Annotated in this window: 54 protein-coding genes (2 of these 54 cut by a window edge); 35 read left to right on the forward strand and 19 right to left on the reverse strand. The window is 60.0% G+C overall.

The window, feature by feature from the left end:
* A protein-coding gene (locus HU724_RS17890) for a hemerythrin domain-containing protein (protein WP_016775257.1) crosses the window boundary here: on the reverse strand, positions 1-3 show its 5' end (the start). The gene continues 438 nt to the left of window position 1, outside the view; 3 of the gene's 441 nt are visible here — the first part of the coding sequence; it begins with the start codon at positions 1-3; the stop codon falls past the left edge of the window.
* A 151-nt stretch (positions 4-154) separates the two neighbouring features.
* Between HU724_RS17890 and HU724_RS17895 the strand changes: the two genes are divergently transcribed.
* On the forward strand, positions 155-580 hold the full coding sequence (locus HU724_RS17895) for a GNAT family N-acetyltransferase (protein ID WP_186566423.1): 426 nt from the start codon (positions 155-157) through the stop codon (positions 578-580).
* Positions 581-682: 102 nt separating this feature from the next.
* Here the strand turns inward: HU724_RS17895 and HU724_RS17900 are convergent, their stop codons facing one another.
* Positions 683-1,033, reverse strand: a complete 351-nt coding sequence (locus tag HU724_RS17900; protein ID WP_186566421.1) for a hypothetical protein — start codon at positions 1,031-1,033, stop codon at positions 683-685.
* Positions 1,034-1,164: 131 nt separating this feature from the next.
* On the opposite strand from HU724_RS17900, the gene HU724_RS17905 reads away from it, so the two are divergent.
* From HU724_RS17905 to HU724_RS17935, 7 genes are all read left to right on the forward strand, one after another.
* Complete coding sequence (locus HU724_RS17905) at positions 1,165-1,494, forward strand: DUF6388 family protein (protein ID WP_122508075.1); 330 nt, start codon at positions 1,165-1,167, stop codon at positions 1,492-1,494.
* A gap of 189 nt (positions 1,495-1,683) precedes the next feature.
* Positions 1,684-2,076 carry a sulfurtransferase complex subunit TusD gene (gene tusD / locus HU724_RS17910; RefSeq protein WP_186566419.1) on the forward strand — a complete coding sequence of 131 codons (393 nt, stop codon included), beginning with the start codon at positions 1,684-1,686 and terminating at the stop codon, positions 2,074-2,076.
* A 2-nt stretch (positions 2,077-2,078) separates the two neighbouring features.
* Positions 2,079-2,435 carry a sulfurtransferase complex subunit TusC gene (tusC, locus tag HU724_RS17915; protein WP_186566417.1) on the forward strand — a complete coding sequence of 119 codons (357 nt, stop codon included), beginning with the start codon at positions 2,079-2,081 and terminating at the stop codon, positions 2,433-2,435.
* On the forward strand, positions 2,435-2,728 hold the full coding sequence (gene tusB / locus HU724_RS17920; RefSeq protein WP_186566414.1) for a sulfurtransferase complex subunit TusB: 294 nt from the start codon (positions 2,435-2,437) through the stop codon (positions 2,726-2,728). The genes tusC and tusB overlap by 1 nt, the downstream gene beginning before the upstream one ends.
* Positions 2,725-3,060, forward strand: a complete 336-nt coding sequence (locus HU724_RS17925; RefSeq protein WP_186566412.1) for a TusE/DsrC/DsvC family sulfur relay protein — start codon at positions 2,725-2,727, stop codon at positions 3,058-3,060. Before tusB ends, HU724_RS17925 begins: the two co-directional genes overlap by 4 nt.
* Positions 3,057-4,058: a glycosyl transferase family protein gene (locus HU724_RS17930; RefSeq protein WP_186566410.1), complete on the forward strand. Its 1,002-nt coding sequence runs from the start codon at positions 3,057-3,059 to the stop codon at positions 4,056-4,058. The genes HU724_RS17925 and HU724_RS17930 overlap by 4 nt, the downstream gene beginning before the upstream one ends.
* A 91-nt stretch (positions 4,059-4,149) precedes the next feature.
* Positions 4,150-5,151, forward strand: coding sequence for a glutathione S-transferase family protein (locus HU724_RS17935; protein ID WP_186566408.1), 1,002 nt, complete (start codon positions 4,150-4,152; stop codon positions 5,149-5,151).
* Between the two features lie 116 nt (positions 5,152-5,267).
* Here the strand turns inward: HU724_RS17935 and cysG are convergent, their stop codons facing one another.
* The 6 genes from cysG to ftsK all read right to left on the reverse strand — a co-directional run bounded on the left by cysG (position 5,268) and on the right by ftsK (position 12,947).
* The gene (cysG, locus tag HU724_RS17940; RefSeq protein ID WP_186566406.1) at positions 5,268-6,662 is read right to left on the reverse strand and encodes a siroheme synthase CysG; all 1,395 of its coding nucleotides are present in this window, start codon (positions 6,660-6,662) and stop codon (positions 5,268-5,270) included.
* Positions 6,663-7,943 (reverse strand): serine--tRNA ligase, encoded by a 1,281-nt coding sequence (serS, locus tag HU724_RS17945; RefSeq protein WP_073471295.1) that lies wholly within the window; start codon positions 7,941-7,943, stop codon positions 6,663-6,665.
* A 15-nt stretch (positions 7,944-7,958) separates the two neighbouring features.
* Entirely contained in the window at positions 7,959-8,333 is a 375-nt protein-coding gene (gene crcB, locus HU724_RS17950) for a fluoride efflux transporter CrcB (RefSeq protein ID WP_016775261.1), read from the reverse strand.
* Positions 8,333-9,655 carry a replication-associated recombination protein A gene (locus HU724_RS17955; protein WP_051600478.1) on the reverse strand — a complete coding sequence of 441 codons (1,323 nt, stop codon included), beginning with the start codon at positions 9,653-9,655 and terminating at the stop codon, positions 8,333-8,335. The genes crcB and HU724_RS17955 overlap by 1 nt, the downstream gene beginning before the upstream one ends.
* Positions 9,656-9,850: 195 nt before the next feature.
* Complete coding sequence (lolA, locus tag HU724_RS17960; protein WP_016775262.1) at positions 9,851-10,471, reverse strand: outer membrane lipoprotein periplasmic chaperone LolA; 621 nt, start codon at positions 10,469-10,471, stop codon at positions 9,851-9,853.
* A 67-nt stretch (positions 10,472-10,538) separates the two neighbouring features.
* Positions 10,539-12,947 carry a DNA translocase FtsK gene (gene ftsK / locus HU724_RS17965; protein WP_186566404.1) on the reverse strand — a complete coding sequence of 803 codons (2,409 nt, stop codon included), beginning with the start codon at positions 12,945-12,947 and terminating at the stop codon, positions 10,539-10,541.
* Between the two features lie 522 nt (positions 12,948-13,469).
* Here ftsK and aat point away from each other — a divergent pair.
* The 3 genes from aat to infA all read left to right on the forward strand — a co-directional run bounded on the left by aat (position 13,470) and on the right by infA (position 15,247).
* Positions 13,470-14,150 carry a leucyl/phenylalanyl-tRNA--protein transferase gene (gene aat / locus HU724_RS17970; RefSeq protein WP_186566402.1) on the forward strand — a complete coding sequence of 227 codons (681 nt, stop codon included), beginning with the start codon at positions 13,470-13,472 and terminating at the stop codon, positions 14,148-14,150.
* 58 nt (positions 14,151-14,208) lie between these two features.
* Positions 14,209-14,916, forward strand: a complete 708-nt coding sequence (locus HU724_RS17975) for an arginyltransferase (RefSeq protein WP_016775265.1) — start codon at positions 14,209-14,211, stop codon at positions 14,914-14,916.
* A gap of 112 nt (positions 14,917-15,028) precedes the next feature.
* Positions 15,029-15,247 (forward strand): translation initiation factor IF-1, encoded by a 219-nt coding sequence (gene infA, locus HU724_RS17980; RefSeq protein ID WP_002553999.1) that lies wholly within the window; start codon positions 15,029-15,031, stop codon positions 15,245-15,247.
* 609 nt (positions 15,248-15,856) lie between these two features.
* On the opposite strand, the gene clpA is transcribed toward infA, so the two are convergent.
* A complete protein-coding gene (clpA, locus tag HU724_RS17985) occupies positions 15,857-18,127 on the reverse strand; it encodes an ATP-dependent Clp protease ATP-binding subunit ClpA (protein ID WP_016775266.1) in 2,271 nt (756 codons plus the stop codon).
* A 30-nt stretch (positions 18,128-18,157) separates the two neighbouring features.
* Positions 18,158-18,541 (reverse strand): ATP-dependent Clp protease adapter ClpS, encoded by a 384-nt coding sequence (clpS, locus tag HU724_RS17990; protein ID WP_011334948.1) that lies wholly within the window; start codon positions 18,539-18,541, stop codon positions 18,158-18,160.
* A gap of 224 nt (positions 18,542-18,765) precedes the next feature.
* Here clpS and cspD point away from each other — a divergent pair, with 224 nt between their 5' ends.
* Positions 18,766-19,050 carry a cold shock domain-containing protein CspD gene (gene cspD, locus HU724_RS17995; RefSeq protein WP_186566400.1) on the forward strand — a complete coding sequence of 95 codons (285 nt, stop codon included), beginning with the start codon at positions 18,766-18,768 and terminating at the stop codon, positions 19,048-19,050.
* A gap of 86 nt (positions 19,051-19,136) precedes the next feature.
* Here cspD and icd read toward each other — a convergent pair whose 3' ends face one another.
* Positions 19,137-20,393, reverse strand: a complete 1,257-nt coding sequence (icd, locus tag HU724_RS18000; protein ID WP_039763304.1) for an NADP-dependent isocitrate dehydrogenase — start codon at positions 20,391-20,393, stop codon at positions 19,137-19,139.
* A 481-nt stretch (positions 20,394-20,874) separates the two neighbouring features.
* On the opposite strand from icd, the gene HU724_RS18005 reads away from it, so the two are divergent.
* The 22 genes from HU724_RS18005 to nuoN all read left to right on the forward strand — a co-directional run bounded on the left by HU724_RS18005 (position 20,875) and on the right by nuoN (position 47,173).
* On the forward strand, positions 20,875-23,100 hold the full coding sequence (locus HU724_RS18005; protein ID WP_071172899.1) for an NADP-dependent isocitrate dehydrogenase: 2,226 nt from the start codon (positions 20,875-20,877) through the stop codon (positions 23,098-23,100).
* Between the two features lie 220 nt (positions 23,101-23,320).
* Entirely contained in the window at positions 23,321-23,767 is a 447-nt protein-coding gene (locus HU724_RS18010) for an NUDIX hydrolase (RefSeq protein WP_016775271.1), read from the forward strand.
* Positions 23,768-23,826: 59 nt separating this feature from the next.
* Positions 23,827-24,951 (forward strand): tRNA 2-thiouridine(34) synthase MnmA, encoded by a 1,125-nt coding sequence (gene mnmA, locus HU724_RS18015; RefSeq protein ID WP_071172900.1) that lies wholly within the window; start codon positions 23,827-23,829, stop codon positions 24,949-24,951.
* The gene (hflD, locus tag HU724_RS18020) at positions 24,948-25,571 is read left to right on the forward strand and encodes a high frequency lysogenization protein HflD (RefSeq protein ID WP_039763308.1); all 624 of its coding nucleotides are present in this window, start codon (positions 24,948-24,950) and stop codon (positions 25,569-25,571) included. The genes mnmA and hflD overlap by 4 nt, the downstream gene beginning before the upstream one ends.
* A gap of 126 nt (positions 25,572-25,697) precedes the next feature.
* Complete coding sequence (gene purB / locus HU724_RS18025; protein WP_003223822.1) at positions 25,698-27,068, forward strand: adenylosuccinate lyase; 1,371 nt, start codon at positions 25,698-25,700, stop codon at positions 27,066-27,068.
* An 86-nt stretch (positions 27,069-27,154) separates the two neighbouring features.
* Positions 27,155-28,324 (forward strand): ribosomal protein uL16 3-hydroxylase, encoded by a 1,170-nt coding sequence (locus HU724_RS18030; RefSeq protein WP_016775274.1) that lies wholly within the window; start codon positions 27,155-27,157, stop codon positions 28,322-28,324.
* Positions 28,317-28,742, forward strand: a complete 426-nt coding sequence (locus tag HU724_RS18035; protein WP_016775275.1) for a GNAT family N-acetyltransferase — start codon at positions 28,317-28,319, stop codon at positions 28,740-28,742. Before HU724_RS18030 ends, HU724_RS18035 begins: the two co-directional genes overlap by 8 nt.
* 288 nt (positions 28,743-29,030) lie before the next feature.
* Positions 29,031-29,792 carry a secretin N-terminal domain-containing protein gene (locus HU724_RS18040; RefSeq protein ID WP_186566398.1) on the forward strand — a complete coding sequence of 254 codons (762 nt, stop codon included), beginning with the start codon at positions 29,031-29,033 and terminating at the stop codon, positions 29,790-29,792.
* 474 nt (positions 29,793-30,266) lie between these two features.
* Entirely contained in the window at positions 30,267-31,592 is a 1,326-nt protein-coding gene (gene aceA, locus HU724_RS18045; protein ID WP_016775277.1) for an isocitrate lyase, read from the forward strand.
* A gap of 646 nt (positions 31,593-32,238) precedes the next feature.
* The gene (locus HU724_RS18050) at positions 32,239-32,652 is read left to right on the forward strand and encodes an NADH-quinone oxidoreductase subunit A (protein WP_003223812.1); all 414 of its coding nucleotides are present in this window, start codon (positions 32,239-32,241) and stop codon (positions 32,650-32,652) included.
* Positions 32,653-32,662: 10 nt separating this feature from the next.
* Positions 32,663-33,337, forward strand: a complete 675-nt coding sequence (locus tag HU724_RS18055; protein ID WP_016775278.1) for a NuoB/complex I 20 kDa subunit family protein — start codon at positions 32,663-32,665, stop codon at positions 33,335-33,337.
* Between the two features lie 69 nt (positions 33,338-33,406).
* On the forward strand, positions 33,407-35,191 hold the full coding sequence (nuoC, locus tag HU724_RS18060) for an NADH-quinone oxidoreductase subunit C/D (protein WP_122612132.1): 1,785 nt from the start codon (positions 33,407-33,409) through the stop codon (positions 35,189-35,191).
* A gap of 2 nt (positions 35,192-35,193) precedes the next feature.
* On the forward strand, positions 35,194-35,691 hold the full coding sequence (gene nuoE / locus HU724_RS18065) for an NADH-quinone oxidoreductase subunit NuoE (protein ID WP_003223804.1): 498 nt from the start codon (positions 35,194-35,196) through the stop codon (positions 35,689-35,691).
* Positions 35,688-37,043 carry an NADH-quinone oxidoreductase subunit NuoF gene (gene nuoF, locus HU724_RS18070; protein ID WP_186566396.1) on the forward strand — a complete coding sequence of 452 codons (1,356 nt, stop codon included), beginning with the start codon at positions 35,688-35,690 and terminating at the stop codon, positions 37,041-37,043. The genes nuoE and nuoF overlap by 4 nt, the downstream gene beginning before the upstream one ends.
* A 136-nt stretch (positions 37,044-37,179) precedes the next feature.
* Complete coding sequence (gene nuoG, locus HU724_RS18075; protein WP_186566394.1) at positions 37,180-39,894, forward strand: NADH-quinone oxidoreductase subunit NuoG; 2,715 nt, start codon at positions 37,180-37,182, stop codon at positions 39,892-39,894.
* Entirely contained in the window at positions 39,891-40,898 is a 1,008-nt protein-coding gene (nuoH, locus tag HU724_RS18080; protein ID WP_016775282.1) for an NADH-quinone oxidoreductase subunit NuoH, read from the forward strand. Before nuoG ends, nuoH begins: the two co-directional genes overlap by 4 nt.
* Positions 40,899-40,909: 11 nt before the next feature.
* Positions 40,910-41,458: an NADH-quinone oxidoreductase subunit NuoI gene (gene nuoI / locus HU724_RS18085; protein ID WP_016775283.1), complete on the forward strand. Its 549-nt coding sequence runs from the start codon at positions 40,910-40,912 to the stop codon at positions 41,456-41,458.
* Between the two features lie 9 nt (positions 41,459-41,467).
* Positions 41,468-41,968 (forward strand): NADH-quinone oxidoreductase subunit J, encoded by a 501-nt coding sequence (gene nuoJ / locus HU724_RS18090; RefSeq protein ID WP_007951462.1) that lies wholly within the window; start codon positions 41,468-41,470, stop codon positions 41,966-41,968.
* A 3-nt stretch (positions 41,969-41,971) separates the two neighbouring features.
* Positions 41,972-42,280 (forward strand): NADH-quinone oxidoreductase subunit NuoK, encoded by a 309-nt coding sequence (nuoK, locus tag HU724_RS18095; protein ID WP_003180046.1) that lies wholly within the window; start codon positions 41,972-41,974, stop codon positions 42,278-42,280.
* Positions 42,277-44,130: an NADH-quinone oxidoreductase subunit L gene (gene nuoL / locus HU724_RS18100; RefSeq protein WP_024013419.1), complete on the forward strand. Its 1,854-nt coding sequence runs from the start codon at positions 42,277-42,279 to the stop codon at positions 44,128-44,130. The genes nuoK and nuoL overlap by 4 nt, the downstream gene beginning before the upstream one ends.
* Before the next feature lie 39 nt (positions 44,131-44,169).
* Complete coding sequence (nuoM, locus tag HU724_RS18105; RefSeq protein WP_016775285.1) at positions 44,170-45,702, forward strand: NADH-quinone oxidoreductase subunit M; 1,533 nt, start codon at positions 44,170-44,172, stop codon at positions 45,700-45,702.
* Between the two features lie 7 nt (positions 45,703-45,709).
* The gene (gene nuoN / locus HU724_RS18110) at positions 45,710-47,173 is read left to right on the forward strand and encodes an NADH-quinone oxidoreductase subunit NuoN (RefSeq protein ID WP_024013420.1); all 1,464 of its coding nucleotides are present in this window, start codon (positions 45,710-45,712) and stop codon (positions 47,171-47,173) included.
* A gap of 383 nt (positions 47,174-47,556) precedes the next feature.
* On the opposite strand, the gene HU724_RS18115 is transcribed toward nuoN, so the two are convergent.
* From HU724_RS18115 to HU724_RS18140, 6 genes are read right to left on the reverse strand one after another with little or no spacing between them, the layout of a single operon-like run.
* Positions 47,557-49,299, reverse strand: coding sequence for an ABC transporter substrate-binding protein (locus tag HU724_RS18115; RefSeq protein WP_016775286.1), 1,743 nt, complete (start codon positions 49,297-49,299; stop codon positions 47,557-47,559).
* 47 nt (positions 49,300-49,346) lie between these two features.
* Positions 49,347-49,619, reverse strand: coding sequence for a DUF2160 domain-containing protein (locus tag HU724_RS18120; RefSeq protein WP_038861868.1), 273 nt, complete (start codon positions 49,617-49,619; stop codon positions 49,347-49,349).
* Positions 49,620-49,629: 10 nt separating this feature from the next.
* Entirely contained in the window at positions 49,630-50,430 is an 801-nt protein-coding gene (locus HU724_RS18125; RefSeq protein WP_024013421.1) for a carbohydrate ABC transporter permease, read from the reverse strand.
* A gap of 9 nt (positions 50,431-50,439) precedes the next feature.
* On the reverse strand, positions 50,440-51,306 hold the full coding sequence (locus HU724_RS18130; protein ID WP_007912484.1) for a carbohydrate ABC transporter permease: 867 nt from the start codon (positions 51,304-51,306) through the stop codon (positions 50,440-50,442).
* Positions 51,303-52,415, reverse strand: coding sequence for an ABC transporter ATP-binding protein (locus HU724_RS18135; RefSeq protein ID WP_186566392.1), 1,113 nt, complete (start codon positions 52,413-52,415; stop codon positions 51,303-51,305). The genes HU724_RS18130 and HU724_RS18135 overlap by 4 nt, the downstream gene beginning before the upstream one ends.
* A complete protein-coding gene (locus tag HU724_RS18140; protein WP_016775291.1) occupies positions 52,415-53,509 on the reverse strand; it encodes an ABC transporter ATP-binding protein in 1,095 nt (364 codons plus the stop codon). Before HU724_RS18140 ends, HU724_RS18135 begins: the two co-directional genes overlap by 1 nt.
* Before the next feature lie 382 nt (positions 53,510-53,891).
* On the opposite strand from HU724_RS18140, the gene HU724_RS18145 reads away from it, so the two are divergent.
* A complete protein-coding gene (locus tag HU724_RS18145) occupies positions 53,892-55,730 on the forward strand; it encodes a sigma-54-dependent Fis family transcriptional regulator (RefSeq protein WP_186566390.1) in 1,839 nt (612 codons plus the stop codon).
* A 481-nt stretch (positions 55,731-56,211) separates the two neighbouring features.
* On the opposite strand, the gene cysS is transcribed toward HU724_RS18145, so the two are convergent.
* Together cysS and HU724_RS18155 are read right to left on the reverse strand one after the other, a co-directional pair.
* Positions 56,212-57,594 (reverse strand): cysteine--tRNA ligase, encoded by a 1,383-nt coding sequence (gene cysS, locus HU724_RS18150; protein WP_122612129.1) that lies wholly within the window; start codon positions 57,592-57,594, stop codon positions 56,212-56,214.
* Between the two features lie 18 nt (positions 57,595-57,612).
* On the reverse strand, positions 57,613-57,671 hold the 3' end of the coding sequence (locus HU724_RS18155) for a glutamine--tRNA ligase/YqeY domain fusion protein (RefSeq protein ID WP_186566387.1). Its footprint extends 1,639 nt past the window's final position; only the last 59 of its 1,698 coding nucleotides appear in the window; the start codon falls outside the window, past its right edge; its stop codon occupies positions 57,613-57,615.

A 57,671-nucleotide genomic window follows, 5' to 3' on the forward strand; every position in this document is an offset into this window, starting at 1 on the left:
CACGGGATTTCCTCATCAATCGCGCTCAGGGAAAGACGCGATAAAAGCCTAGACCGCAACGCTGGTTTCACGGTTCCGCTTGTTCGATCGAAGGGCTTGGAGGCGTTTGCCCGGACGGGTTAGGCTGGGCGTTAAATACACAAGGAAGTCATGCATGAATTTGCGTATCGAGTTGACGCAGAGCCCTACCGAGGAACAGCGTCAGGCCATTCTGCAGCCGCTGATCGAATACAACGATGCTCAAACCGGCGGTTCGAAATCCGAGCCGTTCGCCTTGATGGTCAAAGACCAAAATGGGGAAATACTGGGCGGTTTGTACGGGCGAATGATTTTTCGCTGGATGTTCATCGAACTGCTGTCAGTGCCGGAACAAGGTCGCGGACAGGGTATCGGCTCGAAATTGATGGCTCAGGCGGAAGCCTTGGCCAGGGAAAAAAACTGCCACGGCCTCTGGCTCGACACCTTTGATTTTCAGGCGCCGGAGTTCTACAGGAAGCTGGGGTTCAGCCAGTTTGGGGAAATCGTTGACTATCCACCGGGGCACAAGCGGCATTTTTTCCAGAAGCGGCTGATCGACTGACTGTGTCGCCCTTTGCACGAGCAGGCTCGCTCCCACACTGGAAAGCATTCAACCTGTGGGAGCGAGCCTGCTCGCGAAAGCGCCGGCCGCCTCGACACACAATCAGAGGCAGGTCGCCATCGCCGCCATCCGCCGCATCGCGACAAAATCATTCTTCTGCGCGTAATAGTTCAAGGTAGTCCCTGACGCTTCGGTGATCACATCGACAAAAGACTCTGCCGAACGGGTGTAAACCGTGGTGCCGCCAGACTCGCGCGGCTCCAGATAGGCCGCCGCGTCCACGCCGAAAACCGCTTCGTCCTGCCAGGCGAATTGCACGCACCGGGCGACGTCTTTCTCCGGCTTGTCCGAGGTCAGGACCTTGTCCGGGCTCTTGCTGCGAGCATCGTTCATCACCGAACCGGCGCACCCGGCCAACAGGGCCGCCACCAGCACTACCATCAGCATTCGCATTGCATTTGCTCATCGAGAAAAAAGCGGACTGTAGCACTGCGACGCGGCAAATCGTTCTGCTTTACTGTTTATGCGCGACATGCGCAAGCAGGTGCGGCACCCTATGGTCATCAGTCACACAAGGAAATTACATGGCGCCTAGCGACCAGCGACATGAACAGGCTTTGAAACTGTTTCTCGATGCACGTCCCGAATTGCGTGAAACCCTCGACCATCTCAACCCGCTGCTGGCCCAGGCCAAGGGCGAAACCCAGGCGCAGTACCGCGAAGAACGCTTGCATGAAGCATTCGAGGCTGAGGCAGAAAGCCAGGGGTTGTTTGCCTGGGAGCTGACGTTGCAGCTGACCGCTGCTTCGCCCGAGGACTATCAGGCGCAACGCCTGGAAGTGCATCGGGAAGTGGCGGAAATGGCGGGGATGGACTGGATCGAGTATTGCGATCTTTACGGCATCACCCCGTAATCCAGCCGCCGCAAATCTCCCGTGGGAGCGAGCCTGCTCGCGAAGGCGGTGTGACTGCCGAAACTGATCTCGAACGAGACGACGCTTTCGCGAGCAGGCTCGCTCCCACAGTGAACCGCGTATTACCAGATTTCGCGGCACGCGCAATAAAGCTTTATCATGGCCGCAGTTTCGCTGATCGAGTCCATCATGAAGTTCGCCATCGCGCTGTTTTCCGCCGCCCATGCGCCCTCCTCGCGCCGTGCCTTGCTGTTTGTCCAGGCCGCGCTGGCCGGCGGCCATGAGATTGTTCGGCTGTTCTTCTATCAGGACGGCGTGTTCAACGCCTCCGATGCGGTGGTGACCCCGCAGGATGAACTGGACGTGCCCAAGCAATGGCGCGCCTTTATCAACGAAAAGCAACTTGACGGCGTGGTCTGCATCGCCGCCGCTCTGCGCCGTGGTGTGTTGAACGAAGAAGAAGCCAAGCGTTACCAGCGTGAAGCGATTTCGCTCAGCACGCCGTGGGAATTGTCCGGTCTGGGTCAATTGCACGACGCCGTGCAGGACGCTGATCGGCTCATCTGTTTCGGAGGCGCTTGAACATGGCCAAATCGCTGTTGATCATCAGCCGCCAATCGCCTTGGTCAGGCCCCGGCGCGCGGGAAGCGCTGGATATCGTGCTCGCCGGTGGCGCCTTCGATCTGCCGATCGGTTTGCTGTTTCTCGATGACGGCGTGCTGCAACTGGCCGCTGGGCAGAACGCCAGGGCCGTGCAGCAGAAAGACCTCAGCGCCAATCTGCAGGCGCTGCCTATGTTTGGTGTCGAAGAGCTGTTCTATTGCGCCGAAAGCGCCAATGCTCGCGGTCTTGGCAACCTGTCGCTGGACGAAGCGCAGCCGCTTGCTGCTGAACACATCACCGCCCTTATTGACCGTTACGATCAGGTGATCACCCTCTGATGTCGACTTTGCATGTGTTGTCTCATTCCCCGTTCGGCGACGATCGTCTGAGCAGTTGTCTGCGACTGCTCGGCAGCGCCGACGCTGTGTTGTTGTCCGGCGATGCGGTGTATGCGCTGCAACCGGACACTGCGCCGTTCGCTGCTCTGCAAGAGCGACCAATCAAACTTTTTGTATTGGTTGAGGACGCACAGGCGCGTGCGATCGAGGTTCCAGACTGGGCCGAGGCCATTGACTACCCGGCCTTCGTCGAACTGTCGATCCATCACGCCAAGGTCAACAGCTGGCTATGAATTCAATGACCGTCGGCGCCCGCGCCATCGAACTGGACAAGGACGGCTTTCTCGTTGACCTCAGCGACTGGTCGGCTGAAGTCGCCAGCGCCCTCGCCGCCGCCGAAGACATCGAGTTGACGCCCGAACACTGGGAAGTCCTTGAGCTGCTGCGTAACTTCTACGCCGAATTCCAGCTATCGCCAGCCACGCGGCCGCTGATCAAGTACACCGCGTTGAAACTCGGCGCGGACAAAGGCAACAGCCTGCACCTGAACCGACTGTTCAAAGGCACCCCTGCCAAACTCGCCGCGAAACTGGCGGGCCTGCCCAAACCGACGAATTGCCTATGAACGACTTTCCAGCATTGACCCTCGAAACGCCTGCCGAGCACCCGTTCGCGCAATTCGTGCGCATTCTCGGCAAGGGCAAGCGCGGCGCCCGCGACCTGACGCGCGAGGAAGCCCGCGAGGCCATGGGCATGGTGCTCGATGACAAGGTCGAAGATACGCAACTGGGTGCCTTCCTGATGTTGCTGCGGCACAAGGAAGAAAGTGCCGAGGAAATGGCCGGTTTCACCGAAGCCCTGCGCGCACGCTTGCACGCGCCCGCATTGAATGTCGACCTGGACTGGCCGACCTACGCCGGCAAAAAACGCCACCTGCCGTGGTATCTGCTGGCGGCCAAGTGCCTGGCGCAAAACGGCGTACGCATCTTCATGCATGGCGGCGGCGCGCACACGGCCGGGCGTCTGTACAGCGAACAACTGCTGGGCGAACTGAACATTCCCCTGTGCCGCAATTGGCAGCAGGTCGGCGCGGCACTGGACAACGGCGGCCTGGCGTTTATGCCGCTGGTGGACTGGGCGCCGCAGTTGCAAAAGATGATCGACCTGCGCAACACCCTGGGCCTGCGGTCGCCGATCCACTCTCTGGCGCGGATTCTCAATCCGCTGGGTGCGCGTTGTGGCCTGCAAAGCATTTTCCATCCGGGCTACCAGGCGGTACATCGCGATGCCAGCGGCTTGCTCGGCGACACGGCAATTGTGGTCAAGGGCGATGGCGGTGAAATCGAGATCAACCCCGACGCCACCAGTCACCTTTATGGCACCAGCGGCGGTCAGAGCTGGGATGAAGAATGGCCGCAGCTGTCAGCGCAGCGCCATGTCAAACCCGCCTCGCTGGACATCGAACACCTGAAAGCCGTGTGGCGTGGCGATGTGGTCGACAGCTACCCGCAAATGGCCTTGATTGCGACCATGGCCCTCGCCCTGCGCGGTCTCGGTCAGAATCGCGAACAGGCCTTCACAACCGCCGAGCAGTATTGGGCGGCGCGCAACACATCGATCTAACCGATCATTAGCGCCCGATCTTTGCGCTTTTTGTTCGAACTCATCGGAATAGACTCGACTCCAACGAATATTGGTTTTGGGAGTCTTGATCATGGGTTTACTCGTCGACGGCCACTGGCAGGACAAGTGGTACGAAAGCAGCAAGGACGGCGCGTTCCAGCGCGAACAAGCGCAACGCCGCAACTGGGTGACCGCCGACGGTCAGCCAGGCCCCAGCGGTGAAGGCGGTTTCGCCGCCGAAGCCGGGCGCTATCACCTCTACGTTTCCCTCGCCTGCCCTTGGGCGCATCGCACGCTGATTCTGCGCAAACTGAAAGGTCTGGAAAGTCTGATCGACGTGTCGGTGGTCAGTTGGCTGATGCTGGAGAACGGCTGGACCTTCGACAAAGCGCTAGGCTCGACCGGCGACAAGCTCGACGACTTCGACTTCATGCATCAGCGCTACACCGCTGACACGCCTGACTACACCGGGCGCGTGACGGTGCCAGTGTTGTGGGACAAGAAACTCAAGCGCATTGTCAGCAATGAATCGGCGGAAATCATCCGCATGTTCAACAGCGCCTTCGACGGGATCACTGGTAACGATCTGGACTTCTACCCGGCGCCGCTACGCAACGAGATCGATGCGTTGAACGAGCGGATCTACCCGGCGGTGAACAACGGAGTCTATCGCGCCGGATTCGCTACTTCGCAGCAAGCCTACGAACAGGCGTTCGATGAAGTCTTCGCCGAACTGGATCATCTGGAGCAACTGCTGGGTGCCAATCGTTACCTGAGCGGGGAATACCTGACCGAAGCCGACGTGCGCTTGTTCACCACGATGATTCGTTTCGACGCGGTGTACCACGGGCACTTCAAGTGCAACCTGCGGCGGATTGCCGATTACCCGAATCTGTCGAACTGGCTACGCGAGATGTATCAGTGGTCGGGAATTGCCGAAACCGTGGATTTCCAGCACATCAAGCATCACTACTATGGCAGCCACAAGACCATCAACCCGACCGGCGTGGTGCCGAAGGGGCCGCAGCAGGATTTCAGCGTAGCGCATGATCGCGAGCGGTTGATCGGGAAAGGGGTTTGGCGCCGGGGTTGATTAGCTCGGTGTTTTCGAGACCCCGTTCGCGAGCAGGCTCGCTCCCACATTAGATCTGTGTCATTCACAAATCCCCTGTGGGAGCGAGCCTGCTCGCGAAGGGAACGACGCGGTGTTCAGACCTGCGCCTGCGCCCCTTCAAACCACGCCAGTTTCTCGCGCAGCTGCACCACTTCGCCAACGATCACCAGAGTCGGCGCATGCACTTCATGCTCCGCCACCATTCGCGGAAGATCCGCCAGCGTGCCGGTGAAAACCCGCTGATTGACTGTAGTGCCCTGCTGAATCAACGCCGCCGGGGTATCCGCCGCGCGACCATGCTTGATCAACTGCTCACAGATGATCGGCAAACCCACCAGGCCCATGTAGAACACCAGCGTCTGCGCCGGGGCGACAAGATCGGCCCATGGCAGATCGGTGGAACCATCCTTCAAGTGGCCAGTGACAAACCGCACGGACTGCGCATGGTCACGGTGGGTCAGCGGAATCCCCGCATAAGCAGCGCAACCGCTGGCCGCCGTAATGCCGGGGACCACCTGGAATGGAATACCGTGGGCCGCCAGCTCTTCGATCTCTTCGCCACCGCGGCCGAAGATAAACGGATCGCCGCCCTTCAACCGCACCACACGCTTGCCGGCCTTGGCCAGATCGACCAGTTGCTGATTGATCTGATCCTGCGGCACTGCGTGGTCAGAACGACGCTTGCCGACATACACCCGCTCGGCATCGCGACGGCACAACTCAAGAATTGCCGGCGCCACCAGGCGGTCATAGAGCACCACATCGGCTTGCTGCATCAGACGCAGCGCGCGGAAGGTCAAGAGATCCGGATCACCCGGACCGGCACCGACCAGATAAACCTCGCCAGTGGTGACCATGGGCTCGCCATCGACCTTGGCCTGCAACAGGCGCTCGGCTTCAGCGCCCTGCCCGGCCAGTTGACGATCGGCAATCGGGCCCTGGAAAACGTCTTCCCAGAAGCCGCGCCGCTGCTGCACATCCGGAAACAGGTTTTTCACCTGATTGCGGAAACGCGCAGCCAGCCCTGCCAATTGACCGTAAGTGGAAGGAATCCAGGTTTCGATTTTCGCGCGGATCAGACGCGCCAGTACCGGCGCATCGCCGCCGCTGGACACAGCGATGATCAACGGCGAGCGATCGACGATCGCCGGGAAGATCACGCTGCACAAGGCCGGCGCATCGACCACGTTGACCGGCACGCAACGGCGGTGGGCGTCGGTGGAGACTTGCGCGTTGAGCGTTTCGTCGTCGGTAGCGGCAATGATCAGCCCGCAACCGTCCAGATCCGTTTCGGCGTAACCGCGCAACAGGCATTCACCGCCGCTGGCAGCGACCAGTTCAGCCAGTTGCGTTTCGATTTCAGGTGCGACCACCCGCAGCAGCGCACCGGCATCGGCCAGCAGGCGGGATTTGCGCAAGGCAATTTCCCCCCCACCGACAACCAACACACGACTGCCGCGCAGGTTGTGAAACAGCGGCAGATATTTCATTTAGCCGATGACCTCAAGGCCACCCATGTACGGCTTGAGCACGTCCGGCACGCGGATCGAACCGTCGGCCTGCTGGTAGTTTTCCAGCACCGCCACCAGAGTACGACCGACCGCCAGGCCGGAGCCGTTCAAGGTGTGCACCAGCTCAGGCTTGCCGGTTTCCGGGTTGCGGAAACGCGCCTGCATGCGCCGCGCCTGGAAGTCGCCGCAGTTGGAGCACGAGGAGATTTCGCGGTATTTATCCTGGCTCGGAATCCACACTTCCAGATCGTAGGTCTTGACCGCGCTGAAGCCCATGTCGCCGGTGCACAGCGCCAGGGTGCGGTAAGGCAGACCGAGCAGTTGCAGAACCTTTTCGGCGTTGGCGGTCAGGCCTTCCAGCGCTTCCATCGATTGCGATGGCTCGACGATCTGGACCATTTCGACTTTGTCGAACTGGTGCTGGCGGATCATGCCACGCGTGTCGCGGCCCGACGCACCGGCTTCGCTGCGGAAGCATGGGGTATGGGCGACGAACTTGATCGGCAGCAGTTTCGAATCGACGATCTCGCCGGCAACGATGTTGGTCAGCGACACTTCGGCAGTCGGGATCAGGTACAGATCGGCTTCGCCTTCGCGGGCAATCTTGAACAGATCCTCTTCGAACTTTGGCAACTGGCCGGTGCCTTGCAGCGCCGGAGCCTGAACCAGATAAGGCGTGTAAGCCTCTTCGTAGCCATGTTCGGTGACATGCAGGTTGATCATGAACTGCGCCAGTGCGCGATGCAGGCGGGCGATCGGGCCACGCAACAGCGCAAAGCGCGCGCCGGACAGCTTGGCGGCGGTTTCAAAGTCCAGCCAGCCGAACTTTTCGCCAAGGGCGACGTGGTCTTTGACTTCGAAATCGAACTGAGTCGGCGTGCCCCAGCGGCGCACTTCGACGTTGTCGTCTTCGTCCTTGCCGACCGGAACCGACTCGTGCGGCAGGTTCGGGATACCGAGCAGGATCGAATCGAGTTCAGTCTGGATCGCGTCCAGCTCGACCTTGCCAGCGCTCAACTCGGCCGCCATGCGCTCGACGTCCGCCATCAGCGGCGCGATGTCTTCGCCGCGCTGCTTGGCCTGCCCGATGGATTTGGAACGCGCGTTACGCTCAGCCTGCAGTGCTTCAGTGCGGGTCTGGACGGTCTTGCGCTGTTCTTCCAGCGCTTCGATGCGCGCGGTGTCCAGGGCAAAGCCACGGGAAGCCAGGCGGTCCGCTACGTCCTGAAGGTTGCTACGTAACAGTTTGGAATCGAGCATGTCGGTTTCTCGTTATCAAAGTTTGGTCAGGGACAGGCCGGCCCACGTTGCGAGCAGCCCGCCGAATACGCTGAGTGCGGCGTAGCCCAGGGCCAGCAACACTTGCCCGCTTTCCAGCAGGCGCACCGTATCCAGTGAAAAGGATGAAAAAGTCGTCAGCCCCCCGAGGAAGCCGACCATCAACCCGGCGCGCACCTCGATCGGCACCTCCGGGCGTATCAGAAACAGGCCGTACAACACGCCAATCAGCAGGCAGCCCACGATATTAACGGCCAGCGTCGCGGTATAGAAGTGCCGCGGCCAATTGGCGCTGACCCAATTACCGGTGGCGAAGCGCAACAGGGTGCCGGCAACACCGCCGACCGACACTGCAAGGATCAATGGAACCACTATTTTCTCCGCTGCCGAGGGCTCAGACGATCGAGTTGAGCGAGATGATTGAGCTTTTCGCCGATCTTCAACTCCAGGCCACGGGGCACTGGCTGATAGAACGGAATCGGCTCGAGTTCTTCCGGAAAATAGTCTTCACCGGCGGCATAGGCGTCCGGCTCGTCGTGGGCGTAGCGGTATTCGTCGCCATAACCCAATTGCTTCATCAGCTTGGTCGGTGCATTGCGCAAATGCAGCGGCACTTCCAGCGAGCCGTTTTCGGCAGCCGCGCGCAGTGCAGTTTTGAAGCCCATGTACACCGCGTTGCTTTTCGGTGCACAGGCCAGATAAGTGATGGCCTGGGCGACCGCCAATTCGCCCTCGGGGCTGCCGAGACGCTCCTGCACTTCCCACGCTGCCAGACACAGGCTCAGCGCACGCGGGTCGGCGTTGCCGATGTCTTCGCTGGCCATGCGCACCACGCGCCGGGCCAGATAAAGCGGATCGCAGCCGCCGTCTATCATCCGCGCAAACCAGTAAAGCGCCCCGTCGGGATTGGAACCGCGCACGGATTTGTGCAGCGCCGAGATCTGGTCGTAGAACGCTTCACCGCCCTTGTCGAACCGCCGGCGCGTATCGCCGAGCAGACTTTGCAGCAGCTCGATGCCGATTTCGCTGTTGTCTTCGGCCAGATCAGAGGCGTTTTCCAACAGATTGAGCAGACGCCGGCCGTCGCCATCGGCGGCCGACAGCAGCATCTGGAAGCCTTCATCGCTCAGGGTCAGGTTGCGCTTGCCCAACCCGCGCTCTTCGGTGAGTGCGCGGTGCACCAGTTTGCGCAGCGCCGCTTCGTCGAGGCTTTTCAGCACGTAGACGCGGGCACGCGACAACAGGGCGTTGTTCAGTTCGAACGAAGGGTTTTCGGTGGTGGCGCCGATGAAGATCAGCGTGCCATCTTCAACGTACGGCAGAAACGCGTCCTGCTGCGACTTGTTGAAGCGGTGCACTTCATCGACAAACAGGATCGTGCGCTTGCCGTACTGACCGGCCTGCTGCTTGGCGATTTCAACGGCCTGGCGGATTTCCTTGACCCCGGCGAGCACCGCCGAAACCGTTTCGAAGTGCGCATCCGAGACTTCTGCGAGCAGGCGCGCCAGGGTGGTCTTGCCCACGCCCGGCGGCCCCCAGAAGATCATCGAATGCAGCGCGCCCTGCTCCAGCGCCTCACGCAGAGGCTTGCCGCGAGCGAGCACGTGTTCCTGACCGACGTACTCATCCAGATTGGCTGCACGCAGACGCGCGGCCAAGGGTTGAGCAATCGGTGCACTGCGAAACAGATCCATCACGTAGCGTTGAAACCTCTGATTTTCTGAAATCTGCTGAAGAACCTGTGGTGAGGGGATTTATCCCCATTGGGCTGCGAAGCGGCCCCAAAAGCGACGACTGCTGCGCAGCCGGACGGGGATAAATCCCATCGCCACAATAGCTCCTCAATAGCAGGCCCTCACCACAAAGGCCCTGGCACAAAGGGCCGGTGTTTATTCCTGGATAACGTCGGCACCCTTGGGAATGTCGAATTTGAATTTGGACGCTGGCACCGCTTCGTTGGCCTTGACCCCGGTAAACAGGATATTGGTGCGCTGGCCGACGCTGTCAATCAGTTGCATGTCATTGAGCAGGCCGTTGCGGAACGACAGGCGCAGGTTGTCGAACAGGGTGTCCTTGGTTTTCGGCTTGAGAGTGAAGTCGATCACGCCGCCCGCCTCTTTCGCGCTGATATCGAAGCTCTGGCTGATCTTCGAGACATCGCCGGACAGCAGCAGCGCCGGCGTCTGGGTCAGGCGCTCGTCGAGCTTCTTGATGGTTGCCTGCTCCAGATCCGGGTCCCACAGGGTGACTTTCTTGCCATCGGAGACCATTGTCTGCTCGGCCGGCGCGTTGGTGTGCCAGTAGAACAGGCCCGGACGCTGCAGGGTCATGTTGCCGGTGGTTTCCTGTAACTGGGTGCCGGTGCCGTCGAGGGTCAACTGCGAAAAGTTCGCCGACAGGGTTTTCGATGTTTCGAGCAATTGGGTCAGACGCGCCACGTCCTTTTCATCGGCGTGAGCCGTGAGTGTGGTCAGCGCCAGTACTGGCAACAGCATGCGGATAAGGCGCATGAGAGTCCTCTTGAATAATCGTGGGAGAGCGGGTGGCGCGTCATTGCGCCACCCGCGTCGTTGCGTTTCAGTCGCGTACCGGGCCCGGGGCCAGGACTTCACGCGAACCGTTGGTGTTCATTGAGGTAACGACGCCGGCCATCTCCATCGCCTCGATCATCCGCGCGGCACGGTTGTAGCCGATCTTCAGCTTGCGCTGCACAGCGGAAATCGACGCGCGACGGCTTTCGAGGACGAACTGCACCGCTTCGTCATACAGCGCGTCGGCTTCCGGATCATCCCCGTCGCCACCGCCACTGCTGCCTTCAAAGCCGCTGCCTGCCTCTTCGACACCGTTGAGGATATCGTCGTTGTATTCCGGCGCGCCGCGCAGCTTCCACGCTTCGACCACGCGGTGAACCTCATCGTCGGAGACGAATGCGCCGTGGACGCGGATCGGCAGACTGGTGCCCGGCGGCATGTAGAGCATGTCACCGTGACCGAGCAGTTGCTCGGCGCCACCCTGGTCGATGATGGTCCGCGAGTCGATCTTGCTCGATACCTGAAACGCCATACGGGTCGGGATGTTGGCCTTGATCAGACCGGTGATCACGTCCACCGACGGGCGCTGGGTCGCAAGAATCAAGTGAATCCCCGCCGCACGCGCTTTTTGCGCAATACGGGCAATCAGTTCTTCAACCTTCTTGCCGACGATCATCATCATGTCGGCGAATTCGTCCACCACTACAACGATGGTCGGCAGTTTCTGCAGCAGCGGCGCTTCGTCATGAATGCTTTCGCGCTTGTACAGCGGATCGCTCAACGGCTCGCCGGCATCCTGGGCTTCCTTGACCTTGGCGTTGAAGCCGGACAGGTTACGCACGCCCATTTTCGCCATCAGCTTGTAGCGACGCTCCATCTCGGCAACGCTCCAGCGCAAGGCGTTGGCGGCGTCCTTCATGTCGGTCACAACCGGGCAGAGCAGGTGCGGAATGCCTTCGTAGATCGACAGCTCAAGCATTTTCGGGTCGATCATGATCAGCTTGGCGTCGTCCGGGCCGGACTTGAACAGGATCGACAGGATCATCGCGTTCACGCCCACGGACTTACCGGAACCGGTGGTACCGGCCACCAGCAAGTGCGGCATCTTCGCCAGGTCGGTGATGACCGGCTTGCCGCCGATGTCATGACCGAGCGCCAGGGTGACCGGGGATTTGAAGTTGTCGTACTCGGGGGTCGACAGCACCTCGGAGAAACGCACGATCTGGCGGTCTTCGTTGGGAATCTCGATACCGACGGTGGTCTTGCCCGGAATCACCTCGACGACCCGCACACTGGTCACCGCCAGCGAACGCGCGAGGTCTTTGGCCAGGTTGGCGATACGGCTGACTTTTACCCCGGCGGCAGGCTGGATCTCGTAACGGGTAATCACCGGGCCCGGGTGGATCGAGTCAACGGTGACTTCGACGCCGAACTCCTTGAGCTTGATTTCCAGCAAGTGGCCGACCGCTGCCAAGGACTCAGGCGAATAGTTGAGCTGTTTCTTTTCCGCAGGATCCAGGATGGAGATCGGCGGCAAGGTGCCTTCGACCGCGCTGTCGACGAACAACGGCGCCTGCTTCTCTTTCTGTACGCGCTTGCTCGGCTCTGGGACCTTGGCCGGTGCCGGCGCGATCACCGGTGGCACCTGCTTCTCGCGGTCGGACATGTGCTTGCTCAGCGCTTGCTCACGCTCGATCAGGCGTTCCTTGACCTTGGCCTGTTCACGCTTGTCGGTGACAGTCGGTGCGACCACATCGTGGACGCGGTCATCAACCTCACGCAGTTGCGCGACCAGTTGCTTGCGCTCGGTGCGCGCCGACCACCAGCGGTTGAGCGCGCCCTGGAACAGCTCGAACAGATCGAGGGTGATCTTGCCGGTGACGTCCATCACCTTGAACCACGACAGGTCGGTGAATACGGTCAGGCCGAACAGGAACAGCGCGATGAACAGCAACGTGCTGCCCTGGATGTTGAGTGCATTCTTCGCCAGATCGCCAAGGCTTTCGCCCAGGGCGCCGCCAGCGCCGGCCGGCAGACCGGTCGCGGCATGGAAATGAATGTGCGCCAGCGCAGCACCGGACAGTACGAGGAACACCAGACCGATCAGGCGCCAGGAAAACAGCCAGCCGCTCCACTGCCATGGCTCGTGACGTTGACGGAAGATCTGGTACGCCTTGACCGCCAGCAGCAACGGAAAGATATAGGCGAAGTAACCGAGCACCATGAACAGGATATCGGCGCTGTACGAGCCGGCCGGGCCGCCGAAGTTCTGCACATCGTCGATCTTGCTGTTATGGCTCCAGCCCGGGTCGTCCTTGCCGTAAGTCAGCAAAGCCATCATCAGGAACAGGCACAAGGCGCCGATGGCGATCAATGCACCTTCCTTGAGCCGGTAGTGCAGTTGCTGGCGCCAGAGCGGAACGACTGTTTTGGGTGCTTCGGTGGTCTTCTTCAAAACGCTTCTTTTCCTGCGCCCGAGGCGCGTCCATCTATTGAATGACGATAAAAAACTGCCCAATCCAGGCAGGTAAAAAAGGTGAAAAGCTCAACTGGGACTACTTTTAACACTGTGCCACTGGTTTTATAAACACAGCCATAAACACTGTGCGCAGCGAAAAGACCGTCACAACCCGGCATTGTACGGGTTTGTGCGCCCAACGCCATGTTTCAGACCCCGGCCTTGAGCATAGCCAATCGCACACGCAATGCCTTGCAATTGGAGCATGCATTGCCTTTTGTGACAAAGGCTTATGAGCTGTATTTGATGAACGTAGCGAACCTGGCCGGATCGGGCTCACGGGAATGCTCAACAGCATCGACACAGCGACGCTTACGACCACGGGCGACACATCAAGTTGCAGCTCGATGCTCGCTGCACCAGACAACTGTGCAGGACAGCGGCGCCGTTTCGCGGCAAACTCTTTCGCGGGGCCTGCACGCCCCCTGACCGCCCTCCCCTTCTGCAAGCCTGGATGCCATGCTGACTTGGTTACAACGTAATTCCCTGACCTTTCCGCCACTGGAAAAAGCCATGCGCGAGCCGAACGGATTGCTCGCCGCCGGCGGCGATCTGTGCGCCGACCGCCTGATCCAGGCCTATCGCCATGGCTGCTTTCCCTGGTTCTCCGAAGGCCAACCCATTCTCTGGTGGTCGCCAGACCCTCGCACCGTGCTGTTTCCCGACGAACTGCACGTCTCGCGCAGTCTCGGCAAGCTGCTGCGCAAGCAACGCTACCAAGTGACCTTCGATCAGGATTTCGACGCCATCATCCGCGCCTGCGCTGCCCCGCGTGACTACGCCGACGGCACCTGGATCACCGAGGCCATGCAGGATGCTTACGTAGAACTGCATCGGCGCGGTTTCGCTCATTCGGTTGAGGTCTGGGACGAGGGACAGCTGGTCGGCGGCCTGTACGGCCTGGCGATGGGCCAACTGTTTTTTGGCGAGTCGATGTTCAGCCGCGCTGACAATGCATCCAAATATGGCTTTGCCACGCTGGTGAAGCATTTGAAAGCCGCCGGGTTTGTGCTCATCGATTGCCAGATGCCGACCGATCACTTGCACAGCCTCGGTGCACGGTCCATTCCGCGCGGCGAATTCGCCGACTATCTGCGGCGCCATCTAGATCAACCGAATTCAGCGACCTGGGTTTGCTGAGCGACTTTTGCGCAGGTGGCTTACACTTAATCCACCAGCTTATCCCGAGGGTTGATTCATGACCGAGTTGGCGCGTTTGAAGTTTTATGCCACTCAGCCCCACTCTTGCAGTTATCTGCCCGAGGAGCAGGCCACGACGCTGTTTCTCGACCCGAGTCAGCCCATGGATGTGCACGTCTACGCAGACCTGTCGGAAATGGGCTTTCGTCGCAGCGGCGATCATCTGTACCGGCCGCATTGCCAGAATTGCAATGCGTGCGTGCCTGCGCGCATCCCCTCCGCCCAGTTCATCGCCAATCGCCAGCAGAAGCGTATCTACAAACGCAACGCGGACTTGCAGGTGCAGCCGGTCAAACCGCACTTCAGCGAAGAATATTTCGACCTGTACCAGCGCTACATCGAACAGCGCCATGCCGACGGCGACATGTACCCGCCGAGCCGCGATCAGTTCTCGACGTTCCTGGTGCGTGACCTGCCCTTCTCGCGCTTCTACGAATTTCGACTCGACGGACGGTTGCTCGCAGTAGCAGTCACCGATCTGCTGCCTAACGGTTTGTCGGCGGTGTACACCTTCTACGAACCGAACGAAGAACGCCGCAGCCTGGGCCGTTACGCAATCCTCTGGCAAATCGCCGAGAGCCAGCGTCTGGGCCTTGAGGCCGTGTACCTCGGTTACTGGATCAAGAACTGCAAAAAGATGAATTACAAGACGCAATATCGGCCCATCGAATTGCTGATCAATCAGCGCTGGGTCATCCTGAACTGAACCTGCGGCCTAAACCCCTTGGCGTAAACACCATTTTTCGGGCACAATGCACGCCGCTTTTGCCTGGCGCAGTTGCACCGGGCCATTCATTGGATACCGAGGGCTTTACTGCATGTCGAAAGAAGACAGCTTCGAAATGGAAGGCACTGTCGTCGACACCCTGCCCAACACCATGTTTCGTGTGGAGTTGGAAAATGGGCACGTCGTAACCGCGCATATTTCCGGCAAGATGCGCAAGAACTACATTCGTATTCTTACCGGTGACAAAGTGCGCGTCGAGCTGACGCCCTATGACTTGAGCAAAGGGCGGATCACTTACCGCGCTCGTTAATCAAGTCAATACAGAACGCCCGGGTAATGCCGGGCGTTTTTGTGTCTGGGGTTTGGCTTTTTTTCAGATCCATATGCTGCGGCTGCGTGGAAGTTGCCTGAAGATCAAAAGCAAAATCAAAGCCCCTCACCCTAGCCCTCTCCCGGAGGGAGAGGGGACTGATCGCGGTGGATGCGATAGTTACGCCGAAGTGAAATACCGAGTCGAACGGACATTTTGAAAAGCACAAAGATCGGCTCCCTCTCCAGGGGGAGAGGGCTGGGGTGAGGGGCGAAACCACCGCAATTCCAAAGCCAACCACCCGCTTCTAACCACTCAACAATGAGCGTTAGCTCGAGTGCTCTTGATCTTGAGCCACCGGCGACGTCGGGAGGCTGAGTGAAGGGATTGATCCCGCAGCGAAGGAACCCGAGCCTGCGAGGGCCGAACGTAGGAGCAAGCGTTTTGGGTTACCTTTTTGCTGGGCCGGCACTCCGGCGTAAAGGTGACTCGCCGTAAGGGCGAAACCGTAATAAGCCATCACCGCAGCAACGGATATACACCCAAAACCGTCAAACAACGAGCAACAAAAAGGCGCCCGAAGGCGCCTTTCCAATCCACATCGAGCCGTCAGGCCATTTCTGCCGTAGTTTCGAAGTCAAACGTCAACTCACCATCCTTGATGTCGATGTGCACCACACCGCCATGCTCGGCCAGTTCGCCAAACAGAATCTCCTCCGCCAGCGGACGCTTGATCTTGTCCTGGATCAGACGCGCCATCGGACGTGCGCCCATCGCCGAGTCGTAACCACCCGCTGCCAGCCAGCTGCGCGCCGCATCGGTAACCTCAAGCAACACACGCTTGTCTTCCAGCTGCGCCTGAAGCTCGGTGAGGAACTTGTCCACCACGCTCTTGATGACCTCATGACTGAGGCGACCAAACTGGATAATGGTGTCCAGACGGTTACGGAATTCCGGTGTGAAGCTCTTCTTGATCACTTCCATCGCATCGGACGAGTGGTCCTGATGGGTGAAACCGATCGAAGCCCGCGCGGCCGTTTCGGCACCAGCGTTGGTGGTCATGATCACGATCACGTTGCGGAAGTCCGCCTTGCGCCCGTTGTTATCGGTCAGCGTACCGTGGTCCATGACCTGCAACAGCAGGTTGAAGACTTCCGGATGCGCCTTCTCGATTTCATCGAGGAGCAATACGCAATGTGGCTGCTTGGTGATCGCTTCGGTCAACAGACCGCCCTGATCGAAACCGACATAGCCAGGAGGCGCACCGATCAGACGCGATACGGTGTGACGCTCCATGTACTCGGACATGTCGAAACGCACCAGCTCAATGCCCAGGGCCTTGGCCAGTTGTCGCGCGGCCTCGGTTTTACCGACACCGGTAGGCCCGGCAAACAGGAACGAACCGACCGGCTTGTCCGGCGATTTGAGGCCGGCGCGGGACAGTTTGATCGCAGTCGACAGCGAATCGATCGCCGCGTCCTGACCAAACACCGTCAGCTTCAGGTCACGCTCCAGGTTACGCAGCAGCTCCTTGTCGGAACTGGTGACGTGCTTCGGCGGAATCCGCGCGATTTTCGCGACGATGTCCTCGACCTGCGGCACTTCGATACGCTTGACGCGCATCTCCACTGGTTGCAGACGCTGGTAGGCGCCCGCCTCATCGATCACGTCAATGGCCTTGTCCGGCATGTGCCGGTCATTGATGTAGCGCGACGCCAGCTCGGCAGCGGCACGCAACGACTCATCACTGTATTCGATATTGTGATGCTGCTCGAAACGCCCTTTCAGACCACGCAGGATACCGATGGTGTCTTCCACCGATGGCTCGACGACATCGACCTTCTGGAAGCGACGCGCCAAGGCACGGTCCTTCTCGAAGATGCCGCGAAATTCCTGGAACGTGGTCGAACCGATGCAGCGAATGTCGCCAGACGACAGCAGCGGCTTGAGCAGATTGGACGCATCCATCACGCCACCGGACGCAGCACCCGCACCGATGATGGTGTGGATCTCGTCGATGAACAGGATCGCCTGCGGACGCTTTTTCAGCTCATTGAGCAGCGCCTTGAAGCGCTTCTCGAAATCACCGCGATACTTGGTGCCCGCGAGCAGAGCGCCAAGATCGAGCGAATAAACAACCGCATTGGCCAGCAGATCCGGCACCTGATTGTCGACGATGCGCTTGGCCAGGCCTTCGGCAATCGCGGTCTTACCCACGCCTGCTTCGCCGACCAGCAGCGGATTGTTCTTGCGCCGGCGCGCAAGAATCTGCGCGACACGCTCGACTTCCGACTCACGACCAACCAATGGATCAATGCGACCCTGGCGCGCGAGTTCGTTGAGGTTGCTGGCATAAGCATCCAGAGGATTGCCTGAAGAAGAAGACTCACCGCCCTCGTCGTCCTGCATATCTTGTTCACCTTCAGAGTGATCGCCGTGCCCCGGTACTTTCGAAATGCCGTGGGCGATGTAGTTGACGACATCGATGCGGGCCACGCTCTGCTGTTTCAGCAGGAACACGGCCTGACTCTCTTGCTCACTGAAGATGGCGACCAGCACGTTGGCGCCGGTCACTTCGCGTTTGCCCGAGCTCTGTACGTGAAAAACAGCACGCTGCAGGACACGCTGGAAGCCCAGGGTTGGCTGGGTCTCGCGATCCTCGTCATGCACGGGGATCAATGGCGTGGTGGAGTCGATGAACTCCTGCAGATCATGCTTGAGTTTGTCGAGGTTTGCGCCGCAGGCACGCAAAACGGTGGCGGCAGCCTCATTATCCAATAGGGCCAGCAGGAGATGTTCGACGGTCATGAATTCATGACGCTTCGAACGAGCCTCCTTGAAGGCAAGATTGAGGGTGACTTCGAGCTCGCGGTTTAACATAGCTTCACCTCATACCCAAGTGGTCGGCGATTAACCGTCCTTCTCGATTTCACAGAGTAGCGGATGCTGGCTTTCCCTGGCGTACTGGTTGACCTGCATGGCCTTTGTCTCGGCGATGTCGCGGGTAAACACTCCACATACTGCCCGTCCTTCTGTATGGACGGCCAGCATGACCTTGGTCGCCAGCTCGCGATTCAGGTTAAAAAACACCTCGAGCACTTCGACGACGAAATCCATCGGTGTGTAGTCATCGTTGAACAAAACCACCTTGTACATCGGCGGCGCCTGTAACGCGGGCTTTGCTTCCTGAACAGCAACGCCTGCCGAATCGTCGTCGTGCTCCTGTGGAAGATCCTTTTGGAGAAGCGGGCGATCCTGATTGAATGTTAGTCGAATCTGGCTGATTGCATGCATGGAAAAAAAGGTTCGTCAGTTGTGCGAATACAGTGGTGGGGGCGGTTGCACACGTTTTCAACTACGACTGCCCGGTCACCTTGACTATCGGGAAAACGGTGTTACAACCAATAGAGCCCACAGTGGGTAAAAAAGATCCGCGGAGTCAATTCTTTTATCGAATTCGATTGCGGATGTCGTGGATGATACTCCAGCGATGGAGTCTGTTGCAGAGGGATTTGAGCATGGCTGTCGGCAAGGTGAAATGGTTTAACAATGCCAAGGGTTTTGGATTCATTATCGAGAACGGCCAGACAGAAGACCTGTTTGCCCACTACTCGGCCATCCAGATGGATGGCTATAAAACTCTAAAGGCCGGCCAGGAGGTGTACTTCGAATTCCTTCAAGGCCCAAAAGGCCTGCACGCAATCGCGATCCGGGACAAAAAAACAGTGGATGAAGCTGGGGGTGCGGCAGAAGCCGCTGCCGCCGCGACGGGCGCCATCAGTAACGCTGTTGTCGTGAGCTGAGCAAACTCACCCAAGACACCCATCCAAAAAAAAAAACCGCCTGACTCAACCCATCGAGTCAGGCGGTTTTTGTGTGCCTGCAATTTTTACATATGCGAAATCAACGCATCCCCGAACCCGGAAGACGACACCAGCTTGGCCCCATCCATCAAACGCTCGAAATCATAAGTAACAGTCTTCGCGCTGATCGCACCGTTGGTGCCCTTGATGATCAGGTCCGCCGCTTCGGTCCAGCCCATATGACGCAACATCATCTCGGCCGAGAGAATCAGCGAGCCCGGGTTGACCTGGTCCTTGCCGGCATATTTCGGCGCGGTACCGTGGGTCGCTTCGAACATCGCCACGGTGTCGGACAGGTTGGCACCCGGCGCAATACCGATACCACCCACTTCCGCCGCCAGGGCGTCGGACAGGTAGTCACCGTTGAGGTTAAGCGTAGCGATCACATCGTATTCGGCCGGGCGCAGCAGGATCTGCTGGAGCATGGCGTCGGCGATGGCGTCCTTGACCACAACATTCTTGCCGGTTTTCGGATTCTTGAACTGCATCCACGGACCGCCGTCGAGCAGGGTCGCACCGAACTCTTCGGCCGCCACTTCGTAGGCCCATTCCTTGAAGGCACCTTCGGTGAACTTCATGATGTTGCCTTTGTGCACGATGGTCAGCGAGTCGCGGTCATTATCGACCACATATTGCAGGGCCTTGCGCGCCAGACGCTTGGTGCCTTCGCGGGAGACCGGCTTGACGCCGATGCCGCAGTTTTCGTCGAAACGGATCTTGGTGACGCCCATTTCTTCTTTAAGGAATTTGATGACCTTGGTGGCTTCCGGCGAACCGGCCTTCCATTCGATACCGGCGTAGATGTCTTCGGAGTTCTCGCGGAAGATGGTCATGTCGACATCGCCAGGCTTTTTCACCGGGCTCGGCACGCCTTCGAACCAGCGCACCGGGCGCAGGCAGACGTACAGGTCGAGTTGCTGACGCAGCGCCACGTTCAGCGAGCGGATACCGCCACCGACCGGAGTGGTCAGCGGGCCTTTGATGGAGACCACGTAATCCTTGACCGCGTCGAGGGTTTCCTGCGGCAGCCAGGTGTCCTGATCATAAACCTGAGTGGCCTTTTCGCCGGCGTAGACTTCCATCCAGGAAATCTTGCGCTTGCCGCCGTAGGCCTTTTCAACAGCAGCATCGACAACCTTGATCATCACCGGACTGATGTCGACACCAATACCGTCACCTTCGATGAAGGGGATGATCGGGTTATCAGGAACATTGAGAGAATGGTCTGCATTGACAGTGATTTTGTCACCGACGGCTGGAACCTGAATCTTCTTGTAACCCATGCTGAACTCCATTGTTTGGATTGAACACCTGGCTTGCTTCGAGCGTAACCCAGTTGAATCAACACGCAAACCCTATGTTCCTGCGCCGCGCACATCTCGTTTCGTACAAGCCTGAAAGCAAAGGGAAAAGCGCCAAACTCCAGCATTCGTAACGAGTCTTTGCCCGGTCGCGCCCTGCGACCTTTAGACCAATGGACGAGAATCGTTGCATATGAACCATCGGCAGATTGCCAGCTACCTATGTATAATGCCGCCCGCTGACCACAGGGTCACGACGGCTGGCCTCTCTAGCACGAGACTTTCCGCCTGATTGGTCGGGTTGTTACCGCAGCCTGACTGCTTGACGCTCTACTGATGCACCCAACATCACCGCGAAGAATCTCGACATTCGGTTCATGGATGACTTTGAACGAACGCGCTTACCCGGCGCCCCTCGAGTTTCTGCGCACGCTTTAGCAAAGAAGAGAGAGTTAATCCGAATATGCCCACCCGCTCGAAGATCATCTATACCTTCACCGACGAAGCTCCTGCCCTCGCCACCTATTCCCTGCTGCCGATCATCGAGGCTTACACCGCCTCGGCCGATATCGCCGTGGAAACCCGCGATATCTCTCTTGCAGCACGCATCCTGGCAAGCTTCCCCGAGCAACTGGGCGACAAAGCCGTAGCCGACCACCTCGCCGAACTGGGCGACCTGGCCGTTACGCCTGAAGCCAACATCATCAAGCTGCCGAACATCAGTGCTTCGGTGCCACAGCTGCAAGCCGCGATCAAAGAGCTGCAGGCGCAGGGCTACAACCTGCCGGACTACCCGGAAACCGTGACCAGCGACGCCGACAAAGACGCCAAGGCGCGTTACGACAAGGTCAAGGGCAGCGCCGTGAACCCGGTTCTGCGTGAAGGCAACTCCGACCGCCGCGCTCCGCTGTCGGTGAAGAACTACGCGCGCAAGCATCCGCACAAAATGGGCGCCTGGGCCAAGGACTCCAAGTCCCACGTCGCACACATGAGCACCGGCGATTTCTACGGCAGCGAAAAAGCTGTCCTGATCGACGCCGCTGACGCTGTGAAGATCGAACTGATCGCCAAGGACGGTGCTGCCACCGTTCTGAAAGAAAAAACCACCGTTCAGGCTGGCGAGATCCTCGACTGCGCCGTGATGAGCAAAAACGCCCTGCGTGCGTTCATCGCTGCCGAGATCGAAAGCGCCAAGGCCCAGGGCGTGCTGCTCTCGGTTCACTTGAAAGCGACCATGATGAAGGTCTCCGACCCGATCATGTTCGGCCAGATCGTTGCCGAGTTCTATAAAGACGCACTGACCAAGCACGCTGACGTGCTGAACCAGATCGGCTTCAACCTGAACAACGGCATCGGCGATCTGTACGCACGCATCAAGGCCCTGCCGGCCGAGCAGCAAGCGCAGATCGAAGCCGATATCGCAGCGGTCTACGCCGTTCGTCCGTCGCTGGCGATGGTCAACTCCGACAAAGGCATCACCAACCTGCACGTACCGAGCGACGTCATCGTTGACGCCTCGATGCCAGCGATGATCCGTGACTCCGGCAAGATGTGGGGCACCGACGGTCAGCTGCACGACACCAAGGCTGTAATCCCGGATCGTTGCTACGCGACCATCTACCAGGCGGTGATCGAAGATTGCAAAGCCAATGGCGCTTTCGATCCGACCACCATGGGCAGCGTGCCGAACGTCGGCCTGATGGCGAAAAAAGCCGAAGAGTACGGCTCCCACGACAAGACCTTCCAGATCAAGGCTGACGGCGTTGTTCGCGTCACCGACAGCAAAGGCAAGCTGCTGATGGAACAGGCTGTCGAAGCCGGCGACATCTTCCGCATGTGCCAGACCAAAGACGCGCCGATCCAGGACTGGGTCAAACTGGCCGTCAACCGTGCTCGCGCGAGCAGCACGCCGGCGATCTTCTGGCTCGACCCGATGCGCGCTCACGATGGCGTGGTGATCGAGAAGGTTCAGGCCTACCTGAAGGATCACGACACCAGCGGTCTGGACATCCAGATCATGGCGCCGGTCGACGCGATGAAGTACACCCTGCAGCGCACCCGCGAAGGCAAGGACACCATTTCGGTGACCGGCAACGTACTGCGCGACTACCTGACCGACCTGTTCCCGATCATGGAACTGGGCACCAGCGCCAAGATGCTGTCGATCGTACCGCTGATGAATGGCGGTGGTCTGTTCGAAACCGGCGCCGGCGGTTCGGCGCCGAAGCACGTGCAGCAACTGGTTGAAGAAAACTTCCTGCGCTGGGATTCGCTGGGTGAGTTCCTTGCCCTCGCCGCTTCCCTTGAGCACCTGGGTGTGAACTACAACAACCCGAAAGCACTGGTGCTGTCGAAAACCCTGGACCAGGCCACCGGCCAGTTCCTCGACAACAACAAGTCGCCATCGCGCAAGGTCGGCAACATCGACAACCGCGGCAGCCACTTCTACCTGGCGATGTACTGGGCTCAGGCCCTGGCCGCCCAGACCGAAGACGCTGCACTGCAAGCGCAGTTCGCGACTCTGGCCAAAACCCTGACCGAGAACGAGGCAACCATCGTTGCCGAGCTCAACGCCGTGCAGGGCAAGCCAGTCGACATCGGCGGTTACTACCACGCCGACGCCGAGCTGATCAGCAAGGCCATGCGCCCAAGCGCAACCTTCAACGCGGCGATTGCTGCGCTGGTTTAAGGTTGTAATGGGAACATCACAAACCCCGGCCTTGTGCCGGGGTTTGTGTTTCCGGGTTTTATGATCACCACAAAACTTTGTGGGAGCTGGCTTGCCAGCGATGGCGGTTTATCATCCAGCATGGATGGTGACTGGACCACCGCTATCGCTGCGATGCGGCGTTCCGACAAGCCAGCTCCCACAGGGATTGGGGTTTAACCAATAGATTGAGGAAGGTTTTATGGAATGGCTCCCCCACATCACCGTCGCCACCATCGTCGAGGACAACGGCCGCTTCCTGATGGTCGAAGAGCACAAGGGCGGGCGCAATGTGCTCAACCAGCCCGCCGGTCATCTCGACCCGGATGAAACCCTGATCGACGCGGCGATTCGCGAAACCCTCGAAGAAACCGGCTGGGACGTCGAACCCACCGGCGTGATCGGCATTTATCTGTATACCGCACCGAGCAACGGCGTGACTTACCAGCGCATATGCTTCAGCGCCAAAGCCGTGCAGCATCACCCGGATTACCAACTCGACGACGGCATTGTCGGCGCCAAGTGGCTGACCCGCGACGAATTAATCGCCCAGCGCGACAACTGGCGCAGTGAACTGATCATCCGTTGCATCGACGATTATCTGGCCGGTCATCACTTCAGCCTCGAACTGATCCGCCCTTCTCTTTAGCCTTGCGGCCGTGAGCCTGATAGAATCGCGCCCTTTTCCAAGACACTCATTGAATCCCTATGCGTGATCCAGCCCCTTCTGACACATCCAAGAAGCGCGTCATTGTCGGCATGTCCGGCGGCGTGGACTCTTCCGTTTCTGCCCTTCTGCTGATCGAGCAGGGTTATGAAGTGGAAGGCCTGTTCATGAAGAACTGGGAAGAAGACGACGGAACGGAATACTGCACCGCCATGGACGACCTGGCGGATGCTCAGGCTGTCTGCGACAAGATCGGCATCAAGCTGCACACCGCCAACTTTGCCGCCGAGTACTGGGACAACGTGTTCGAGCACTTCCTCGCCGAATACAAGGCGGGGCGCACGCCGAACCCGGACATCCTGTGCAACCGCGAGATCAAGTTCAAAGCGTTTCTCGACTACGCGATGATGCTCGGCGCCGACCTGATCGCCACTGGTCACTACGTGCGCCGCCGCGACATCGATGGCCGCACCGAACTGCTCAAGGGCCTCGATCCGAACAAGGATCAGAGCTATTTCCTGCACGCCGTTGGTGGCGAACAGATCGCCAAGACCCTGTTCCCGGTCGGCGAACTGGAAAAGCCTGAAGTCCGCGCGATTGCCGAGAAATACGAACTGGCCACCGCCAAGAAGAAGGATTCCACCGGGATCTGCTTCATCGGCGAGCGCCGTTTCAGCGATTTCCTCAAGCAGTACCTGCCGGCACAACCGGGTGAGATCAAGACCACCGAAGGCGAAGTCATCGGCCGTCACCACGGCTTGATGTACCACACCATCGGCCAGCGTCAGGGCCTCGGCATCGGCGGCTTGAAGGATGCTGGCGATGAGCCGTGGTACGTGCTGCGCAAGGATCTGCAGACCAACGAGCTGATCGTCGGCCAGGGCAACAACCATCCATGGCTGTTCTCCAGCGCCCTGCTTGCTTCGGAAATCTACTGGGTCAATCCGATCGATCTGAGCCAGCCGCTGCGCCTGACGGCGAAAGTGCGCTATCGCCAGAGCGATCAGGCCTGCACCCTGGAAAAAACCGCCAGCGGCTATCGCGCCGTGTTTGACGAACCGCAACGCGCGGTGACGCCGGGCCAGTCGGTCGTTTTCTATGACGGTGAAATCTGCCTCGGCGGCGGCGTGATCGAAGTGGCCGAGCCGTGGAGCGGCCAGGCATGAGCCCGACTCAGGAACAACTGACAGCGCTGGGCGGTGTGTTTCTCGCCGCCGTGCTGGTCGATCGCATCGCCAAGACTGGCCAGACCAACGAGGCCGGCCTGAGTTGCATGCTCGGCAGCCTGCTGGTCCGCGACCCAAAAGATACGCTGGATGTATACGGCGGCGACGACATCAATCTGCGCGAGGGTTACCGCGCATTGATCGGCGCGCTGGAGCGCGATCCGAGCACCTTGCAGCGCGAGCCGTTGCGCTACGCGCTGTCGATGCTCGGTCTGGAGCGGCAACTGGCCAAGCGTGACGACATGCTCGAGACGATTGCCAAGCGCCTGCCGCAGATTCAGTCGCAGGTGGAGCATTTTGGCCCTGCGCACGAAAACGTCGTCGCCGCTTGCGGTGCGTTGTACCAGGACACGTTAAGCACCCTGCGCCAGCGCATTCAGGTGCACGGCGACATGCGCAACCTGCAGCAGCCGAGCAATGCCTCGAAAATCCGCGCCCTGCTCCTCGCGGGTATCCGCTCGGCGCGCCTGTGGCGTCAGCTCGGTGGTCATCGCTGGCAGTTGGTAATCAGCCGCCGCAAGCTGCTCAAAGAGCTTTATCCGTTGATGCGCAGCGAGTAAACGCCGCGTCACGAAGGCTTTGTAGTCTGTAACGCGTAATACGCCGGTCAGTTGGCGACGGACCGGCGGATTTTTTCATGTATGATACGCGCCCCATTTCGTTGCCCGACTGTCCGAGAACACCCCATGCAGCTCTCTTCGCTCACTGCGGTTTCCCCTGTTGACGGCCGCTACGCCGGCAAAACCCAGGCCCTGCGCCCGATTTTCAGCGAGTACGGCCTGATCCGTGCCCGCGTTCTGGTTGAAGTGCGCTGGCTCCAGCGCCTGGCCGCCCACGCTGGCATCCCTGAAGTGCCAGCCTTCTCCGCCGAGGCCAACGCCGTTCTCAACGAACTGGCTGAAAACTTCTCGCTGGAGCACGCCGAGCGCGTCAAAGAGATCGAGCGCACCACCAACCACGACGTCAAAGCGATCGAATACCTGCTCAAAGAGCAGGCGGCCAAGCTGCCGGAGCTGGCCAAGGTCAGCGAATTCATCCACTTTGCCTGCACCAGCGAAGACATCAACAACCTGTCCCACGCCTTGATGCTGCGTGAAGGCCGTGACGACGTGATGCTGCCGCTGATGCGCCAGACTGCCAACGCCATCCGCGAACTGGCCATCCGTTTCGCCGACGTGCCGATGCTGTCGCGCACCCACGGTCAGCCGGCTTCGCCGACCACTCTGGGTAAAGAGCTGGCCAACGTGGTTTACCGTCTCGAGCGCCAGATCGCTCAGGTCGCTGCCGTGCCGCTGCTGGGCAAGATCAACGGCGCCGTCGGCAACTACAACGCGCACCTGTCGGCCTACCCGCAAATCGATTGGGAAGCCAATGCCCGCGCCTTCATCGAAGACGAACTGGGCCTGGGCTTCAACCCGTACACCACGCAGATCGAACCGCACGACTACATCGCCGAGCTGTTCGACGCCATTGCGCGCTTCAACACCATCCTGATCGACTTCGACCGCGACATCTGGGGCTACATTTCCCTGGGTTATTTCAAGCAGCGCACCATCGCTGGCGAAATCGGTTCCTCGACCATGCCGCACAAGGTCAACCCGATCGACTTCGAAAACTCCGAAGGCAACCTGGGTATCGCCAACGCACTGTTCCAGCACCTGGCGAGCAAGCTGCCGATTTCCCGCTGGCAGCGCGACCTGACCGACTCCACCGTCCTGCGCAACCTCGGTGTCGGCTTCGCCCACAGCGTGATCGCTTACGAAGCCAGCCTCAAAGGCATCAGCAAACTCGAGCTCAACGAGCAGAAGATTGCCGCTGACCTCGACGCTTGCTGGGAAGTCCTGGCCGAGCCGATCCAGACCGTGATGCGTCGCTACAACATCGAAAACCCGTACGAAAAGCTGAAAGAACTGACCCGTGGCAAGGGCATCAGCCCTGAAGCGCTGCAGACTTTCATCGATGGCCTGGACATGCCAGCCGAAGCCAAAGCCGAGCTCAAGCAACTGACCCCGGCCAACTACATCGGCAACGCAGTGGCACAAGCCAAACGCATCTGATCGACCGTTTGCCCCGCTTGAGACGCCCGGCCGCGCTGGGCGTTTTTATTCCCGTCTGAAAAGTGCTTTTTTTCAATAGGTTACATATGAATTCCGATATTCCTCTTCAACTTCTGGGCGGCCTGACAGCACGCGAATTCCTGCGTGATTACTGGCAGAAAAAACCGCTGCTGATCCGTCAGGCGATTCCTGACTTCGAAAGCCCGATCGACGCCGACGAACTGGCCGGCCTGGCCCTGGAAGAAGAAGTCGAATCGCGCCTGGTCATCGAACATGGCGAGCGCCCATGGGAATTGCGTCGCGGCCCGTTCGCCGAAGACGAGTTCAGCAAATTGCCAGAGAAAGAGTGGACCCTGCTGGTGCAGGCGGTTGATCAGTTCGTGCCGGAAGTCAGCGAACTGCTGGAAAACTTCCGCTTCCTGCCGAGCTGGCGCGTCGATGACGTGATGATCAGCTTCGCCGCCCCGGGTGGCAGCGTCGGCCCGCATTTCGACAACTACGACGTGTTCCTGCTGCAGGGCCACGGCAAGCGCAACTGGAAAATCGGCCAGATGTGCGACTCCGAGAGCCCGCTGCTGCAACACGCCGACCTGCGCATCCTCGCTGAATTCCACGAAACCGAAGAATGGGTGCTGGAACCGGGCGACATGCTCTACCTGCCGCCGCGCCTGGCCCATTGCGGTGTCGCGGTCGACAACTGCATGACCTACTCGGTCGGCTTCCGCGCGCCGAGCGCCGCTGAAGTGCTGACCCACTTCACCGACTTCCTCAGCCAGTTCCTGACCGACGAAGAGCGCTACACCGATGCCGACGCCAAACCGGCGGTCGATCCGCACCAGATTCAACACGATGCACTGGATCGCCTGAAAAGCCTGCTCGCCGAGCACATGAGCGACGAGCGTCTGCTGCTGACCTGGTTCGGCCAGTACATGACCGAGCCGCGCTACCCGGAACTGGTGGTCGGCCCGGAAGACGTCGAAGAAGAAGACTTCCTCGCCGCCCTGCAGGACGGCGCCGTGCTGATCCGCAACCCGAGCGCGCGCCTGGCCTGGTCGGAAGTCGATGACGATCTGCTGCTGTTCGCCAGTGGCCAGAGCCGCTACCTGCCGGGCAAGCTGCGCGAACTGCTGAAGCTGATCTGCGCGGCTGACGCCCTGCACGCCGATAACCTCGGCGAGTGGCTGAGCGACGAAGACGGCCGCAGCCTGCTCTGCGAACTGGTCAAGCAAGGAAGCCTGGGGTTCGCCGATGAATAAAATTCGCGTTCGTGTCGCAGACTGGCAGAAGGATATCGCCGAGATCCGGCGCATTCGTGAAACGGTGTTCATCGCCGAACAATCGGTGCCACCCGAGCTTGAGTGGGACGCCGATGACGCGACCGCCGTGCATTTTCTGGCGTTCGAAGGCGACTTCCCGATCGGCACTGCGCGGTTATTGCCCGACGGCCACATCGGCCGCGTTTCAGTACTCAAAGACTGGCGCGGAATGAAGGTCGGTGATGCACTGATGCAAGCGGTCATCGCCGAAGCTGAAGCACGCGGTTTGAAGCAACAGAAGCTCAGCGCTCAGGTGCAGGCCACGGCGTTCTACGAGCGCCTGGGTTTCAGCCTGGTCAGCGAAGAGTTTCTTGAGGCCGGGATTCCGCATGTCGACATGGTTCGGCATTCGGCCTGATTCCGAGACCTCCAGATCCCTGTGGCGAGGGGATTTATCCCCGCTGGGGTGCGAAGCAGCCCCAAATCCAGCAAACTCGGTGAGTCAGTTAAATCGAGCGCGCTGGGTCGGCGACTGCTGCGCAGCCGAGCGGGGATAAATCCCCTCACCACAAAAGGCCGCAAGCACACCACAAAACGCCCCGCCATCCACCGATGCCGGGGCGTTTTGCTGTCTACGATTCAACTTGCCCCACCCCAGGCCGACAAACTGGCAATATCAAGCCTTTCGAACGCGGAGATAACGGACATGTCCCTACGCACCCTGCTCACCACCCTGCTGCTCGGCTGCAGTTTTTCGGTGCTGGCAGCCACAGAAATCGTCCCCCTCAAATACCACACCAGCGCTGACATGTTGCCAGTGGCGCAGGATTTCATCGGCCAGGACGGTCAGGTCAGCGCTTACGGCAATCAGCTGATCGTCAAGGCCGAGCCGGGCAAGATTCAGGAGCTGAAGGATCTGCTGGCGCAACTTGATACCGCGCCGAAGCGCTTGCTGATCACCGTCGACACCAACGAAAACAATGGCCGTGGCGACGAAGGTTATTCAGTCAACGGCGCTCAGCCGAGCCAGACCCGGACCATCAGCCGCAGCACTACCAGCCGCAACGGCGGCGTTCAGCAAGTGCAGACCAGTGAAGGCACTCCGGCGCTGATTCAGGTTGGCCAGAGCGTGCCGATCACTAACACCCAGAGCGATTCCTACGGCGGTTACAGCAGCGAGACCCAATACCGCAACGTCACCCAGGGTTTCTACGTCACCGCCAGCGTCACCGGCGAGACCGTTCATCTGGCGATCAGTACCAACCGTGACCGCATGAGCCAGGAACGTCCCGATGTAGTGAACGTGCAAAGCACCGACACAACCGTCACCGGGCGCCTCGGTGAGTGGATCACCCTGGCGGGCGTCAACAGCCAGACTCAGGCCGATAAACAGGGCCTGACCCGCAGCTACTCGACTCAAGGCCGCGATGACATGACCTTGCGGGTGAAAGTCGACACACTGGACTAAAGCACCGAAAACTGACTGATTAGTCGTATTAGACGAAAGATGTAGTGCCTTGAAAAAAGCACTACAAAACGTTTGACGAGGCCAAAAAGCGAAGGCATGATGGCCTCGCTCCCGCTAATCAGAGGCCCTGGCAAGGGCCTTCGAAGCGCCGCTCGCACCTACCCCGCGAGCCGTTTCGTGTCTGTACCGCCCACAAGGTGTGTTTGACGAGGTTGCCGACTGGAACGAAGTTGTCCCGAGGGACGGAAGCGTATTTAGGTAACCCGGCTTCACGCTGCAGACCGTATAAAGGCCCACGACGCCGGAATGCGCCCGCACCGCGCCACTACCTGCTCACTTCCCCTCGAGCCCATCGTTCATCCCGTCGCCTACCCCGCCGAATCCGACTTGACCACCTAAGCTTCTGGTCAGCGAGCGCAGGAATTTTCCACCGCAGAACAACTTTTCATAAAAGACGCGACGAGGTTTATCTCCATGGCACTGACACGCGAACAGCAAATTGCAGCCCTCGAAAAAGACTGGGCCGAGAACCCGCGCTGGAAAGGCGTGACTCGCACTTACTCCGCTGCCGACGTGGTCCGCCTGCGTGGCTCGGTTCAGCCAGAGCACACCTTCGCGAAGATGGGCGCCGAGAAGCTGTGGAACCTGGTCACCCAGGGTGCCAAGCCGTCCTTCCGTCCAGAGAAAGATTTCGTCAACTGCATGGGCGCCCTGACTGGCGGCCAGGCTGTTCAGCAGGTTAAAGCAGGTATCCAGGCGATCTACCTGTCCGGCTGGCAGGTTGCTGCGGACAACAACTCCGCAGAATCGATGTACCCGGACCAGTCGCTGTACCCGGTGGACTCCGTACCAACCGTGGTCAAGCGCATCAACAACTCGTTCCGTCGTGCCGACCAGATCCAGTGGAAAGCCGGCAAGAACCCGGGCGACGACGGCTACATCGACTACTTCGCGCCAATCGTGGCCGACGCTGAAGCCGGTTTCGGCGGCGTACTCAACGCCTACGAGCTGATGAAGAGCATGATCGAAGCAGGCGCCGCTGGCGTTCACTTCGAAGACCAACTGGCTTCGGTGAAGAAATGCGGCCACATGGGCGGCAAGGTTCTGGTGCCAACCCAGGAAGCTGTACAGAAGCTGACCGCTGCCCGTCTGGCCGCTGACGTTGCCGGCACGCCGACCATCATCCTGGCCCGCACCGACGCCAACGCGGCTGACCTGCTGACTTCCGACTGCGACCCGTACGATCAGCCATTCGTAACCGGCGAGCGTACTCAGGAAGGTTTCTACAAGGTACGTGCCGGCCTGGATCAAGCGATCGCCCGTGGCCTGGCTTACGCACCGTACGCCGACCTGATCTGGTGCGAAACCGCCAAACCGGATCTGGAAGAAGCCCGTCGCTTCGCTGAAGCGATCAAGAAGGAATACCCGGACCAGCTGCTGTCGTACAACTGCTCGCCTTCCTTCAACTGGAAGAAGAACCTGGACGACGCGACCATCGCCAAGTTCCAGCGCGAACTGTCCGCCATGGGCTACAAGCACCAGTTCATCACCCTGGCCGGCATTCACAACATGTGGCACAGCATGTTCAACCTGGCGCACGACTACGCCCGCAACGACATGACCGCCTACGTGAAGCTGCAAGAGCAGGAATTCGCTGACGCCGCCAAGGGCTACACCTTCGTTGCGCACCAGCAGGAAGTGGGCACTGGCTACTTCGACGACATGACCACCGTGATTCAAGGTGGCTCGTCTTCGGTTACCGCACTGACCGGTTCGACTGAAGAAGAACAGTTCCACTGATTCGGCTACACCTGAGCAAACGGCCTTTGCGGGTCGGATAAAAAGCTAACCGCAAAGCCGCAAGACTGACGCCCCGACTGGATCGGGGCGTTTTTTTGCCTGTTGGAATCTCAAAGACACTACAAATCCCCTGTGGGAGCGAGCCTGCTCGCGAAGGCGATAAGTCAGCTTGCACATCTGGAGGCTGATCCCTCGCTTTCGCGAGCAGGCTCGCTCCCACAGGGCTACCGTCAGCCGCGAGAAGAAACATTGATCTGAAGCGCTACAAGCGTCAGAAATTTCCGTTAAAACGGTAGGCTTCGCTACTTGCAGTAACGCGCAAGTAAGACAACTTCCCAGCCACTCACTCGTTAAACAGTTACAAAACCGCGCCAAACGATATTAATTATCATTTAGCTGCAACTATGTTCGTTGCAAACTCTACAAAACATAATTGATGGAAACCCGGCTAATGCCCGCAACGCATGGGCCGCAGCGCCTTCAGGAGGCGCTATGTCCTTAATCCGGTAAATAATTTCGCCTTTGGAATTTTACTTGCCGGGTGTTTAGCCATAAAATCAGCCCGATTGATTGCTGCGACATATCGTCACTGCCTTATTTCTTTATCAAGCTCAGAGACCTTTGCTCTCTGTTAAGGATTACCAGCATGCCCGAAGCGACAGGACTCATGGCCCACAACTGGGGCTTTGCCATTTTCCTTCTGGGTGTCGTCGGCCTGTGTGCCTTCATGCTTGGCGTCTCCAGCCTCCTTGGGTCAAAAGCCTGGGGTCGCAGCAAAAACGAACCGTTCGAGTCGGGCATGCTACCTACCGGTGGCGCCCGCTTGCGGCTCTCAGCCAAATTCTATCTGGTCGCGATGCTGTTCGTGATCTTCGATATCGAAGCCCTCTTTCTCTTTGCATGGTCTGTGTCCGTCCGCGAAAGCGGCTGGACCGGATTCGTCGAAGCTCTCGTTTTCATAGCAATTCTGTTGGCAGGTCTTGTCTACCTGTTCCGAGTGGGCGCCCTTGACTGGGCTCCGGAAGCTCGTCGCAAGCGGCAGGCGAAGCTGAAACAATGAGGCTTTGGCAATGCAATACAATCTCACCAGGATCGACCCCGATGCTCCTAACGAGCAGTATCCGATTGGCCAGCGGGAAACCGTTGCCGATCCGTTAGAAGATCAAGTCCACAAAAACATTTTCATGGGCAAGCTGGAAGACGTGCTGAGTGGCGCGGTCAACTGGGGGCGTAAGAACTCCCTGTGGCCGTACAACTTCGGCCTGTCGTGCTGCTACGTGGAAATGACCACCGCCTTCACGGCGCCCCACGACATCGCGCGCTTTGGCGCCGAAGTGATCCGGGCCTCGCCGCGTCAGGCCGACTTCATGGTTATCGCCGGTACCTGCTTCATCAAGATGGCGCCGATCATCCAGCGTCTCTACGAGCAAATGCTCGAACCGAAATGGGTTATCTCCATGGGTTCGTGCGCCAACTCCGGCGGCATGTACGACATCTACTCCGTGGTTCAAGGGGTGGACAAGTTCCTGCCCGTGGACGTCTACGTACCTGGCTGCCCGCCCCGTCCGGAAGCATTTCTGCAAGGCTTGATGCTGTTGCAGGAATCGATTGGACAGGAGCGTCGTCCGCTTTCCTGGGTCGTTGGTGATCAAGGCGTGTACCGCGCCGACATGCCATCGCAGAAGGAACAGCGCCGCGAACAGCGAATCGCAGTCACCAATCTGCGCAGCCCTGACGAAGTCTGATCCAGTTCTGTTCCAAGTAACGAGAAGCTGGCTTCATTCTTTACGTTGACCGAAAGCGAAAAAATAACCATGACTACAGGCAGTGCTCTGTACATCCCGCCTTACAAGGCAGACGACCAGGATGTGGTCGTCGAACTGAACAACCGTTTTGGCGCCGAAGCGTTCACCGCGCAGGCAACCCGCACCGGCATGCCGGTGCTGTGGGTGGCCCGTGCCAAACTGGTTGAAGTCCTGACTTTCCTGCGCAACCTGCCCAAGCCGTACGTCATGCTCTATGACCTGCACGGCGTGGACGAGCGTCTGCGCACCAAGCGTCAAGGGCTGCCGACCGGCGCCGATTTCACCGTGTTCTATCACCTCATGTCGCTGGAGCGTAATAGTGACGTGATGATCAAGGTGGCCTTGTCCGAAGGCGACCTCAGCATGCCTTCCGTCACCAGCATCTGGCCGAACGCCAACTGGTACGAGCGCGAAGTCTGGGACATGTTCGGCATCGACTTCAAAGGCCACCCGCACCTGTCGCGCATCATGATGCCGCCGACCTGGGAAGGTCACCCGCTGCGCAAGGACTTCCCGGCGCGCGCCACCGAATTCGATCCGTACAGCCTCAACCTCGCCAAGCAGCAATTGGAAGAGGAAGCCGCGCGTTTCCGTCCGGAAGACTGGGGCATGAAGCGTTCCGGTGCCAACGAGGACTACATGTTCCTCAACCTCGGCCCGAACCACCCTTCGGCGCACGGTGCGTTCCGCATCATCCTGCAGCTGGACGGCGAAGAGATCGTCGATTGCGTCCCGGACATCGGTTACCACCACCGTGGCGCCGAGAAGATGGGCGAGCGCCAGTCCTGGCACAGCTACATTCCGTACACTGACCGCATCGACTACCTCGGCGGCGTGATGAACAACCTGCCGTACGTGCTCTCGGTCGAGAAGCTTGCCGGCATCAAAGTGCCGCAGAAGGTCGACGTCATCCGCATCATGATGGCCGAGTTCTTCCGGATCACCAGTCACCTGCTGTTCCTCGGTACCTACATCCAGGACGTCGGCGCCATGACCCCGGTGTTCTTCACCTTCACCGACCGCCAGAAGGCGTACACGGTGATCGAGGCGATTACCGGTTTCCGTCTGCACCCGGCCTGGTACCGCATCGGCGGCGTCGCCCACGACCTGCCGCGCGGCTGGGAAAAACTGGTCAAGGACTTCGTCGAGTGGATGCCCAAGCGTCTGGACGAATACACCAAGGCTGCCTTGCAGAACAGCATCCTCAAGGGTCGTACCATCGGCGTTGCCGCCTACAACACCAAAGAAGCCCTGGAATGGGGCGTCACCGGTGCCGGCCTGCGCTCGACCGGTTGCGATTTCGACCTGCGTAAAGCGCGTCCGTACTCGGGCTACGAGAACTTCGAATTCGAAGTGCCGCTCGCCGTCAACGGCGATGCGTACGACCGCTGCATGGTTCGCGTCGAAGAGATGCGCCAGAGCATCAAGATCATCGACCAGTGCATGCGCAACATGCCGGAAGGCCCGTACAAGGCGGATCACCCGCTGACCACGCCGCCGCCGAAAGAGCGCACGCTGCAGCACATCGAAACCCTGATCACGCACTTCCTGCAGGTTTCGTGGGGCCCGGTCATGCCGGCCAACGAATCCTTCCAGATGATCGAAGCGACCAAGGGCATCAACAGTTATTACCTGACGAGCGACGGCGGCACCATGAGCTACCGTACCCGGATCCGTACTCCGAGCTTCCCGCATCTGCAACAGATCCCTTCGGTGATCAAAGGCAGCATGGTCGCGGACTTGATTGCGTACCTGGGTAGTATCGACTTCGTTATGGCCGACGTGGACCGCTAAGCATGAACAGCACGCTTATCCAGACAGACCGTTTCACCTTGAGTGAAACCGAGCGCTCGGCCATCGAGCACGAGCTGCATCACTACGAAGACCCGCGCGCGGCGTCGATCGAAGCTCTGAAGATCGTACAGAAAGAACGCGGCTGGGTGCCGGATGGCGCCCTCTATGCGATCGGCGAGATCCTCGGCATCCCGGCCAGCGACGTTGAAGGCGTGGCGACGTTCTACAGCCAGATCTTCCGTCAACCGGTCGGCCGCCACATCATTCGCGTCTGCGACAGCATGGTCTGCTACATCGGCGGCCACGAGTCGGTGGTCAGCGAAATCCAGAACAATCTGGGCATCGGCCTGGGTCAGACCACCGCCGACGGTCGTTTCACCCTGCTGCCTGTCTGCTGCCTCGGCAACTGCGACAAGGCACCGGCGCTGATGATCGACGACGACACCTTTGGCGACGTGCAGCCTGCTGGCGTGGCCAAACTGCTCGAGGGCTACGTATGACCCTGACATCTTTTGGTCCAGCCAACCGCATCCAGCGTTCGGCCGAGACACACCCGCTGACCTGGCGTCTGCGTGATGACGGCGAAGCCGTGTGGCTCGACGAATACCAGGCCAAGAACGGTTACGCCGCTGCACGCAAAGCCTTCGCCGAGATGGATCAGGACGCGATCGTCCAGACCGTGAAAGACGCTGGCCTCAAGGGTCGCGGCGGCGCCGGCTTCCCCACTGGCGTGAAGTGGGGCCTGATGCCCAAGGACGAATCCATCAACATCCGCTACCTGCTGTGCAACGCGGATGAAATGGAGCCGAACACCTGGAAAGACCGCATGCTGATGGAGCAACTGCCCCATCTGCTGATCGAAGGCATGCTGATCAGTGCCCGTGCGCTGAAAACCTACCGTGGCTACATCTTCCTGCGCGGCGAATACACCACCGCCGCCAGGCACCTCAACCGTGCCGTGGAAGAAGCCAAGGCTGCTGGCCTTTTGGGTAAAAACATTCTGGGCAGCGGCTTCGATTTCGAGCTGTTCGTCCACACCGGCGCCGGGCGTTACATCTGCGGTGAAGAAACCGCGCTGATCAACTCCCTCGAAGGCCGCCGCGCCAACCCGCGCTCCAAGCCGCCCTTCCCTGCCGCCGTCGGCGTGTGGGGCAAGCCGACCTGTGTGAACAACGTCGAAACCCTGTGCAACGTGCCGGCGATCATTGCCGACGGCGTTGACTGGTACAAATCGTTGGCCCGCGAAGGTTCCGAAGACATGGGCACCAAGCTCATGGGCTTCTCCGGCAAGGTCAAGAACCCGGGCCTGTGGGAACTGCCGTTCGGCGTCACCGGTCGCGAGCTGTTCGAAGACTACGCCGGCGGCATGCGCGACGGCTTCAAGCTCAAGGCCTGGCAGCCAGGGGGCGCCGGTACCGGTTTCCTCCTGCCCGAGCACCTCGACGCACAAATGTACGCCGGCGGCATCGCAAAAGTGGGCACCCGTATGGGTACCGGTCTGGCGATGGCGGTGGATGACAGCGTCAACATGGTCTCGCTGCTGCGCAACATGGAGCAGTTCTTCGCGCGCGAATCCTGCGGTTTCTGCACCCCGTGCCGTGATGGTCTGCCATGGAGCGTCAAGCTGCTGATGGCCATCGAACAGGGCAAGGGCCAGCCGGGCGACATCGAGACCCTGCTGGGTCTGGTCGGTTTCCTCGGCCCGGGCAAGACCTTCTGTGCTCACGCACCGGGTGCCGTGGAGCCGCTGGGCAGCGCCATCAAATACTTCCGTCCAGAGTTCGAAGCCGGTATCGCGCCTGTCAGCGCCGCCGTCCCGCCTCTGGCAAGGCCGATCGTAGTCGGCACGTAAACGCTTAAAAAGGCGAAGGGTCCGTGCCCTTCGCCTTTCGTCCGATGACGCCCTCCGGGGCTGTTTGGATTCGGACGCATAACAAGATTCCATTAGCCACGCCCGCTGACACCGGGCCAACGAAGACCTTTGAACCATGGCCACTATCCACGTAGACGGCAAAGCGCTCGAAGTCGACGGGGCAGACAACCTGTTACAGGCATGTCTGTCGCTGGGCCTCGACATTCCATATTTCTGCTGGCACCCCGCGCTTGGTAGCGTCGGGGCCTGCCGCCAGTGCGCGGTCAAGCAGTACACCGACGAGAACGACACCCGTGGTCGTATCGTCATGTCCTGCATGACCCCCGCCACCGACAACACCTGGATCTCCATCGACGATGAAGAATCCAAGGCGTTCCGCGCCAGTGTTGTCGAATGGCTGATGACCAACCACCCGCACGACTGCCCGGTGTGCGAGGAAGGCGGTCACTGCCACTTGCAAGACATGACAGTGATGACCGGCCACAACGAGCGCCGTTATCGCTTCAGCAAACGCACCCACCAGAACCAGCAACTCGGCCCGTTCATTTCCCACGAAATGAACCGCTGCATCGCTTGCTACCGCTGCGTGCGTTTCTACAAGGACTACGCCGGCGGCACCGACCTCGGTGTGTTTGGCGCCCACGACAACGTGTACTTCGGTCGCGTTGAAGACGGCACCCTCGAAAGCGAGTTCTCCGGCAACCTCACCGAGGTCTGCCCGACCGGTGTGTTCACCGACAAGACTCACTCCGAGCGCTACAACCGCAAGTGGGACATGCAGTTCGCGCCAAGCATCTGCCATGGCTGCTCGAGCGGTTGCAACATTTCCCCGGGCGAGCGTTACGGTGAACTGCGTCGCATCGAAAACCGCTTCAACGGTTCGGTGAACCAGTACTTCCTCTGCGACCGTGGCCGTTTCGGTTATGGCTACGTCAACCGCACCGACCGTCCACGTCAGCCGCTGCTGGCCGACGGCACCAAGCTGAGCCTTGACGCTGCGCTGGACAAAGCCGCCGACCTGCTGCGCGGGCGCAACATCGTCGGCATCGGTTCGCCGCGTGCCAGCCTCGAAAGCAACTACGCGTTGCGCGAGCTGGTCGGCGCCGAGCATTTCTACTCGGGCATTGAGGCTTCCGAGCTGGAGCGCATCCGTCTGGTCCTGCAGGTGCTGAACGACAGCCCGCTGCCAGTGCCGAACATGCGCGACATCGAAGACCACGACGCGATTTTCGTCCTCGGCGAAGACCTGACCCAGACCGCTGCGCGTATGGCGCTGGCCCTGCGTCAGTCGGTCAAGGGCAAGGCTGAAGACATGGCCGAAGCCATGCGCGTACAGCCTTGGCTCGACGCGGCGGTGAAGAACATCGGCCAGCACGCGCTGAACCCGTTGTTCATCGCCAGCCTCGCCGAAACCAAGCTCGACGACGTTGCCGAAGAGTGCGTGCACGCCGCTCCGGATGATCTGGCGCGCATCGGTTTTGCCGTTGCTCACGCACTGGATGCCAGCGCCCCGGCCGTTGAAGGTCTGGACGCCGAAGCCCTGGAACTGGCGCAGCGCATCGCCGATGCCCTGCTCGCCGCCAAGCGTCCGCTGATCATCGCCGGTACTTCGCTGGGCTCCAAAGCCCTGATCGAAGCTGCCGCGAACATCGCCAAGGCCCTTAAGCTGCGCGAGAAGAACGGTTCGATCAGCCTGATCGTGCCGGAAGCCAACAGCCTCGGTCTGGCCATGCTCGGTGGCGAATCGGTCGACGCCGCGCTGCAAGCGGTCATCGATGGCAAGGCCGACGCTATCGTCGTGCTGGAAAACGATCTGTACACCCGCACTGCCAACGCCAAGGTCGATGCTGCGCTGAACGCTGCAAAAGTGGTGATCGTTGCTGACCATCAGAAAACCGCCACCACTGATCGCGCGCACCTGGTTCTGCCAGCGGCGAGCTTCGCCGAGGGCGACGGTACGCTGGTCAGCCAGGAAGGCCGCGCCCAGCGCTTCTTCCAGGTTTTCGATCCGCAATACATGGATGCGAGCATTCTGGTGCACGAAGGCTGGCGCTGGCTGCACGCCCTGCGCGCGACCCTGCTGAACCAGCCGATCGACTGGACGCAACTCGACCATGTCACCGCCGCCGTTGCCTCGAGCACTGCGCAACTGGCACGTATCGTCGATGCTGCACCGTCGGCGGCTTTCCGCATCAAGGGTCTGAAACTGGCCCGTGAGCCGCTGCGTTATTCCGGTCGCACCGCCATGCGCGCCGATATCAGCGTTCACGAACCACGCACCCCGCAAGACCAGGACACCGCGTTCGCCTTCTCCATGGAAGGTTACTCGGGCTCCGCCGAACCTCGTCAGCAGGTGCCATTCGCATGGTCGCCGGGCTGGAACTCGCCACAAGCATGGAACAAGTTCCAGGACGAAGTCGGTGGTCATCTGCGCGCTGGCGACCCGGGCACACGCCTGATCGAAAGCACCGGTGATTCGCTGAACTGGTTCGCCGCTGCGCCGCGTGCGTTCAACCCGGCGCCGGGTACCTGGCAAGCCGTGCCGTTCTTCCACCTGTTCGGCAGTGAAGAAAACTCTTCGAAAGCCGCCCCGGTACAGGAACGCATTCCGGCACCTTACGTCGCGCTGGCGAAATCCGAAGCGGACCGCCTCGGCGTCAACGACGGTGCCCTGCTGAGCCTGAACGTGGCCGGTCAGACATTGCGTCTGCCGCTGCGCATCAATGAAGAACTGGGCGCCGGTCTGGTGGCATTGCCTGCGGGCATCGCCGGCATTCCACCGGCATTCGCCGGCGTGTCCGTCGACGGTCTGCAGGAGGCAGCGCAATGACCTGGTTCACCCCTGAAGTGATCGATGTGATCCTGACGGTCATCAAAGCCATCGTGATCCTGCTGGCCGTAGTGGTTGCAGGCGCCTTGCTCAGCTTTGTCGAACGTCGCCTGCTGGGCTGGTGGCAGGACCGTTACGGTCCGAACCGCGTTGGCCCGTTCGGCATGTTCCAGATCGCCGCCGACATGCTGAAGATGTTCTTCAAGGAAGACTGGACGCCGCCGTTTGCCGACAAGGTGATCTTCACCCTGGCGCCGGTGGTGGCCATGTCCGCCCTGCTGATCGCCTTTGCGATCATCCCGATCACCCCGACCTGGGGCGTGGCGGATCTGAACATCGGCCTGCTGTTCTTCTTCGCCATGGCCGGTCTGTCGGTCTACGCGGTGCTGTTCGCCGGCTGGTCGAGCAACAACAAGTTCGCCCTGCTCGGCAGCTTGCGTGCCTCGGCGCAGACCGTGTCCTACGAAGTGTTCATGGGCCTGGCCCTGATGGGCATCGTGGTTCAGGTCGGCTCGTTCAACATGCGCGACATCGTCGAGTACCAGGCGCAGAACCTGTGGTTCATCATTCCGCAGTTCTTCGGCTTCTGTACCTTCTTCATCGCTGGCGTCGCCGTGACTCACCGTCACCCGTTCGACCAGCCGGAAGCGGAACAGGAACTGGCCGACGGTTACCACATTGAATACGCCGGTATGAAATGGGGCATGTTCTTCGTCGGTGAATACATCGGCATCATCCTGATCTCGGCGCTGCTGGTCACCCTGTTCTTCGGTGGCTGGCATGGTCCGTTCGGCATCCTGCCGCAACTGTCCTTCGTCTGGTTCGCACTGAAGACCGCGTTCTTCATCATGCTGTTCATCCTGCTGCGCGCTTCCATCCCGCGTCCGCGTTATGACCAGGTGATGGATTTCAGCTGGAAATTCTGCCTGCCACTGACCCTGATCAATTTGCTGGTGACCGCTGCGGTTGTGTTGATGAACACGCCTGCGGTTGCGGTTCAGTGAGGATTTGACCCATGTTCAAATATATTGGCGACATCGTTAAGGGTACCGGTACCCAGTTGCGCAGCCTGGTCATGGTCTTCGGCCATGGCTTTCGCAAGCGCGACACCCTGCAATACCCCGAGGAGCAGGTCTACCTGCCGCCGCGTTACCGTGGCCGCATCGTCCTGACCCGCGACCCCGATGGCGAAGAACGCTGCGTAGCCTGCAACCTGTGCGCCGTGGCCTGCCCGGTGGGTTGCATCTCTCTGCAGAAAGCGGAAACCGAAGACGGTCGCTGGTACCCGGACTTCTTCCGGATCAACTTCTCGCGCTGCATTTTCTGCGGTCTCTGCGAGGAAGCCTGCCCGACCACCGCGATCCAGCTGACCCCGGATTTCGAGATGGCCGAGTTCAAACGTCAGGACCTGGTGTACGAGAAAGAAGATCTTTTGATCTCCGGCCCCGGCAAAAACCCTGATTACAACTTCTATCGTGTTGCAGGTATGGCAATCGCTGGCAAGCCGAAAGGCGCTGCGCAGAACGAAGCCGAACCGATCAACGTGAAGAGCTTGCTGCCTTAAGGAAGAACGATGGAATTCGCTTTCTATTTCGCATCGGGTATTGCTGTGGTGTCCACGCTGCGTGTGGTCACCAACACCAACCCTGTGCATGCCCTGCTCTACCTGATCATCTCGTTGATCGCCGTGGCCATGACCTTCTTCGCCCTCGGCGCGCCGTTCGCCGGTGTGCTGGAAGTAATCGCCTACGCCGGCGCCATCATGGTGCTGTTCGTGTTCGTGGTGATGATGCTCAACCTCGGTCCCGCCTCGGTGCAGCAGGAACGCACCTGGCTCAAGCCCGGCATCTGGGCAGGACCGGTGATTCTTGCCGCGCTGCTGCTGGCCGAACTGCTGTATGTGCTGTTCGCTCACCAGAGCGGCCAGGCCATCGGCCACACCACCGTAGACGCGAAAGCCGTGGGCATCAGCCTGTTCGGCCCGTACCTGCTGGTGGTCGAACTCGCCTCGATGCTGCTGCTCGCCGCAGCCGTCACGGCGTTCCATTTGGGCCGTAACGAGGCGAAGGAGTAAGACATGCCTGCTATCCCTCTCGAACATGGTTTAGCCGTTGCCGGCATCCTGTTCTGCCTTGGTCTGGTCGGCCTGATGGTCCGCCGCAACATTTTGTTCGTGTTGATGAGTCTGGAAGTGATGATGAACGCCTCTGCCCTGGCCTTCATCGTCGCGGGCGCCCGCTGGGCGCAGCCGGATGGACAGATCATGTTCATCCTGGTGATCAGCCTTGCAGCGGCCGAGGCCAGTATTGGTCTGGCGATCCTGCTGCAACTGTATCGCCGCTTCCACACGCTCGATATCGACGCTGCCAGTGAGATGCGCGGATGAACCTACTCTTTCTGACTTTCGTATTCCCTCTGATCGGGTTCCTGTTGCTGTCGTTCTCGCGCGGCCGCTTCTCGGAAAACCTCTCGGCGCTGATCGGTGTCGGTTCGATCGGCCTGTCGGCCATCGTCACCGCCTACGTGATCTGGCAATTCAACGTCGCACCGCCGGAGGGTGGCGTGTACACCCAGGTGCTGTGGCGCTGGATGTCGGTGGAAGGTTTCCAGCCGAACTTCGCGCTGTACCTGGATGGCCTGTCGGTGACCATGCTCGGTGTGGTCGTCGGCGTCGGCTTCCTGATCCACCTGTTCGCGTCCTGGTACATGCGTGGCGAAGACGGTTACTCGCGCTTCTTCTCGTACACCAACCTGTTCATCGCCAGCATGCTGTTCCTGATCCTCGGCGATAACCTGCTGTTCATCTACTTCGGTTGGGAAGGCGTGGGCCTGTGCTCGTACCTGTTGATCGGTTTCTACTACAGCAACCGCAACAACGGTAACGCCGCACTCAAAGCTTTCATCGTCACCCGCATCGGCGACGTGTTCATGGCCATCGGCCTGTTCATCCTGTTCCAGCAACTGGGCACGCTGAACGTCCAGGAACTGCTGGTACGTGCGCCGGAGCACTTCAAGGTCGGTGACTTCTGGATCGTTCTGGCAACCCTGATGCTGCTCGGTGGTGCTGTCGGTAAATCGGCGCAACTGCCGCTGCAAACCTGGCTCGCGGATGCGATGGCCGGTCCTACCCCGGTTTCGGCACTGATCCACGCCGCGACCATGGTCACCGCCGGTGTCTACCTGATTGCCCGTACCCACGGCCTGTTTGCGCTGGCGCCGGACATCCTGCACCTCGTCGGCATCGTCGGTGGCGTGACCCTGGTACTGGCCGGTTTTGCCGCGCTGGTACAGACCGACATCAAACGTATCCTCGCCTATTCGACCATGAGCCAGATCGGCTACATGTTCCTGGCGCTGGGCGTTGGCGCCTGGGAAGGCGCGATCTTCCACCTGATGACCCACGCCTTCTTCAAGGCCCTGCTGTTCCTTGCTTCCGGTGCGGTGATCGTTGCCTGCCACCACGAGCAGAACATCTTCAAGATGGGCGGTCTGTGGAAGAAACTGCCACTGGCCTACGCCAGCTTCATCGTCGGTGGTGCCGCGCTGGCCGCTCTGCCACTGGTTACCGCAGGCTTCTACTCCAAGGACGAAATCCTCTGGGAAGCGTTCGCCAGCGGTAACCAGGGTCTGCTTTACGCAGGTCTGGTCGGTGCGTTCATGACTTCGCTGTACACCTTCCGCCTGATCTTCATCGCGTTCCACGGTGAAGCCAAGACCGAAGCCCACGCCGGCCACGGCATTGCTCACTGGCTGCCATTGTCGGTACTGATCGTGCTGTCGACTTTCGTCGGCGCAATGATCGTGCCGCCGCTGCACGGCGTATTGCCGCAAAGCGTCGGGCATGCCGGTGGCGAAGCCAAGCACAGCCTGGAAATCGCCTCGGGCGCCATCGCCCTGGCCGGTATCCTGCTGGCAGCGCTGCTGTTCCTCGGCAAGCGTCGCTTCGTCACGGCAATCGCCAACAGCGGCATCGGCCGTTTCCTTTCGGCCTGGTGGTTCGCTGCCTGGGGCTTCGACTGGATCTACGACAAACTGTTCGTCAAGCCGTACCTTGCGATCAGCCATGTACTGCGCAAAGACCCGCTCGACCAGACCATCGGTCTGATCCCGCGTATGGCCAAGGGTGGTCACACTGCCCTGAGCCGCACCGAGACCGGTCAACTGCGTTGGTACGCCGCCTCGATGGCTGCTGGTGCCGTGCTGGTGATCGGCGCCATCGTGCTGGTAGCGGTCTGATATGAACCTTGCGAATTTGCGAAAGGAAACGAGCCCGTCATGATTCTGCCTTGGCTAATCCTGATCCCCTTCATCGGCGGCCTGCTGTGCTGGATGGGTGAGCGCTTCGGCGCTACCCTCCCGCGCTGGATTGCGCTGTTGACCATGACCCTGGAACTCGCGCTCGGCCTCTGGCTGTGGGCCCACGGTGACTATTCATTCGCACCGGCGCCGGGCGCCGATCCGACCTGGGCGCTTGAGTTCAAGCATGTCTGGATCCAGCGTTTCGGCATCAACGTGCACCTGGCCCTCGACGGCCTGTCGCTGTTGATGATTCTGCTGACCGGCCTGCTGGGTATCCTCTCGGTACTCTGCTCGTGGAAAGAGATTCAACGTCACGTTGGCTTCTTCCACCTCAACCTGATGTGGATCCTGGGCGGTGTGGTCGGCGTATTCCTCGCCCTCGACCTGTTCATGTTCTTCTTCTTCTGGGAAATGATGCTGGTGCCGATGTACTTCCTCATCGCGCTCTGGGGTCACAGTTCTTCGGACGGCAAGAAAACCCGGATCTACGCAGCGACCAAGTTCTTCATCTTCACTCAGGCGTCCGGCCTGATCATGCTGGTGGCGATCCTCGGTCTGGTGCTGGTCAACTTCAACAACACCGGCGTGATCACCTTCAACTACGCCGACCTGTTGAAAACCAAGATGTCGATGACCACCGAGTACATTCTGATGCTCGGCTTCTTCATCGCCTTCGCGGTCAAGCTGCCCGTCGTACCGTTCCACTCCTGGCTGCCTGATGCTCACGCCCAGGCACCGACTGCCGGTTCCGTCGACCTCGCCGGTATCCTGCTGAAAACTGCGGCCTACGGTCTGCTGCGTTTCGCCCTGCCGCTGTTCCCGAACGCTTCGGCCGAGTTCGCGCCGATCGCCATGACCCTCGGTCTGATCGGGATCTTCTACGGCGCGTTCCTGGCGTTCGCACAAACCGACATCAAGCGTCTGATTGCCTTCTCTTCCGTTTCCCACATGGGCTTCGTGTTGATCGGCATCTACTCCGGCAGCCAACTGGCGCTGCAAGGTGCAGTGATCCAGATGCTGGCGCACGGTCTGTCGGCAGCGGCGCTGTTTATCCTCAGCGGTCAGTTGTACGAGCGTCTGCATACGCGTGACATGCGTGAGATGGGCGGTCTGTGGTCGCGTATCGCTTACCTGCCGGCGATCAGCCTGTTCTTCGCGGCGGCGTCGCTGGGCTTGCCGGGCACCGGTAACTTTGTCGGCGAATTCCTGATCCTGATCGGCTCCTTCGCCAGCGCTCCATGGGTCACGGCGATTGCCACTTCCGGTCTGGTGTTCGGTTCGGTCTACTCGCTGATCATGATCCACCGTGCCTACTTCGGCCCGTCGAAATCCGACGCGGTGTTGCACGGCATGGATGCGCGCGAACTGATCATGGTGCTCGGTCTGGCGGTATTGCTGATTTACCTCGGCGTCTACCCGCAACCGTTCCTCGACACCTCTGCCGCCACCATGCATGGCGTGCAGCAGTGGCTCGGCACCGCCTTCTCTCAACTCGCTTCGGCCCGGTAAGAGCGCTATGGAATTCACGATTCAACACTTTATTGCGCTTGCGCCACTGTTGATCACCAGCCTCACCATTATCGTGGTGATGCTGGCAATCGCCTGGCGCCGCAACCACTCGCAGACCTTCCTGATTTCGGTGGCGGGTCTGAACCTGGCCCTGCTGTCGATCCTGCCTGCGTTGAAAGTCGCGCCTCTGGCCGTGACCCCGTTGCTGCAGATCGACGCGTTTGCCTGCCTGTACATGGCGATGATCCTGGTCGCCACCCTCGCCTGCGTCACCCTCGCCCACGCCTATCTCGGTGATGGCGGTTCGGGTTACCCGGGCAACCGCGAAGAACTGTACCTGCTGATCCTGATGGCCGCCGCCGGTGGTCTGGTGCTGGTCAGCGCGCAACACCTGGCCGGGTTGTTCATCGGTCTGGAACTGCTCTCGGTACCTGTCTACGGTCTGGTGGCTTACGCCTTCTTCAACAAGCGTTCGCTGGAAGCCGGCATCAAGTACATGGTGCTGTCGGCCGCCGGTTCCGCGTTCCTGCTGTTCGGTATGGCGCTGCTCTACGCCGACGCCGGTTCGCTGAGCTTCGTCGGCATCGGTCAGGCCCTGGCTGCAACCGGCCTGCCAAGCCCGCTGGCGCAACTGGGCCTGGGCATGATGCTGATCGGTCTGGCGTTCAAGCTGTCGCTGGTACCGTTCCACCTGTGGACGCCGGACGTCTACGAAGGTGCTCCGGCACCGGTGGCGGCGTTCCTCGCTACCGCTTCGAAGGTCGCAGTGTTTGCGGTGATGGTGCGTCTGTTCCAGCTCTCCCCTGCTGCCAGCAGTGGTGTGCTGAGCGATGTGCTGAGCGTGATCGCGGTCGCCTCGATCCTGTTCGGTAACCTGCTGGCCCTGACCCAGAGCAACCTCAAGCGTCTGCTCGGTTACTCGTCGATTGCGCACTTCGGCTATCTGCTGATCGCGCTGGTGGCGAGCAAGGGTCTGGCGGTGGAAGCCATCGGCGTCTATCTGGTCACCTACGTGATCACCAGCCTCGGCGCGTTCGGCGTGATCACCCTGATGTCGTCGCCGTACAACGGCCGCGACGCTGACGCGCTGTACGAGTACCGCGGCCTGTTCTGGCGCCGTCCGTACCTGACCGCCGTGCTGACCGTGATGATGCTGTCCCTGGCCGGCATCCCGCTGACCGCCGGCTTCATCGGCAAGTTCTACATCATCGCCAGCGGCGTCGAAACGCGTCAGTGGTGGCTGGTCGGCGCACTGGTACTGGGCAGCGCCATCGGCGTCTTCTACTACCTGCGCGTGATGGTCACCCTGTACCTGATCGAGCCTAACCTGCGTCGCCACGACGCCCAGCTGCACTGGGAACAGAAGGCAGGCGGCGTAATGCTGCTGGCCATCGCCCTGGTCGCATTCTTCCTGGGCGTGTACCCGCAACCGTTGCTGGTGCTGGTACAGCAGGCGGGTCTGGCGGGCTGATTGCTCGGCTGATCTGGCTGGAATGGAAACGGCACCTTCGGGTGCCGTTTTTTGTTTGTAGCAGAAGTCGATATCGCCGGCGTTTGTGCAAGCGTCATCGCGGGCAAGCCCGCTCCCACAGGTGTGTGTGTCGCTCATAGCATCCGGGTGCATCGCACACCCAGCAGGAGTGAACCTGCTCGCGATGGCGTCCTACAAGTCGACGGATATGCTAACCGACCCTCCGCTTTCGCGAGCAGGCTCGCTCCCACAGGGATCTCGGGTGCCACCAATTTTGAGTAGCACCGCTCCAATGTGGGAGCGAGCCTGCTCGCGAAAGCGGCAGATCAGGCAGCAAAAAAAACGGCACCTTCCGGTGCCGTTCGCTTCTCACATTTCCAACATCATTTGCGCGCATCAGCCCAGGATTTCAGCAGTTCGCTATAGCTCACGGTTTCACCCTTCGGCTTCTCGTTGGCCAGTTTCGGCTTCGGTGCGCCCGGTTGATCGAACCAGTATTGCGCATCGCGTTCCGGGTTCATCTTCGGTGCGCAAGTGGCCTGGGCCTTGGAGCGTTCGAGGCGTTCCATGATGCGGTCCTGATCCTTGGCCAGGCCATCGAGCGCTTGTTGCGGTGTTTTCTCGCCGCTGGCGGCTTCGGCGATATGGCTCCACCACAGTTGCGCCAGACGTGGATAGTCCGGCACGTTGGTGCCGGTCGGCGACCATTGCACGCGGGCTGGGCTGCGATAGAACTCGACCAGACCACCGAGTTTCGGCGCCAGATCGGTCATGGCCTGCGAGTTGATGTCCGACTCGCGAATAGGTGTCAGACCGACGATGGTTTTTTTCAGCGAAACAGTTTTCGACGTGACGAATTGCGCGTACAGCCACGCCGCAAGTTTCTGTTTCTCAGGCGTGGATTTCATGAACGTCCACGACCCCACATCCTGATAGCCGAGCTTCATGCCCTCTTCCCAATACGGGCCTTTAGGCGACGGCGCCATGCGCCATTTCGGCGTGCCGTCGGCGTTGACCACCGGCAGGCCGGGTTTGGTCATGTCGGCGGTGAACGCGGTGTACCAGAAAATCTGCTGGGCGATGTTGCCCTGCGACGGCACCGGGCCAGACTCGGAGAAGGTCATGCCGGCCGCTTCCGGTGGCGCATATTTCTTCAGCCAGTCGACGTATTTGGTGGTGGCAAACACGGCCGCCGGGCCGTTGGTGTCGCCGCCACGGGTCACGCTTGAACCGACCGGGTGGCAGTCCTCGACGCGGATGCCCCACTCGTCCACCGGCAAGCCGTTGGGCAGTCCCTTGTCGCCGCCACCGGCCATGGAGAACCAGGCATCGGTGAAACGCCAGCCCAGCGACGGGTCTTTCTTGCCGTAATCCATGTGGCCGTAGACGCGTTTGCCGTCGATTTCCTTGACGTCTTCGCTGAAGAATTTGGCGATGTCTTCATAGGCCGACCAGTTCACCGGTACGCCCAGCTCGTAACCGTACTTTTCCTTGAACTTGGCTTTCAGATCGGCGCGCTCGAACCAGTCGGCACGGAACCAGTACAGGTTGGCGAATTGCTGGTCGGGCAGTTGATAGATCTTGCCGTCCGGCGCGGTGGTGAAGGAGATGCCGATGAAGTCCTTGATGTCGAGGGTCGGCGAAGTGAAGTTCTTGCCTTCGTTGGCCATCAGGTCGGTGATCGATTCGGTCTTGCCGTAGCGAAAGTGCGTGCCGATCAGGTCGGAGTCGTTGACCCAGCCGTCATAGATGTTCTTGTCCGACTGCATCACCGTCTGCATTTTCTCGACCACGTCGCCTTCCTGCAGCAGGTCGTGGGTGAGTTTGATCCCGGTGATTTCGCTGAAGGCCTTGGCCAGCACCTTGGACTCGTATTCGTGGGTGGTCAGGGTTTCGGAAACGACCTTGATGTCCATGCCGCGAAACGGCTCGGCGGCCTTGATGAACCACTTCAGTTCTTCGAGCTGCTGTTCGGCCGTCAGGGTCGAGGGCTTGAACTCGCTGCCAATCCATTTTTTTGCAGCATCTTCGTAGGCGTCGGCCCAGGCAGATGCGCTCAGACCGCTGAGTGCCAGCATGGCTGCCAATGAAATGCTATGTCGCAGCTTATTGTTTTTATCGAACATAGAGACCTCCTGTTTAAGTTGTGGAGCCGCGTTGCCGAACGATTCGACTAGCCCCAACGCATCACAGCCAACAGCCACACCAGGGACAACGCGGACGCCACCCAGATGCTCCAGTCGGTGACGCCGATTACCAGCAAATGCAGGTAGGCGCTGCCGAGAAGACCGATAAACAAGCGATCGCCACGGGTGGTGGCAATCGGCAGAAACCCGCGCCGCAGAATGCTCGGCGAGCGCAATTCCCAGGTGGTCATGCCCACCAGAATCAGACCGATGCCGATGAAGAACGCGGCGGTCGGTGTCGTCCAGCTCATCCATTCCATCATCAGCTCCTCAGACTCGACCGAGGGCAAAGCCCTTGGCCACGTGGTTGCGTACAAACCAGATCACCAGCATGCCCGGCAGGATGGTCAACACCCCCGCCGCTGCCAGCACGCCCCAATCGATCCCCGACGCCGACACCGTGCGCGTCATCACCGCCGCAATCGGCTTGGCGTTGACCGAGGTCAGCGTGCGCGCCAGCAGCAGCTCGACCCAGGAAAACATGAAGCAGAAAAACGCCGTGACGCCGATACCGGAACCGATCAACGGGATGAAAATCTTCACGAAAAACTTGGGGAAACTGTAGCCGTCGATGTAGGCCGTTTCGTCGATCTCCTTGGGCACGCCGGACATGAAACCTTCGAGAATCCACACCGCCAGCGGCACGTTGAACAGGCAGTGCGCCAAAGCCACGGCGATATGCGTGTCGAAAAGGCCGATCGACGAATACAACTGGAAGAACGGCAGCAAGAACACCGCCGGCGGCGCCATGCGATTGGTCAGCAGCCAGAAGAACAGATGCTTGTCGCCGAGGAAACGATAGCGTGAAAACGCGTAAGCCGCCGGTAACGCCACGCTCAGGGAAATCACCGTGTTGAGGCTGACGTAATACAGCGAGTTCAAGTAGCCGGTGTACCAGCTCGGATCAGTGAAGATCACCTTGTAGTTCGCCAGCGTGAAATCCTGTGGGAAAAGCGTCAGGCCGCCGAGGATTTCGGTGTTGCTCTTGAACGACATGTTCAGCAGCCAGTAGATCGGCACCAGCAGGAACAGGATGTACACCAGCAATGGAATAAGCTTTTTCTTGCTCATGGCCGGGCCTCAGCGGTTGGCGTCGGAGTGCGTCATGGCGGTATAGAACAGCCACGACACCAACAGGATGATCAGGAAGTACACCAGCGAAAACGCCGCCGCCGGACCGAGGTCGAATTGCCCTACAGCCATCTGCGTCAACGTCTGACTCAAGAAGGTCGTGGCATTGCCCGGCCCGCCGCCGGTGAGCACGAACGGCTCGGTGTAGATCATGAAACTGTCCATGAAGCGCAGCATCACCGCGATCAGCAACACGCTTTTCAACTTGGGCAATTGAATGTGGCGGAACACCGCCCAGGCCGAGGCGCGATCAATGCGCGCGGCCTGGTAATAGACGTCGGGAATCGCCCGCAGGCCGGAGAAACACAGCAGCGCGACCAGCGAAGTCCAGTGCCAGACGTCCATCACCAGCACCGTCACCCAGGCGTCCATGGTGTTGGCCGCGTAGTTGTAGCTGATGCCCATCGCGTTGAGGCTGGAACCGAGCAGGCCGATGTCGGCGCGGCCGAAGATCTGCCAGATGGTGCCGACCACGTTCCACGGAATCAGCAACGGAATCGCCAGAATGATCAGCACCACCGAGGACCAGCGACCCTTGGTCGGCATGGTCAGCGCGACGGCGATGCCCAGCGGGATTTCAATCAGCAGCACGCACGCCGAATAGATGAACTGGCGCAGCAGCGAGTCGTGCAAACGCGGATCGAGCAGCACTTGCTTGTACCAGTCCGCGCCAACGAAGTAGCGGCTGGACTGGTCGAAGATGTCCTGCACCGAATAGTTGACAACGGTCATCATCGGGATCACCGCACTGAACGCCACCAGCAGGAACACCGGCAACACCAGCCACCAAGCCTTGTTGTTCTGCACTTTGTTCATGGCTGCGCCTCCTCGTCGCTGACTTCCAGGAGAAATTCATCGGCATAGACCATCAGCCATTGCGCCGGGAAACTGATGTACGCAGTGCCCTCGGGTACCGGCTTGTCTTCTGCCAGGCGCACTTTCAACGGCGCGCCGTCGAGGTTGAGGGTCATGATCTTGTAGGTGCCGAGGTCTTCGACGTGTACGACTTTTGCCTGCATCGCGTCGTCAAACGGCTCGTCCCACACATGAATGAATTCGGGGCGGATGCCGACCTTGAGATTTTTCCACTGGCCGTGCTCGATATGGCGCTGCAAGGCGTCGGACAGCGGCAGGTGCGTCGAGGCGAAACCGACACCACCGGGCTGCGGCTGCACCTCGATCAGATTCATCCCCGGGCTGCCGATGAAATAGCCGACAAAGGTGTGGCTCGGCCGCTCGAACAATTCCCGTGGCGTGCCGAACTGGACGATCTGGCCGCCGTACATCACCGCAATCTTGTCGGCGAAGGTCGAGGCTTCGAGCTGATCGTGGGTAACGTAGACCATGGTGATGTTGAACTGCTCATGGATCTGCTTGAGCTTGCGCCGCAGTTTCCACTTCAAGTGCGGGTCGATCACCGTCAGCGGCTCATCGAAGAGGATCGCCGAGACGTCGTCGCGCACCAGCCCACGGCCCATGGAGACTTTCTGCTTTTCGTCGGCGGTGAGATTGCGCGCTTTTTTGCTCAGCAGATTCTGCAGGTCGAGCACTTCGGCAATTTCCTGCACCTTGCTGTGCACTTTCGCCTCGGCCATGCCCTGGTTTCGCAGCGGGAAGGCGAGGTTGTCGAACACGGTCATGGTGTCGTAGACCACCGGAAACTGGAAAACCTGGGCGATGTTGCGCTTCTCCGGGGTCAGGTCGTTGACCGCTTTGCCGTCAAACAACACGTGGCCCTGGGACGGGCTGAGCAGGCCGGAAATGATGTTGAGCAAGGTCGACTTGCCGCAACCGGACGGGCCGAGCAAGGCGTAGGCGCCGCCCTGCTCCCAGACGTGATCCATCTCGCGGATCGCATAATCCTCGGCGCCGCTCGGGGTTTTGCTGTAGCTGTGGGCGAGGTGTTGCAAACGGATTTCGGCCATCAGGCAACCCTCGCGACACGCCGGCCCGGTGCTTGCACCAGACGGCCTTGCGCATCGAAAACGAACAGTTTGTGGGTCGGGATATAGATGCGGATCGGCGCATCGACGTCGTATTCGTGAACACCCGGCAAGTGCAGCACCAGCAGGAAATGCTCGTTGCGCACATGCAGGAAGGTTTCCGAACCGCTGATCTCGGCCACCTCGACGGTCACGGCCAATTCGAGATCGTCATCGTTGCTCGGCACCAGCGAGATATGGCTGGGGCGCACGCCGAAGCGGAACTCACCCTCGCCCACCGGGCGCAGATCGACGTTCAACGGAAAGTGTACGAAGTTGGCGAAGCTGACTTCGTTGCCGGCAATGCGTCCCGGCATGAGGTTGATCGGCGGTTCGGAGAACAATTCAGCGGCGAGCACCGACTGCGGCTGGTGATAGACCTCGGTCGACGGCCCGCTCTGGATCACCCGGCCTTCGTGCAGGATGGTGGTGGTGCCGCCGAGGGCCAGCGCTTCGTTGGGCTCGGTGGTGGCGTAGATGGCGATGGTGTGGCGGGCCTTGAACAGCTCGCGCATTTCCTGACGCAGCTCTTCGCGCAGCTTGTAGTCGAGGTTGACCAGCGGCTCGTCGAAGAGGATCAGTTCAGCATCCTTGACCAGCGCGCGGGCCATGGCCGTGCGCTGTTGCTGCCCACCGGAGAGCTCCAGCGGATAGCGCTGCAAGAACTTCTCGATGCGCAGCATGCGTGCGGTTTCCTGCACCTTGCTGTGGATGATCTCTTTCGAGATGCCGGCCTGACGCAGTGGCGAGGCGATGTTCTCGAACACCGTCATGGTCGGGTAATTGATGAACTGCTGATAGACCATCGACACGTTGCGCAGCCGCACCGGGCGCTGGGTGACGTCGACGCCGTTCATCAGCACGCGGCCGCTGTCGGGCTTGTCGAGGCCGGCCATCAGACGCATGAGGCTGGTCTTTCCGGACAGCGTGCGCCCGAGCAGAACGTTGAAGGATCCGGGTTCGAATTTCAGGCACGCATCGTCGATCCAGATCTGGCCCTCGACGGTACGGCTGACGTGCTCCAGGGTGAGTGACATGGCTCGGCCTTTGTTATTTTTGGAGTCAAGCGACCGGAGCAACAGAGCGACATTCGTGCCAGAAATGGCAAGTGCTTGATTTGTCTTGAGAAGCAGTGTTTACGGGGGCAAGCGGCGTTCACAGCTGAACACTTTTGAACAGTCGGGGTGATTGACATTGAACAATAGTGAACAACACTCTATGCACGCTTTTGCCCAATCCTCAATGCAAATGGATCCCCTGTGGGAGCGAGCCTGCTCGCGAAAGCGGTGTGTCATTCAATGAATCCATTGACTGAACCGACGCTTTCGCGAGCAGGCTCGCTCCCACAGGGGGTTTGTGGAGTTTTGAAGATCGGGTTCATAACAATAATAAAATCGCTGCACTCAGAGGCTCGCCCCCATGGCCGCACCTGCTTCGCCGCTGTCCCACGACGCGATCGTCCAGACCTCCTGGCAACGTTGCCGCGCGTTTGGCCTCGACCACCAGAGCGCCCCGGCCTTCGATCAATTGCCCGCCGCCGGCATTGCGCGGTTGCTCGACTGCCATCACTCGCTGGTGCAGACCACGCATCAGGAAGTCCTGCCCTACTACGAAAACATCCTCAGCAACTCCAACTGCCTGATCATGCTCGCCGACAATCAGGGTCAGGTGCTGACCTCGTGGGGCACGCAGCGCTTTATCGAGCCGAATCTGGCCCGGGGCTTTCAGGCCGGGGCGAGCTGGATGGAGCGCAGCAGCGGTACCAACGCGATCGGCACCGCACTGGCCTGTGAGCAGGCGGTGCACATCGAACACGACGAACACTTTCTCAAGGCCAACCGCTTCATGACCGGCTCCGCCGCGCCGATTTTCGACGCCGAGCGCAAGGTCATCGCCGTGCTCGATGTCTCCAGCGACAGCTACCTGCCGCCCTCGCACACGTTGGGCATGGTCAAGATGATGAGCCAGACCGTGGAGAACCGGCTGATCCTCAACCTGTTCCATGGCCAGCATTTTCAACTGACCTTCAACACCGGGTTGAACAACCTCGACAGCCAGTGGGCCGGGTTGTTGATTTTCGATGAGAGCGGACAGGTGCTGTCGGCCAATCGCCGCGCCGACAATCTGCTCGGTGTGCGTTTGTCCCGCGTCAGCGTTGAAAGCCTGTTCAAGGTGTCGCTGCTGGAGTTGATCAATCAGCCCGAGGGTCTGCCGTTTGCCCTGCAGACCTCTGGACGCAACCGTTTCCAGTGTTTGCTGAAACGGCCGAAACAGACACCGGTGCAGGCGCGGGTGTTTGTCGCCGAGGACAAGCCTGCGTCAGCCAGTGCGATCAGCCTCAATTCGCTGCACTTCGGCGACAGTCGCGTGGAAAAAGCCGTACGCCAGGCCGAGCGCTTGCTGGAAAAAGACATTCCGTTGCTGATTCACGGTGAGACCGGCGTCGGCAAGGAAGTCTTCGTCAAAGCCTTGCACCAGGCCAGCTCACGGCAAAAACAGGCATTCATTGCAGTGAACTGCGCAGCGATCCCCGCTGAACTGGTCGAGTCCGAGTTGTTCGGTTACGAGAAAGGCGCGTTCACCGGGGCCAACCAGAAAGGCAGCATCGGCCTGATCCGCAAGGCCGACAAAGGCACGCTGTTTCTCGATGAGATCGGTGACATGCCGCTGCCAACTCAGGCGCGTTTGTTGCGCGTGTTGCAGGAGCGCTGCGTGCAGCCGGTGGGCAGCAGCGAGTTGTTTCCGGTGGACTTGCGGATCATTTCCGCGACCAACCGATCATTGCGCGAGCAGGTACAACTGGGCCGCTTTCGCGAAGACTTGTACTACCGCATCGGCGGCCTGACCCTGGAGCTGCCGCCGTTACGCGAGCGCAGTGACAAGCAGGCGCTGTTCAAACGGCTGTGGGAGCAACATCGCGAGCCGACGCAATGGGCGGGGCTGAGCCCGGAGGTGTTGGAGCTGTTTGAAAAGCATCCGTGGCCGGGGAATTTGCGTCAGGTCAGCAGCGTGATGCAGGTGGCGTTGGCCATGGCCGAGGAGCAACCGGTGCGGCCAGAGCATTTGCCTGATGATTTTTTTGTCGATCTGGAGATGGAGCCAGTGGAGACGGCGGCGCCGTTGGGGCTGGATTTGAATGATGTTGAGGCGTTGAACCGCGAGTTGAAGGCGGCCGGGGGGAATATTTCGCATCTGGCGCGGCGGTTGGGGGTGAGTCGGAATACGCTGTATAAGCGGTTGCGGCAAATTGGCAACTGAGTACACCCCTTTGCCCCTCACCCCAGCCCTCTCCCCGAGGAGAGGGAGCCGACCGAGGTGTCTTGCGTTATACATCGACCTGAAAAACACGCGTCGATTATGGATTAGGCGAACATCGTCCTGTTCGGCTACTGCATCAACCCCTTGCCCCTCACCCCAGCCCTCTCCCCGAGGAGAGGGAGCCGACCGAGGTGTCTTGCGTTATGCATCGACCTGAAAAACACGCGTCGATTATGGATTAGGCGAACATCGTCCCTGTTCGGCTACTGCATCAACCCCTTGCCCCTCACCCCAGCCCTCTCCCCGAGGAGAGGGAGCCGATTGGGGGATATTCGAGAGATACGCCGACCTGACCTTGCTTCATCGAATCCATAATCGACTCGATCGTTCAGGTCGGCGTATAGCAAAAGACACCTCGGTCAGTCCCCTCTCCCTCCGGGAGAGGGCTAGGGTGAGGGGCTTTTGACTTTTGGCTTTTGAGTCAGTCAGCCAGACGCCAGGTAGTCCCACCCTTGCCATCTTCCAGCACCACACCCATCGCCGTCAGCTGATCACGAATCCGGTCCGACTCGGCCCAGTCTTTCGCCGCCCGAGCTGCCAGGCGCGCCGCAATCAGTGCATCGACTTCAGCCGCATCGACCCGCCCTTCAGCGCCCGCCTGCAAAAAGTCATCCGCCTCCAACTGCAACACACCCAACACGCTCGCCAGTTCTTTCAGACGTGCCGCCAGCCCCGCCGCTGCATCGAGATCGCTCTCGCGCAGACGGTTGATCTCACGGACCATCTCGAACAGCACGGCGCAGGCTTCAGGGGTGCCGAAGTCGTCGTTCATCACCGTGGTGAAACGCTCTACAAACGCTTCGCCGCCTGCCGGCGCGACGCTCGGCAGGCCTTTCAGCGCATGGTAGAAACGCTCCAGTGCGCCCTTGGCGTCCTTGAGGTTATCTTCCGAATAGTTGATCGCGCTGCGGTAGTGGCTCGACACCAGCAGGTAACGCACTACTTCCGGGTGGTACTTGTCGAGCACGTCGCGGATGGTGAAGAAGTTGTTCAAGGACTTGGACATCTTCTCGCCATTGATGCGAATCATCCCGCAATGCATCCACGCGTTGGCGTAGGTCTTGCCGGTGGCCGCTTCGCTCTGGGCGATTTCGTTTTCGTGGTGCGGGAACTCCAGGTCGCTGCCGCCGCCATGAATATCGAAAGTCTCACCGAGGCAGCAGGTGGACATCACCGAGCACTCGATGTGCCAGCCCGGACGTCCGGCGCCCCATGGCGATTCCCAGCTCGGCTCGCCCGGCTTGGCGGCTTTCCACAGGACGAAGTCGAGCGGGTCTTGTTTCGACTCGTCGACTTCGATGCGCGCGCCAATGCGCAAATCTTCGATCTTCTTGCGCGACAGCTTGCCGTAGCCCATGAACTTGGCGACGCGGTAGTACACGTCGCCATTGCCCGGCGCGTAGGCGTAGCCCTTGTCGATCAGGGTCTGGATCATCGCGTGCATGCCAGCGATGTGATCGGTGGCGCGCGGTTCCATGTCCGGCTTCTGGATGTTCAGGCGCGCTTCGTCTTCGTGCATCGCGGCGATCATGCGCTCGGTCAGCGCTTCGAACGATTCACCGTTCTCGCGGGCACGATTGATGATCTTGTCGTCGATGTCGGTGATGTTGCGCACGTAAGTCAGGTCATAACCGCTGAAGCGCAGCCAGCGCGTCACCAGGTCAAACGCGACCATGCTGCGGCCGTGGCCGAGGTGGCAGTAGTCGTACACGGTCATCCCGCAGACGTACATGCGCACCTTGTTGCCATCCAGCGGCTTGAAGACTTCTTTGCTCTTGCTGAGCGTGTTGTAGATCGTTAGCACGTTAGTTCCTTGACTCACTCACTGGCCCCACGAATCACGCAGGGTCACGGTACGGTTGAATACCGGCTGACCGGGTT

Source organism: Pseudomonas iranensis (assembly GCF_014268585.2).
Taxonomy (GTDB): domain Bacteria; phylum Pseudomonadota; class Gammaproteobacteria; order Pseudomonadales; family Pseudomonadaceae; genus Aquipseudomonas; species Aquipseudomonas iranensis.

Coding starts and splice junctions, on each gene's coding strand:
- HU724_RS18040 (WP_186566398.1), top strand. CDS start 29,031: ATGTCCCTACGCACCCTGCTCACCACCCTGCTGCTCGGCTGCAGTTTT.
- nuoI (WP_016775283.1), top strand. CDS start 40,910: ATGTTCAAATATATTGGCGACATCGTTAAGGGTACCGGTACCCAGTTG.
- lolA (WP_016775262.1), bottom strand. CDS start 10,471: ATGCGCCTTATCCGCATGCTGTTGCCAGTACTGGCGCTGACCACACTC.
- nuoM (WP_016775285.1), top strand. CDS start 44,170: ATGATTCTGCCTTGGCTAATCCTGATCCCCTTCATCGGCGGCCTGCTG.
- nuoE (WP_003223804.1), top strand. CDS start 35,194: ATGAACAGCACGCTTATCCAGACAGACCGTTTCACCTTGAGTGAAACC.
- nuoG (WP_186566394.1), top strand. CDS start 37,180: ATGGCCACTATCCACGTAGACGGCAAAGCGCTCGAAGTCGACGGGGCA.
- nuoH (WP_016775282.1), top strand. CDS start 39,891: ATGACCTGGTTCACCCCTGAAGTGATCGATGTGATCCTGACGGTCATC.
- tusB (WP_186566414.1), top strand. CDS start 2,435: ATGTCGACTTTGCATGTGTTGTCTCATTCCCCGTTCGGCGACGATCGT.
- HU724_RS18125 (WP_024013421.1), bottom strand. CDS start 50,430: ATGAGCAAGAAAAAGCTTATTCCATTGCTGGTGTACATCCTGTTCCTG.
- HU724_RS18055 (WP_016775278.1), top strand. CDS start 32,663: ATGCAATACAATCTCACCAGGATCGACCCCGATGCTCCTAACGAGCAG.
- HU724_RS17975 (WP_016775265.1), top strand. CDS start 14,209: ATGACCGAGTTGGCGCGTTTGAAGTTTTATGCCACTCAGCCCCACTCT.
- HU724_RS18115 (WP_016775286.1), bottom strand. CDS start 49,299: ATGTTCGATAAAAACAATAAGCTGCGACATAGCATTTCATTGGCAGCC.
- HU724_RS18135 (WP_186566392.1), bottom strand. CDS start 52,415: ATGGCCGAAATCCGTTTGCAACACCTCGCCCACAGCTACAGCAAAACC.
- clpA (WP_016775266.1), bottom strand. CDS start 18,127: ATGTTAAACCGCGAGCTCGAAGTCACCCTCAATCTTGCCTTCAAGGAG.
- HU724_RS18130 (WP_007912484.1), bottom strand. CDS start 51,306: ATGAACAAAGTGCAGAACAACAAGGCTTGGTGGCTGGTGTTGCCGGTG.
- tusC (WP_186566417.1), top strand. CDS start 2,079: ATGGCCAAATCGCTGTTGATCATCAGCCGCCAATCGCCTTGGTCAGGC.
- aceA (WP_016775277.1), top strand. CDS start 30,267: ATGGCACTGACACGCGAACAGCAAATTGCAGCCCTCGAAAAAGACTGG.
- HU724_RS18120 (WP_038861868.1), bottom strand. CDS start 49,619: ATGGAATGGATGAGCTGGACGACACCGACCGCCGCGTTCTTCATCGGC.
- icd (WP_039763304.1), bottom strand. CDS start 20,393: ATGGGTTACAAGAAGATTCAGGTTCCAGCCGTCGGTGACAAAATCACT.
- nuoK (WP_003180046.1), top strand. CDS start 41,972: ATGCCTGCTATCCCTCTCGAACATGGTTTAGCCGTTGCCGGCATCCTG.
- HU724_RS17955 (WP_051600478.1), bottom strand. CDS start 9,655: ATGGATCTGTTTCGCAGTGCACCGATTGCTCAACCCTTGGCCGCGCGT.
- HU724_RS17925 (WP_186566412.1), top strand. CDS start 2,725: ATGAATTCAATGACCGTCGGCGCCCGCGCCATCGAACTGGACAAGGAC.
- nuoC (WP_122612132.1), top strand. CDS start 33,407: ATGACTACAGGCAGTGCTCTGTACATCCCGCCTTACAAGGCAGACGAC.
- infA (WP_002553999.1), top strand. CDS start 15,029: ATGTCGAAAGAAGACAGCTTCGAAATGGAAGGCACTGTCGTCGACACC.
- nuoN (WP_024013420.1), top strand. CDS start 45,710: ATGGAATTCACGATTCAACACTTTATTGCGCTTGCGCCACTGTTGATC.
- cysG (WP_186566406.1), bottom strand. CDS start 6,662: ATGAAATATCTGCCGCTGTTTCACAACCTGCGCGGCAGTCGTGTGTTG.
- purB (WP_003223822.1), top strand. CDS start 25,698: ATGCAGCTCTCTTCGCTCACTGCGGTTTCCCCTGTTGACGGCCGCTAC.
- HU724_RS18145 (WP_186566390.1), top strand. CDS start 53,892: ATGGCCGCACCTGCTTCGCCGCTGTCCCACGACGCGATCGTCCAGACC.
- nuoL (WP_024013419.1), top strand. CDS start 42,277: ATGAACCTACTCTTTCTGACTTTCGTATTCCCTCTGATCGGGTTCCTG.
- HU724_RS18035 (WP_016775275.1), top strand. CDS start 28,317: ATGAATAAAATTCGCGTTCGTGTCGCAGACTGGCAGAAGGATATCGCC.
- HU724_RS17935 (WP_186566408.1), top strand. CDS start 4,150: ATGGGTTTACTCGTCGACGGCCACTGGCAGGACAAGTGGTACGAAAGC.
- HU724_RS18140 (WP_016775291.1), bottom strand. CDS start 53,509: ATGTCACTCACCCTGGAGCACGTCAGCCGTACCGTCGAGGGCCAGATC.
- HU724_RS17930 (WP_186566410.1), top strand. CDS start 3,057: ATGAACGACTTTCCAGCATTGACCCTCGAAACGCCTGCCGAGCACCCG.
- cspD (WP_186566400.1), top strand. CDS start 18,766: ATGGCTGTCGGCAAGGTGAAATGGTTTAACAATGCCAAGGGTTTTGGA.
- mnmA (WP_071172900.1), top strand. CDS start 23,827: ATGCGTGATCCAGCCCCTTCTGACACATCCAAGAAGCGCGTCATTGTC.
- HU724_RS18050 (WP_003223812.1), top strand. CDS start 32,239: ATGCCCGAAGCGACAGGACTCATGGCCCACAACTGGGGCTTTGCCATT.
- nuoF (WP_186566396.1), top strand. CDS start 35,688: ATGACCCTGACATCTTTTGGTCCAGCCAACCGCATCCAGCGTTCGGCC.
- HU724_RS17895 (WP_186566423.1), top strand. CDS start 155: ATGAATTTGCGTATCGAGTTGACGCAGAGCCCTACCGAGGAACAGCGT.
- nuoJ (WP_007951462.1), top strand. CDS start 41,468: ATGGAATTCGCTTTCTATTTCGCATCGGGTATTGCTGTGGTGTCCACG.
- HU724_RS18010 (WP_016775271.1), top strand. CDS start 23,321: ATGGAATGGCTCCCCCACATCACCGTCGCCACCATCGTCGAGGACAAC.
- tusD (WP_186566419.1), top strand. CDS start 1,684: ATGAAGTTCGCCATCGCGCTGTTTTCCGCCGCCCATGCGCCCTCCTCG.
- clpS (WP_011334948.1), bottom strand. CDS start 18,541: ATGCATGCAATCAGCCAGATTCGACTAACATTCAATCAGGATCGCCCG.
- HU724_RS18030 (WP_016775274.1), top strand. CDS start 27,155: ATGAATTCCGATATTCCTCTTCAACTTCTGGGCGGCCTGACAGCACGC.
- aat (WP_186566402.1), top strand. CDS start 13,470: ATGCTGACTTGGTTACAACGTAATTCCCTGACCTTTCCGCCACTGGAA.
- HU724_RS17900 (WP_186566421.1), bottom strand. CDS start 1,033: ATGCGAATGCTGATGGTAGTGCTGGTGGCGGCCCTGTTGGCCGGGTGC.
- HU724_RS18005 (WP_071172899.1), top strand. CDS start 20,875: ATGCCCACCCGCTCGAAGATCATCTATACCTTCACCGACGAAGCTCCT.
- serS (WP_073471295.1), bottom strand. CDS start 7,943: ATGCTCGATTCCAAACTGTTACGTAGCAACCTTCAGGACGTAGCGGAC.
- HU724_RS17905 (WP_122508075.1), top strand. CDS start 1,165: ATGGCGCCTAGCGACCAGCGACATGAACAGGCTTTGAAACTGTTTCTC.
- hflD (WP_039763308.1), top strand. CDS start 24,948: ATGAGCCCGACTCAGGAACAACTGACAGCGCTGGGCGGTGTGTTTCTC.